37 protein-coding genes, 1 pseudogene and 1 riboswitch are annotated in these 43,544 nt (G+C 26.3%); of the genes and pseudogenes, 13 read left to right on the top strand and 25 right to left on the bottom strand.

What is annotated here, in order from left to right:
* Nucleotides 1–151: 151 nt before the first annotated feature.
* From C7380_RS11260 to C7380_RS11225, 8 genes are all read left to right on the top strand, one after another.
* Entirely contained in the window at nucleotides 152–1,327 is a 1,176-nt protein-coding gene (locus C7380_RS11260; RefSeq protein WP_109605971.1) for a cation:proton antiporter, read from the top strand.
* A gap of 130 nt (nucleotides 1,328–1,457) precedes the next feature.
* A complete protein-coding gene (locus C7380_RS11255) occupies nucleotides 1,458–2,924 on the top strand; it encodes an ABC transporter substrate-binding protein (protein WP_109605969.1) in 1,467 nt (488 codons plus the stop codon).
* A gap of 9 nt (nucleotides 2,925–2,933) precedes the next feature.
* On the top strand, nucleotides 2,934–3,869 hold the full coding sequence (locus C7380_RS11250) for an ABC transporter permease (RefSeq protein WP_206050594.1): 936 nt from the start codon (nucleotides 2,934–2,936) through the stop codon (nucleotides 3,867–3,869).
* 8 nt (nucleotides 3,870–3,877) lie between these two features.
* Nucleotides 3,878–4,681 carry an ABC transporter permease gene (locus C7380_RS11245; RefSeq protein WP_109605967.1) on the top strand — a complete coding sequence of 268 codons (804 nt, stop codon included), beginning with the start codon at nucleotides 3,878–3,880 and terminating at the stop codon, nucleotides 4,679–4,681.
* Nucleotides 4,682–4,685: 4 nt separating this feature from the next.
* Nucleotides 4,686–5,654 carry an ABC transporter ATP-binding protein gene (locus tag C7380_RS11240; RefSeq protein WP_109605965.1) on the top strand — a complete coding sequence of 323 codons (969 nt, stop codon included), beginning with the start codon at nucleotides 4,686–4,688 and terminating at the stop codon, nucleotides 5,652–5,654.
* Complete coding sequence (locus C7380_RS11235) at nucleotides 5,647–6,603, top strand: ABC transporter ATP-binding protein (RefSeq protein WP_206050593.1); 957 nt, start codon at nucleotides 5,647–5,649, stop codon at nucleotides 6,601–6,603. The genes C7380_RS11240 and C7380_RS11235 overlap by 8 nt, the downstream gene beginning before the upstream one ends.
* Nucleotides 6,604–6,606: 3 nt before the next feature.
* Nucleotides 6,607–7,416 (top strand): metallophosphoesterase, encoded by an 810-nt coding sequence (locus C7380_RS11230; RefSeq protein WP_109605961.1) that lies wholly within the window; start codon nucleotides 6,607–6,609, stop codon nucleotides 7,414–7,416.
* Nucleotides 7,417–7,492: 76 nt separating this feature from the next.
* Nucleotides 7,493–8,875, top strand: a complete 1,383-nt coding sequence (locus tag C7380_RS11225) for an MATE family efflux transporter (RefSeq protein WP_158274891.1) — start codon at nucleotides 7,493–7,495, stop codon at nucleotides 8,873–8,875.
* On the opposite strand, the gene C7380_RS11220 is transcribed toward C7380_RS11225, so the two are convergent.
* From C7380_RS11220 to C7380_RS11195, 6 genes and pseudogenes are all read right to left on the bottom strand, one after another.
* A complete protein-coding gene (locus C7380_RS11220; RefSeq protein ID WP_109605957.1) occupies nucleotides 8,872–11,013 on the bottom strand; it encodes a BglG family transcription antiterminator in 2,142 nt (713 codons plus the stop codon). The genes C7380_RS11225 and C7380_RS11220 overlap by 4 nt on opposite strands.
* 62 nt (nucleotides 11,014–11,075) lie before the next feature.
* Entirely contained in the window at nucleotides 11,076–11,513 is a 438-nt protein-coding gene (locus C7380_RS11215; protein WP_158274890.1) for a PTS sugar transporter subunit IIA, read from the bottom strand.
* A gap of 32 nt (nucleotides 11,514–11,545) precedes the next feature.
* Nucleotides 11,546–12,490 (bottom strand): transketolase family protein, encoded by a 945-nt coding sequence (locus tag C7380_RS11210; RefSeq protein WP_109605953.1) that lies wholly within the window; start codon nucleotides 12,488–12,490, stop codon nucleotides 11,546–11,548.
* A 12-nt stretch (nucleotides 12,491–12,502) separates the two neighbouring features.
* Complete coding sequence (locus C7380_RS11205) at nucleotides 12,503–13,300, bottom strand: transketolase (protein WP_109605975.1); 798 nt, start codon at nucleotides 13,298–13,300, stop codon at nucleotides 12,503–12,505.
* A gap of 38 nt (nucleotides 13,301–13,338) precedes the next feature.
* Nucleotides 13,339–14,606, bottom strand: a pseudogene (gene ulaA / locus C7380_RS11200) (PTS ascorbate transporter subunit IIC).
* A gap of 16 nt (nucleotides 14,607–14,622) precedes the next feature.
* Nucleotides 14,623–14,907: a PTS sugar transporter subunit IIB gene (locus C7380_RS11195; protein ID WP_109605951.1), complete on the bottom strand. Its 285-nt coding sequence runs from the start codon at nucleotides 14,905–14,907 to the stop codon at nucleotides 14,623–14,625.
* A gap of 335 nt (nucleotides 14,908–15,242) precedes the next feature.
* Here C7380_RS11195 and C7380_RS11190 point away from each other — a divergent pair, with 335 nt between their 5' ends.
* Genes C7380_RS11190 through C7380_RS11180 form a run of 3 tightly spaced genes read left to right on the top strand, consistent with a single transcriptional unit; the run spans nucleotide 15,243 to nucleotide 19,772 of the window.
* Nucleotides 15,243–16,220, top strand: coding sequence for a helix-turn-helix domain-containing protein (locus C7380_RS11190; RefSeq protein ID WP_109605949.1), 978 nt, complete (start codon nucleotides 15,243–15,245; stop codon nucleotides 16,218–16,220).
* 14 nt (nucleotides 16,221–16,234) lie between these two features.
* Nucleotides 16,235–18,040 carry an ABC transporter ATP-binding protein gene (locus C7380_RS11185; protein WP_146192168.1) on the top strand — a complete coding sequence of 602 codons (1,806 nt, stop codon included), beginning with the start codon at nucleotides 16,235–16,237 and terminating at the stop codon, nucleotides 18,038–18,040.
* Complete coding sequence (locus tag C7380_RS11180) at nucleotides 18,033–19,772, top strand: ABC transporter ATP-binding protein (RefSeq protein ID WP_109605945.1); 1,740 nt, start codon at nucleotides 18,033–18,035, stop codon at nucleotides 19,770–19,772. Before C7380_RS11185 ends, C7380_RS11180 begins: the two co-directional genes overlap by 8 nt.
* Nucleotides 19,773–19,937: 165 nt before the next feature.
* On the opposite strand, the gene C7380_RS11175 is transcribed toward C7380_RS11180, so the two are convergent.
* Entirely contained in the window at nucleotides 19,938–20,141 is a 204-nt protein-coding gene (locus C7380_RS11175; protein WP_109605943.1) for a hypothetical protein, read from the bottom strand.
* 14 nt (nucleotides 20,142–20,155) lie between these two features.
* A complete protein-coding gene (locus C7380_RS11170; RefSeq protein ID WP_109605942.1) occupies nucleotides 20,156–20,440 on the bottom strand; it encodes a hypothetical protein in 285 nt (94 codons plus the stop codon).
* Between the two features lie 1,846 nt (nucleotides 20,441–22,286).
* Between C7380_RS11170 and C7380_RS11165 the strand changes: the two genes are divergently transcribed.
* Entirely contained in the window at nucleotides 22,287–22,898 is a 612-nt protein-coding gene (locus tag C7380_RS11165) for a hypothetical protein (RefSeq protein ID WP_109605940.1), read from the top strand.
* Between the two features lie 134 nt (nucleotides 22,899–23,032).
* On the opposite strand, the gene C7380_RS11160 is transcribed toward C7380_RS11165, so the two are convergent.
* From C7380_RS11160 to C7380_RS11100, 13 genes are all read right to left on the bottom strand, one after another.
* Nucleotides 23,033–23,797 (bottom strand): ABC transporter ATP-binding protein, encoded by a 765-nt coding sequence (locus C7380_RS11160; protein ID WP_170110830.1) that lies wholly within the window; start codon nucleotides 23,795–23,797, stop codon nucleotides 23,033–23,035.
* Complete coding sequence (locus C7380_RS11155) at nucleotides 23,794–24,846, bottom strand: FecCD family ABC transporter permease (RefSeq protein ID WP_109605938.1); 1,053 nt, start codon at nucleotides 24,844–24,846, stop codon at nucleotides 23,794–23,796. Before C7380_RS11155 ends, C7380_RS11160 begins: the two co-directional genes overlap by 4 nt.
* Entirely contained in the window at nucleotides 24,843–25,778 is a 936-nt protein-coding gene (locus C7380_RS11150) for an ABC transporter substrate-binding protein (RefSeq protein WP_109605936.1), read from the bottom strand. Before C7380_RS11150 ends, C7380_RS11155 begins: the two co-directional genes overlap by 4 nt.
* A 121-nt stretch (nucleotides 25,779–25,899) precedes the next feature.
* Nucleotides 25,900–26,030, bottom strand: a riboswitch (cobalamin riboswitch).
* 92 nt (nucleotides 26,031–26,122) lie between these two features.
* Nucleotides 26,123–26,935 carry a mechanosensitive ion channel family protein gene (locus C7380_RS11145; RefSeq protein WP_109605934.1) on the bottom strand — a complete coding sequence of 271 codons (813 nt, stop codon included), beginning with the start codon at nucleotides 26,933–26,935 and terminating at the stop codon, nucleotides 26,123–26,125.
* 67 nt (nucleotides 26,936–27,002) lie between these two features.
* Nucleotides 27,003–29,255, bottom strand: coding sequence for a glycoside hydrolase family 65 protein (locus tag C7380_RS11140; protein WP_109605932.1), 2,253 nt, complete (start codon nucleotides 29,253–29,255; stop codon nucleotides 27,003–27,005).
* Nucleotides 29,256–29,264: 9 nt separating this feature from the next.
* Entirely contained in the window at nucleotides 29,265–29,906 is a 642-nt protein-coding gene (gene pgmB / locus C7380_RS11135) for a beta-phosphoglucomutase (RefSeq protein WP_109605930.1), read from the bottom strand.
* A 14-nt stretch (nucleotides 29,907–29,920) separates the two neighbouring features.
* Nucleotides 29,921–30,811, bottom strand: coding sequence for a carbohydrate ABC transporter permease (locus C7380_RS11130; RefSeq protein ID WP_109605928.1), 891 nt, complete (start codon nucleotides 30,809–30,811; stop codon nucleotides 29,921–29,923).
* 11 nt (nucleotides 30,812–30,822) lie between these two features.
* The gene (locus tag C7380_RS11125) at nucleotides 30,823–31,992 is read right to left on the bottom strand and encodes a carbohydrate ABC transporter permease (RefSeq protein ID WP_109605926.1); all 1,170 of its coding nucleotides are present in this window, start codon (nucleotides 31,990–31,992) and stop codon (nucleotides 30,823–30,825) included.
* Nucleotides 31,993–32,040: 48 nt separating this feature from the next.
* Entirely contained in the window at nucleotides 32,041–33,252 is a 1,212-nt protein-coding gene (locus C7380_RS11120) for an ABC transporter substrate-binding protein (protein ID WP_109605924.1), read from the bottom strand.
* A gap of 15 nt (nucleotides 33,253–33,267) precedes the next feature.
* Entirely contained in the window at nucleotides 33,268–34,224 is a 957-nt protein-coding gene (locus C7380_RS11115) for a LacI family DNA-binding transcriptional regulator (protein ID WP_109605922.1), read from the bottom strand.
* A 284-nt stretch (nucleotides 34,225–34,508) separates the two neighbouring features.
* Complete coding sequence (locus tag C7380_RS11110) at nucleotides 34,509–35,465, bottom strand: ornithine cyclodeaminase family protein (RefSeq protein ID WP_109605920.1); 957 nt, start codon at nucleotides 35,463–35,465, stop codon at nucleotides 34,509–34,511.
* Between the two features lie 21 nt (nucleotides 35,466–35,486).
* Nucleotides 35,487–36,368, bottom strand: coding sequence for a sulfite exporter TauE/SafE family protein (locus C7380_RS11105; RefSeq protein WP_109605918.1), 882 nt, complete (start codon nucleotides 36,366–36,368; stop codon nucleotides 35,487–35,489).
* A 105-nt stretch (nucleotides 36,369–36,473) separates the two neighbouring features.
* Nucleotides 36,474–37,289, bottom strand: coding sequence for a TrmB family transcriptional regulator (locus C7380_RS11100; protein WP_109605917.1), 816 nt, complete (start codon nucleotides 37,287–37,289; stop codon nucleotides 36,474–36,476).
* 219 nt (nucleotides 37,290–37,508) lie between these two features.
* Here C7380_RS11100 and C7380_RS11095 point away from each other — a divergent pair, with 219 nt between their 5' ends.
* Nucleotides 37,509–38,183 (top strand): hypothetical protein, encoded by a 675-nt coding sequence (locus tag C7380_RS11095; protein WP_109605915.1) that lies wholly within the window; start codon nucleotides 37,509–37,511, stop codon nucleotides 38,181–38,183.
* A 14-nt stretch (nucleotides 38,184–38,197) separates the two neighbouring features.
* Here C7380_RS11095 and iadA read toward each other — a convergent pair whose 3' ends face one another.
* The 4 genes from iadA to C7380_RS11075 form a co-directional block, all read right to left on the bottom strand.
* Nucleotides 38,198–39,361: a beta-aspartyl-peptidase gene (iadA, locus tag C7380_RS11090; RefSeq protein ID WP_109605913.1), complete on the bottom strand. Its 1,164-nt coding sequence runs from the start codon at nucleotides 39,359–39,361 to the stop codon at nucleotides 38,198–38,200.
* A gap of 146 nt (nucleotides 39,362–39,507) precedes the next feature.
* Nucleotides 39,508–40,905 carry a PTS fructose transporter subunit IIC gene (locus tag C7380_RS11085; protein ID WP_109605911.1) on the bottom strand — a complete coding sequence of 466 codons (1,398 nt, stop codon included), beginning with the start codon at nucleotides 40,903–40,905 and terminating at the stop codon, nucleotides 39,508–39,510.
* A gap of 2 nt (nucleotides 40,906–40,907) precedes the next feature.
* Nucleotides 40,908–41,369, bottom strand: coding sequence for a PTS sugar transporter subunit IIA (locus C7380_RS11080; protein ID WP_109605909.1), 462 nt, complete (start codon nucleotides 41,367–41,369; stop codon nucleotides 40,908–40,910).
* Nucleotides 41,370–41,387: 18 nt separating this feature from the next.
* Complete coding sequence (locus C7380_RS11075; RefSeq protein WP_109605907.1) at nucleotides 41,388–43,286, bottom strand: BglG family transcription antiterminator; 1,899 nt, start codon at nucleotides 43,284–43,286, stop codon at nucleotides 41,388–41,390.
* Nucleotides 43,287–43,544 lie beyond the last annotated feature (258 nt).

Genomic DNA, 43,544 nt, shown 5'->3' with positions numbered 1-43,544 from the left:
TAACTACTACCATATTTTATGTTTATTAATTTTTTAATAAATAAAATTTCTTTCATTATTTATTATCTTTTATATTTTTTTGTTTTTTTTAATTTCTATGAATTATCATGAAATATTCACTTAAGCGTATTTTATAGAGGGAGGAAAGTTTATGGCACTTAGTATAGCTACTGTAATAATTTTGGGATTGATTTTTAAATGGTTATTTGAAAAAATTAAACTTCCTGGCATACTTGGAATGCTTATACTTGGAGTTTTAATAGGACCATATATGCTTGACTGGATAAGCCCTGAGATGATGAATATTTCTACAGATTTAAGAAAAATAGCTCTTATAATAATACTTTTAAGAGCGGGACTTGGAATATCGAGAAGTACGCTTAAAAAAGTTGGAAAAGAATCTGCAAAACTTGCATTTATTCCAGATCTTATTGAAGGATTTGCTATTGCCTTTTTTTCTATGAAGATATTTGGCCTTTCTTTTATAGAAGGCGGAATGCTTGGATTCATAATAGCGGCAGTTTCTCCAGCGGTGGTAGTGCCATCTATGCTTGAATTAATTGAAAAGGGAAAAGGTGAAAAGAAAGCTATTCCAACTATGATACTTGCAGGTGCTTCTATTGATGATGTTGTAGCTATTACAATGTTTTCAACTTTTTTGGGACTTTATGGTGGAAAGAATGTAAATATACCTGTAAAAATAATTGAAATTCCAATTTCAATTATTTTGGGAGTTGCAATAGGGGCTGTTGTAGGTTTTATATTTGTTCGTATTTTTAAGAAATTTCATATACGAGATACAAGAAAAGTTTTATATATAATAGCCATATCTATATTTTTGACAACGCTCGAAGATGTTTTAAAATCTTATATACAGATTGCAAGTCTTCTAGGTGTTATGACTATAGGTTTTATATTACTTGAAAAAAAGCCAGATGCAGCAAATAGAATAGCAAAGAAATTTGAAAAAATATGGGTTTTTGCTGAAATAATATTATTTGTTTTAGTTGGTGCACAAGTTAATACGACAGTTGCTTTAAATTCAGGTCTCAAAGGCCTTGCTTTGATAACTATAGGTCTTTTGTTTAGAAGCTTAGGTGTTTTTATATCTTTAATGGGATCTGATTTGAATGGAAAAGAGAAAATTTTTTCTATTATAGGATATATTCCTAAAGCTACTGTTCAGGCAGCTATAGGGGCTGTTCCTTTGAGCATGGGTGTTGAAAATGGGGAGCTTATTCTCGCAGTTGCAGTTTTATCTATAATATTTACAGCACCAATAGGGGCATTTGGTATAAAGTATTTTGGAGATAAATTATTGGACTAAAGATAATAAAAATAGACTTATCGTTTGATAAGTCTATTTTTTTTATATAATTTAATATTTCTAAAAAAAAGAAAAATAATCAAGAAATATAATTTTTATGAATTGAAAATAAAAAGGAGTGGATTATGATATGAAAAAAGTATTTTTATTTATATCGGTTTTGAGTATAATGATTTTTTCTTTTTCATCGAATATAGTTATAAGAGTTCCACAAGATCCAGATTTTCTTGACCCACATAAAGCTGCAGCTTCGGGAACATATGAAATGATGTTTAATGTTTTTGAAGGCCTTTTAAAACCAAGCCCGGATGGTAAAGTTATACCGGCTGTTGCTGAATCTTATACTGTAAGCGATGATGGATTAGAATATACTTTTAAATTGAGAAAAAATATTAAGTTTCATAATGGTGAAATAGTAACAGTAGAAGATGTTTTATATTCTTTAAACAGACTTAAAGGTAATGATAAAGATTCTGCTTTATCTTCTGATTTTCAAAAGTATGTTGAAAGCATAGATTCACCAGATTCTCAAACTATTAAAGTCAGATTAAATACAAGAAATTCTGATTTTTTAGTTAAATTTGTAGCTGCAATTGTACCTAAGAAGGTTAATTTATTGAATGATAATCCAATAGGTACAGGACCATATTCTTTTGTAGAATATGTACCAGGTCAAAAACTTGTATTAAAAAAATTTGCGGATTATTGGGGAGAAAAAGCTCATATAGATAATGTTGTTTTTAAAATAATTCCTGATGAACAAACATCTTTATTGAGTTTTCTTTCTGGAGATATAAGAATGTATCCAAGGATAAATGATATTCAAGCTGAAATGTTAAAAGATAGATATAATGTAATAAAAGGTGAACAGAATATGGTACAACTAATGACTATGAATAATAAAGTCAAACCTTTTGATGATAAAAGAGTGAGACAAGCTATAAATTATGCCATTGATAAGGATGAAATAATTCAATTGGTTGCAAATGGTAATGGAACTAAACTAGGTTCTAATATGTCTCCTATAATGAAAGAATATTATGAAGAAGGACTCGAAGATTATTATAAAACTGATTTAAATAAGGCTAAACAACTTTTAAAAGATGCAGGATACTCTGATGGATTTACTACTACAATAACAGTTCCATCAAATTATAAATTTCATGTAGATACAGCTCAAGTTATAGCAGAACAACTTAAAAAAATTGGAGTTAATGTAGAAATAAAACAGGTTGAATGGGGTGTATGGTTGGATGAAGTTTATTCAAAAAGAAATTATGATATGACGATAATAGGTCTTACAGGTAAGTTAAGCCCATATGATATATTGAGAAGATATTTAAGTGATTATCCAAAAAATTTTTATAATTATGAGAACTTAGAATATGATGAAATAATAAATAAAGCTATATCTGAAACAAATGAAGATATAAGAGCAGCACTTTATAAGCAAGCACAGATAATTTTAACAGAAGATGCAGCAGCTGTTTATATAATGGATCCTCAACTTACAGTAGTGACTTATAAAGAAATAAAAGGATATACTATGTATCCACTGTATGTTCAAGATATTTCAAAATTATATTACGAAAAATGAGGTATTTAAATGTTTTTTAAAAAAATATTATCTATGATTATAACCATATTATTCATAACCCTTATAACTTTTTCTGTTTTTGAAATTATACCTGGCGACCCCATACTTTCAAAGTTAGGCATGGATGCCGATGAGGCACAAATTCAAGCTTTAAAGAGTGAATTGGATCTTGATTCCCCATTTCCAGTCAGATATATAAACTGGCTGGAATCTCTTTTTAAAGGAGATCTTGGAAAATCTATAAGGTATGAAAAACCTGTTCTACAGATGATAAAAGATAGAGTACCAGTAACTTTTTCAATGGCTTTTATGTCTATAATAATAATAATTTTAATAGGTGTACCTCTTGGAATAATAAGTGCAAAGAATAATAATAAATTTATTGGAACTTTTATATCTTTTATAACTCAGTTTTTAATGTCAATACCTTCTTTTTGGATTGGTATAATACTTATTTTTTTGTTTGGTCTCATTTTTAGAATATTTTCAACGGGAGGATATGTTCCATGGTCACAAAATCCTTTTGAAGCTTTTAAAGCTCTTTTTTTACCTTCATTAGCTATATCTATACCTTCGATAGCTGTTATAACAAGATATACAAAAAATACTATTATTGAAGAAATGAACAAACCTTATACTTTAACAGCATATTCTAAAGGAATACAGGCTAATAAAGTTTTACTGAAGCATAATTTAAGAAATGCCCTCATTCCTGTTATAACCATTTTGGGAATGATAATAGGTAATATACTTGGTGGAAGCATAATTATAGAACAAGTTTTTTCTTTACCTGGAATAGGAAGACTTTTGATAAATGCAATTTCAACAAGAGATATTCCTTTAGTACAAGGACTTGTATTGTATTTAGCTTTTATAGTCGTTTTTATAAATTTTATGATAGATATACTCTATGTGTTGATAGATCCAAGAGTAAAAACAAAATAGGTGATTAGATGAAGAATATAAATTTAATGATAGGAATAATTATAATTTCTTTTATAGTTTTAATAGGTGTTTTGAGTTTTTTTTATACTCCGCATGATATAACTCAAATGAATGTGACTAAAAGATTTTCTTCACCATCATTTGAAAATATACTTGGAACTGATAATTTTGGTAGAGATATATTGAGTAGAATAATGGTTGGTACACAAACAGCTTTATTTGTTGGATTTGTATCTGTTGCAATAGGTCTCGTATTTGGAGTTTTTATAGGAGCGTTATCTGGATATTTAGGTGGGATATTTGATGAAATAATTATGAGATTTATGGATGCGATGCTTGCTTTTCCTGGTATATTATTCGCTTTGATGTTTGTATCGATTTTTGGAGTGGGAATAAAAAATACCATAATTGCGATAGGGATTATGTCTATACCAAGTTTTGCTCGTATAACAAGAAGTGGTGTTATTCAACATAAAAATTTTGAATATGTGAAGAATGCAAAAATAAAAGGTGCAGGTAGTTTAAGAATAATATTTTTTCATATACTTCCAAATATACTTTCTCCAATACTTGTTGCAGGATCATTAGGTTTTTCCAGTGCTATACTTTCCGAAGCTGGTTTGAGTTATCTTGGACTTGGAGTTCAACCGCCATATCCAAGTTGGGGTAGGATGCTTAATGAATCACAAATATTTATAACTATATCTCCATGGTATGCTATTGCTCCAGGATTGATGATATCTTTAACTGTTTTAGGGTTTAATTTTCTCGGAGATGGATTGAGAGATCTTCAAGACAAAAGGAAGAAGTGATTTTATGGAATTATTGAGTTTAGAGAATATTTCAATAGGATTTAAAAATAAAAATTATTTGAGTTCGGCTGTTAAAAATATAAGTTTTAAAATAAAAAAAGGTGAAATACTTGGAATTGTTGGTGAATCGGGATGTGGTAAGAGCATAACCTCTCTTTCTATAATAGGACTTTTACCTGATAATGCTGTAATAACTTCTGGTAAGTTGATATTTGATAATAAAAACTTATTATCTTTAAAAAATAAAGAAAGAATAAAAATGATGGGTGAAAAAATTTCTATGATCTTTCAAGAACCAATGGTATCTTTGAATCCTCTTATGAAAATAGGAAAACAAATAGAAGAAAATATAGTTCAACATAGAATTATAGATAAAAAGACTTTAAAAGAAGAAACATTAAATCTATTAAAAAGTACGGGAATACCAGATGTTGAAAGTTCTTATAATAAATATCCTCATGAATTATCCGGTGGACAAAGACAAAGAGTTATCATAGCAATTGCAATTGCTAATCAACCTGATTTAATAATAGCTGATGAACCTACAACAGCATTAGATGTTACAATACAAGCTCAAATAATAGATTTATTAAAAAATATAAATAAAAGTAGGGAATCTTCTATTTTATTTGTATCTCATGATATAGGCGTTATAGATGAGATATGTGATTCTGTAGTTGTTATGTATTTTGGGGAAATAATAGAAAAGGGAAGCAAAAAAGAAATAATAAATAATCCTAAACATCCCTATACTGAGGGACTTTTAAAATGTTTGCCTTCTGATGATTTAAGGGGTAAGAAACTTTATAATATAAAAGGAAAAGTTCCTGATATAAACTCAAAGATTGAGGGTTGTCCATTCAAGGATAGATGTGATTTTGTTATGGATATTTGTAAAATTGAAAACCCAAAAGAATTTAAGATTAATGAAGAACATTATGTGAAATGTCATAAGGTGATAAATAATGGATAGTATAGTTGAAATAAAGGGATTGAAGAAAAGTTTTATTAATAGAAATAATTCTTTATTTAAAAAAAATAAAAAAATAAATGTTTTAAAGGGTGTAGATTTAAAAATAAAAACTGGAGAAGTTTATGGACTTGTTGGAGAATCCGGTTGCGGTAAAACAACTACTGGAAATATAATAACAAGACTTTTAAAAGAAGATTCAGGAGATATCTTATATAAAAATGAAAGAATAAATGATATAAAAAATAAAAGATTAAAAAATTATAGAAAAGAAGTTCAAATGATTTTTCAAGATTCATCAGGATCAATAAATCCCAAAAAGACTATAAAATGGATACTTGAAGAACCTTTAAAAATACATGGAATATATGATAAAACTTCTAATGAATATTTAAATGATAGATTGGAAGATGTTGGACTTGGTAAAGAACATCTTAAAAGATATCCTCATGAATTATCTGGTGGACAAAGACAGAGAATAAGTATATTGAGTGCTTTAATATTGAATCCAAAGTTAATAGTTGCAGATGAACCAGTTTCTTCATTGGATGTTTCAATACAAGCACAAATATTGAATCTTTTAAAAGATTTACAAAGTAATTATAACTTGACTTATTTATTTATTTCTCATGATTTGAATGTAGTCAGTTATTTGAGCGATAGAATATCGGTTATGTATATGGGAAAGATAATTGAGACAGGGGATGTAGAAAATATAATGAAAATGCCTGCTCATCCTTATACAAAAGTTTTAATATCTTCAGTTCCAAAAATAAATAGAAAGAATAATAGAATAATTATAAAAGGAGATATTCCGAAGTATAATAGTGATATAGGATGTGATTTTTATTCGAGATGTCCCTATGCTATGGATATTTGTAAAAAAAATGATCCTGATGAAATAAATTTGGAAAAAAATCATACAGTAAAATGTCATCTTTTTGGGAGGTAATTTATGAAAATTGGAATAATTTCAGATATTCATGTTGATATCAGTAATAAAGAAGATGAAAAAATAGAAGAAATATTAAGCGATTATTTAAAAGAAAAAGAGGTAGAAGTTCTCATAATAGCTGGAGATATTTCTGAGAATTATAATACAACGATCGAAGTTTTGAGAAAAATAGAAGAATTATCAAAATCGAAAGTTCTTTTTGTACCTGGTAATCATGATCTTTGGAATATAAAAAATAAAGAACTTGAAACATATAATATATATGAAAAATTAAAAACCTTTGAAGGAAATCTTTGTGATAATCCTTATGAACTAAATGAAGAATATGTAGTTATAGGGGATGTTTTATGGTATGATTATTCTTTTGCAGATAATAGTTTTTCTGATGAACAACTTGAAATGAAAATGTATATGGGAAGAACATGGAAAGATAGTCAGTATATTAAATGGGGAAAACTTGATAAAATTAAAAACATAGAATTTATAGAAAAATTAAAAGAACAAATAAGTAAATATAAAAATAAAAAAATAATACTTGTAACTCATATGATAACGCATCCTGCATTTAAAGTAGAATATAATGATTTATGGAAGTATTTTAACGGTTTTCTTGGTACAGATAAACTATTGCCAATAATCGAGGATAATAATAATATAAAGTATATTATAATGGGACATGTTCATTATAGAAGAGAATTTAAAGATGGTGAGAAAAATTATATATGTAGATGTTTAAACTATAGAAATGAGTGGGAGAGTGAAGATATTAAAAAGGAGATAAAAAACACTTTGAAAATATTAGATTTATAAAAATATTATGAAAAAAATTGAATATTATGAGATATAATAGTATGGAATGCTAACAAAATATGGATGGTGTATTATCATGGATTATGAAAAGAAAAGAGATATGATACTTCATGGGGATATAAAAAAAGCCCTTTTAAAAATGGCAATTCCATTACTATTATCAAATTTGAGTCAAACCCTTTACAATTTGACAGACACTTATTGGGTAGGCAAGATTGGTTCATTGGAGGTGGCGGCCGCTTCATTTGTTTGGCCGGTTTTATTTTTTGTTATAACTATAGGTATAGGAATATCTTCAGCTGGAACTTCATTGATGTCTCAATACAATGGACTAAGAGATAAAGATAATGCTCGATTAATAGCTGGACAGATATTTTCTCTCACTATAGTTTTTTCTATTGTTATGACTATTATAGGTATAATTGTTTCACCATATGTCTTGAGATGGATGGGTGCAACTGGAGAATTATATGATAAATCATTGACTTATTTGAGGATAATGTTTTTGAGTACACCTGTATCTTATACTTATATGGTTTTTAATTCTGTTAAAACATCAGAAGGAAATACTCTTACGCCTATGATAATAAGTTCTTTGGGTGTTGTTTTAAATATGATTCTTGATCCACTTTTTATAATCAATTTTAGAATGGGTATAATCGGTGCGGCTATAGCTTCTGTAATTTCTCAAGGAGTATTTTTGATTTTAATTTATCCTCTTCTATTTAGAAAAAAAGATGGTATATATATAAAAAAATGTAATTTAAAATTGAGAATGGATAAGGTTATTAAAATATTTAAAATAGGATTACCCTCAACTATAGGGACTTCTATGGAATCTCTTGGTTTTATAATATTGAACAGTTTTATAGTTACTTATGGAAATACTACTCTTGCTGCATACAGTGTAGCTAATAGAATAAATTCTATGGTTTTTATGCCTGGAATGGCTATTGGTGGTGCTATAGTTTCTATAATAGGTCAAAATATAGGTGCAGATCAAATAGATAGGGTAAAAAAAGCTTTCAAAACAGCTGCATTGTATTCATTTACTATATCTATGACTTTGGGTATTATTTTGTTTATATATGCCGAAAATGCTTTAAAAATATTTTTACCTTTAGAACAAGATCTTCCAACTGTTATTGAAGGTACTGAGTATATGAAATTAATGGCTCTTTCATTATTCCTTGTAGGTATGAATGATCTTTTAAATGGAACATTTCAAGGATCTGGTCATACATTGTATTCTATGATGATTTCTATGGGAAGACTTTGGATATTCAGAATACCTATGATAATAATATTCCAAAATTTTACAGATCTTGGTTCTACAGGAGTTTGGTATGCTATGGTTTTGAGTAACTTTTTAACTACTATAATGGGATTTTTATTCTTTTTCTTTGGAAAATGGGAGAGAAGAGTTGTTGAAAAATCTCCTGTGTATGATCAGGATTAATTTTTAGTATAATCGTAATTTTGTATATACTTTAATATTTCATTAGTATTTTTAAAAGATATCATATGATTTATAAAATTTTTGTCATTTAAAAGTTTTAAAATATCTGTTATAGCTTTTAAATCTTCATTTTTATCTTTTGTACAAAAAGTAAAGACAATTTTAACGGGGTCATTTTTTGAATTAAATTTGACTCCGTTTTTTATTATCAACATAGAAATTCCAGGTTTTAACACTCCATCTTTTGATGAAGCATGTATTAAAGCCACATGTTTTGATATAACAGAATAAGGACCATTTTCTTTTATTATTTTTATACATTTTTGTATATATTCTTTTACTATAAATTCTTCTTTTAAAAGCAATTCTCCAGATTTGAATACGGCATCTTCCCAATCTTTTATGGTATTTATTTTTTTTATTAATTTTATATTTAAAAGATTTTTAAGGGTTAATTCATCATTATTAGTTTTATTATAATTTTCTTCTTTTATTATATTTTTTATTTTAATATAAGTATTTTCATCATCTATATTATTCTTTAGTATTTTTAAAAGATCATTTTTACTTATTTTTTCATTGAAACTTATATTTTTCTTTCTTATATTTAACATATTTTTTCGTTTTATAATTATAGATCGAATTTTTGATATGTCTTCATTTGAAAGTAAAGGAGATACTTTTAAATTTGGAAAATTATTTTCATGTATATCAAATGTAGATAAAATTAAGTCAATATCTTGTTTATAATATTTATTTATCTCTCTCACTGGAACAGTATTTATTATTTTTATATTATTAAATTCATTTAAAAGCCTTGATTTTAATATATTTGTTGTTCCTATACCACTTGAACAGACTAAAATCACTTTAAGAAAATTACCTTCATTTTTGTAATTTTTTTCTATTGAAGCACCAAAATGTAAAGCTATATAACCAATTTCATTTTCTTCTACATTTTTGTTTAAATAAGCCATAAAAATCTTTGAGGCTATAATAGAAGCTTCATATATTTCTGAATATTTGTTTTTTATTTCCGGTAATAATGGATTATGAAGTGGTAAATTAAACTTTATTCTATTTGCTGCGGCCATCAAATGTATGGCGAGTCCTTTTATTAATTCATTATCATGTATTAAATTTATTTTAAAATAATCATCAACAATTTTACACATTTCTTTTGCAAGAAATAAAAAATCTTCATTTACTCCATCTTTATTTAAAGGAATTATATCTTTTTTTGCACCTAAAAGATGAAAAGCTAAAAAAAATCTTTCTTCTTGAGGTATAGATATTTCAAAAAAATTTTCAGAATCATCAGAAATTTTATTTATTATTTCAAGTTCTTTTTTTGTTATTAAATCATTTATCATAGAATTTTCATATTTTATTATTTTCCCATTCTTTATTCTTTTTATAGAAAAACATAAATGTATTATTAAACTCGCATAATCATCGAATGATATATCAAATTTATATTTTTTTATGTATTTTTTAATTATATATTCAACTTCAAATATATCAATCCCATTTATTAATTCATTAAAAAAATTCAGAGTATCATTTTTAAAAAATTTTTCTTTTATATAATCTTTATTTAAATTGTTTAAAAGTTTTATTATTTTTTCAGTTTTTCCAGTTTCATATATCAAAGAAGTAAAAGCATGTCTTATATCATTTTCTTCACCATCGATTAAAATTCCAAAATTTTGTTTTCTTATAAGATTTATTTTTTTATTCCTCAACCAATATTCAACTACATCAAGATCATTGGATATAGTTGATTTGCTTACTTTAGTAATTTCTTCAAGATCGTTTATTTTTATTGGTTCAAAAGTTTGAAATAGTTTGAATAGTATTAAAAACACTCTATCTGTTTTTTCTATAGATAGATTTTTATCATCAAAATTTTTAATGAATTTATTTAATGAATTTTTATTTTTTATATAAATACCAACACCTTGTTTAGATATTAGAGCAAAATCATATTTTTTTGAGAGAATTTTTATTTCTTCCAAATCATATCTTATAGTTCTTTTACTCACATTAAATTTTTTTGATATTTCAGCTATTGTTATAGGTGTTTTTAAATCATGAAGAAAAATCATTATATCTATAATTCTTGTTTTTATATTCATATAAAAAACCTCACATTTAATTTGATGAAAGAAGAATAGAGGATATAAATCCTCTTATTCTCCTATTTGTTTATGAAAGTATAAATTTCTTCCGATTTATTTATATTAGTTATCTTTTTGTAAAAATCTTTATTATCCATTATTTCAGATAATTTTGAAAGAATTTTTAAATGAGATTTACTTTCTTTAGCCGAGAATGATATTATTATTTTTACAGGATCATTTGCTTTATTTCCAAATTTGACACCATTTTTTAATATGATCATAGAAATATCATTTTTGAGAACATCATCAGAAGATTCGGCGTGAGCCAAAGCAATTCCAGGTGATATAACTATATATGGTCCATATTTTTTTACATTTTCAATCATTTTTAAAATATAATTTTCTTTTATACTTTTATTTTTTAAAAGAAGTTCACCTGAAATTCTTACAGCTTGTTCCCAATTTTCAGCATTTATATTTGTTTTTATATTTTGTAGTGGAATTATTTCATTCAAAAATACCGCCTCCAAATAATGTTTTCCAGACATCATAATCCTTTGATAATTTCTAAAGCCTTTTCCACTACTTTTTCACTTGAAAGACCATATTTCTTTTTTACATCAGATGTTTTTCCTGATTCTGTAAAAGTATTATTTACACCAACACATTTTACAATGATATTGTTTTTAGACTTTACGATTTCTTCTGAAATAACTCCATTTAATCCTCCACTTACATTATGATTTTCTACTGTTACTATTCCTTTTACTCTTGAAGAAAGTTTATTTATTAATTCTGAATCTATAGGTTTTATACTTCTTATATTTATTAATTTGTTTTTATAACCCAATTCTTTTAAAGATAAAAATCCTTCATAAGCTTCTTTGGAAGAACTTCCTTCGAATATTATAGCTATATCATTTCCATCATCTTCTAAGATTTCAGCTTTACCAGTGTGAAAAGAACAATTTTCATCATGTAATATTGGAACTGTATCTCTTGGAGTTCTTATATAAACAGGACCGTTTATCTTTAATGCTTCTTCTACACATGCTTTTAATTCATTCATATCTGATGGAGTGAATACTGTCATATTAGGAATTACTCTTGATAAGGCAATATCTTCAAGCGCATGATGAGTTGCACCATCAGGACCATTATCCATTCCAGGATGACTTCCAATTATTTTGAAATTAAAATTTGAATAGCATGCTTGTCTTAATTGAGTCCAAACGGTTCCAGTTACAAAAATTGAAAAATTCACATAAATAGGTATAAATCCTTCCATGGCAAAGCCACATACAGAACTCATACTACTTTGTTCAGCTATTCCCATTTCAAAAAAATTATTTGGATAAACTTCAGCAAATTCATTCGATTTTACAGATGAAGCTAAATCACTATCTATTACTACTAAATTTTTATGTTTTTTTTGCATTTCAATAAGTACTTTTCCTATATAATCTCTTGTTGAAACAAGTTTATAATTCATAAAAACACCTCTTTAATTTAATTCTTCTATAGCTTTTTTATATTGTTCATCGTTTAATCCACCACTATGCCATTTAGGATTATTTTCCATGAAACTTACACCTTTTCCTTTTATCGTATTTGCAATTATAAACTTAGGTTTATCTGTTATTGAATCTATTTTTTCAAGTACTTGTAAGATTTCCTCGATATCATTTCCATTTATTTCTTCTATATGCCAATTAAAACTTTTGATTCTATCATGTATTGGTTCAAGATTCATGACTTCATTACAATTTCCTTTAGATGAAAGTTTATTATAGTCAAGAAATACTATTAAATTGTTTAATTTATAATGTGCTCCTTCCATAAGAGCTTCCCATATTTGACCTTCATGCATTTCACCATCACCTATTATTACATATACATTATGATCATTATCATTTTTTAATTTCTTTGCAAGTGCAGCTCCCACTCCTATTGAAAGACCTTGGCCTAATAACCCCGTATTGGCATCTATTTCTTTAATTTTATTTCTATCAGGATGGCCTTGAAGCCTTGAGTTTATTTGTCTGAATGTATTTATTTCAGATTTTTCTATATATCCCAAATCCATAAAAACACTGAATAATGCAGGAGTTACATGGCCTTTAGAAAGTATAAGTCTATCTTTGTTTTCTTCTGATCTATCAATTCTTGTGTTGTATAGTACATTTAGTATATCTATACAAGATAAAGAGCCACCTGGATGACCAACTTTTGCTTTATAAATCATCTCTATTATAGTTTTTCTGTATAATTTAGATTTGTTCTTTAATTCTTCTATGTTTATAGTATTAGACTTCACAAAAATGACCTCCGATTAAATTTTTATCTTACGAATAATTTTCCTAAATAGTACACAACAAGTCCAACAGCAACAAAATCTGTTTCAGGGAATGTTGTACCTGAAAGTCCTATCTTACCCATTATTGGATATAATAATGCAGGACCAACAGCTATTAATATTCCAGTTACAAATCCGCCTGCTATAGCACCTTTCCATCCACCAGTGGCATTACCAAATACTCCAGCAGTAGCTCCTATAAAAAAATAAGGTATTGCAACTGGTATTATTACAGTTACTCCCATTGCAGCAAATATAACCATACATAGTAATCCACCAATATAAGCCGAGATAAATCCTATTACAGTTGCTGTAGGTGCATATGGGAAAACAACTGGACAGTCTAATGCAGGTTTTGCATTTGGTATAAGTTTTTCTGATATTCCAACAAATGCTGGAACTATTTCACCCAAGAACATTCTTACTCCGGTTATTATTATGTATAAAGCAGCGGTGAATGTAAATGCTTGAAAAATTGGATATACAAGCCAATTAACTCCACCTGAAAGAGTTTCAACTGCCTCTTTACCAGCAGCAATTGCAGATATATAATAGAAAGCTCCTATTGATATACTTACAGAGACTACATAATCTTTAAATATTGATAACCAACCAGGTAATTTTAATTTTTCTGTACTTTGTTCTGGGTTTCCAACTTTTGAACCAATCCAACCAGATAAAGCATATGCAAGAGTTACATAATGTCCCATAGCTATTTCATCATTTTTCGTTATTTTTCTCATATATGGTTGGGCAATTGCTGGAAATATTGCAGCAGCAAAACCAAGTATTATAGAGCCTATTAATATAGTTATTGTGTTTCCAAGACCGAGTGCTTTTAAAACAACCGTTAAAAGAGCTGCGAGATATAAATTATGTTGACCAGTCAAAAAAATGTATTTAAACTTTGTAAATCTCGCAACAAGTAAATTACAAATAAATCCAATGAACATGATAAGAGAAACAACAGTTGCAAATTTATTTTGAGCAAGTGCTGTGACAGCTTCAGCAAGAGGTAAGACTCCAGTTAATCCAAACCCTTTAGCAAAAAGTTGTTGAAAACTATCTAAAGCAGTTACACCGAGAGCTGCTCCACTTGAAAATATTAAAAACCAACTATTGTTTTTATAGTTCCAGTTATAACTTTTACGGCAGATTTTTTTTGAATTAGTAAACCCATTAAAGCCATAAGACCTACGAGAATAGGAGCTGAACTTAATACATCAAAAACAACAACTTTCAATAATCCCATAAAAATCCCCCTAACTTTATAATTCTTCTAATTTTTTTAAATAATTCATCAATTTTGATTTTATTTCTTCTTTGTCCATAATATCGTTTATGCCCACTACTTTTACTCCATCTGATTCTAATTGTTCAACGAGATCATTCATTGTAATTACAAAATCTACATCATAATTATTTACAGCACTTAAAACATCATGTTCTATTTCTAAAGGTAAATCATTTTGAGATATTACTTGTTCGAGTTTGAATTTTAACATCATACTACTTCCCATCCCTGTACGACATACCACTAAAGCTCTTCTCATTAAAACACCTCCAATATATATATCTCTTGATTAAATTTTAAAGTATTAATTATTATTATTCAACATGAATAAGATTTATTTTATACCTTTAAGTTGAGGCAATTTTTAAATAAAAAAGGATATTATAAGTTTTTTTATGTTTTGAGTAGTGAGGAGTAGTTTTTTTAGTTTAATTAAAATTAAATTAAACTCTTATGTTATTTTTTGATAATAATAATTATTTTTTATGTTTTGGATTTTTTTTTATTTTTTGGAGTAGAAAAACTCTAGTTTGAGTGATACTATAAAAATAGTAATAAGTTTAATTAACTACTATTTTTAGGAGAGGCTAAATTATGAGGGAGAAAAATGTTTGTAATCTCATGGATTTGAATTTTATATTCACAGATAAAAGTAATTTAGTAAAAGATGGTGATTATTATTGTAAGTTTTATGAAGAGAATCAAGATGAATATATTTATAGAGTACAACCATATTTGTTGATGCCAGGAATAATAATTTTTTTTATCGATTATTTATGTAATAAAGAATATATAAAAAGTGAGATAAAAAGAAGTGATGATTTTTTTGCCATACATTATTGTAGAAAAGGAAGATACGAATGTGAACTTGAAAATGGTTATTCCATATTTATGGGGCCTGGAGACTTTGCGATCCATAATATGAAGTATAAAGTGTTAAATCCATATTTTTCAGAAAGAAAATATGAAGGAATATCTGTATATTTTGACACTAAAAGAATGGAAAAAGATTTAAACAATTTTTTTAAAGTTTTAGGTATTGATACATTTGAATTGATTAAATATTTAAAGAAAATAGATCTTACTCTCGTTGAAAGAGGAAATGAGTTTGTAGAAGGCATATTTGATGATATTTATAAGTATAAACAAAATAATATGATGGAATCTATTAGTTTAAAGATAATAGAACTTTTATTCTTTATTTCCAATAAAAAAACTTTGCATTATTCGAAAAATGATTATATTCCTCAAACACAAAGATTAAAAATAAAATCTATAAAAGATTATTTGACAGAAAATCTTTCGCAACATATAAAAATAAAAGAACTTTCTCTTAGATTTAATATTAAAGAAAATAAAATACAAAATATTTTTAAAGAAATATATGGACAAACTGTATATTCATATATAAAAGAATATAAGATGACAAAAGCTGCATATTATTTGAGAAATTCTGAGTTTAATATAAGTTCTATAGCTTCTAAACTTGGATATATAAATTCGAGTAAATTTTCAGCAGCATTTAAATCAAAGTATGGTGTTACACCAAGTTTTTATAGAAAAGGGATTTAACAAATTAAGGAGGATTGAATGAATTGAATAAAGATTTTAGTTTAATAGGGAAAATAAATGAATATACGGGAAAGTATAAAAAACATTTTATTCTTTCTTGGATTTTTTCGGCTATTTCAGGTGTTTTTATGATGATGCCATATGTATTTATTTATTTTATAATGTCTGAACTTATAGATTTTTTTAAGTTTGGTGGAGAATTAAATTCCTCATTACTTTTAAATTATGGTTGGAGTATAGTTGGAATAACTGTTTTATCTTTTATATTATATTTTACAGCTTTAATGCTTTCGCATACGACAGCTTTCAATGTTAGAAAAAATATGATTCTTAGTTCTATCGAAAAAATTCAAAGTTTTAATATGGGATTTCATTTAAACAATACCAGTGGTAAATTAAGAAAAATAATAGAAAAGAATACTGCTGATACAGAAACATTTATAGCACATTTATTACCAGATCTTTCACAATCTTTTGTTATTCCAATAGCCATACTTATTTTGATCTTATCTTTTGATTATAGATTGGGTATAGCCTGTCTTATTCCTATATTAATAGGTTTTTTTCTTCAATTTGTTTCTATGGGTGATAAAAAAACTAAAGAGTTTAATAGATTATATCAAAATGCTCTTGAAGAAATGAATAATTCAGGTGTTGAATATGTGAGAGGTATTTCTGTAGTTAAAGTTTTTAATCAATCAGTATATTCTTTTAAAAATTTTTATAAATCAATCATAAATTATAAAAATTTTGTACTCAAATATACTTTAAATTTTGAAGTTCCATTTTCTTTATTTAATACTATGATAAATGGTATTTTTTTCTTTATAATTCCAACAGCAATAGTAATTTATAATCTTACAGTAGATTATAAAGCTTTTATATTGAGTTTTATTTTTTATATAGTTTTTATGCCAGCTATAACAACAACACTTTTGAAGATATTATATATTGCAAATCATGCGAGTGTGACTAAAGAATCTATAAGAAGAATAGAAAATATGCTTAATTATGATGACTTGAAATATTCCAAAAAATCTATTTCGCCAAAAGATTATGGTATAAGCTTTGAAGATGTATCTTTTAAATATTCAAAAAATGAAAAATATGCTTTAAAAAATATATCTTTTAATATTCAACAAGGAGAGGTAATAGCACTTGTAGGACCTTCTGGAGGAGGTAAAACTACCATAGCTAATTTGATTACAAGATTTTATGATCCTGAAAAAGGTTCTATTAAAATAGGTGGAGTTGATGTAAAAGACATATCCAAGAATGAATTGATGGATATTATAAGTTTTGTTTTTCAAGAAAACAGATTATTTAAAGAAAGTATTTATGAAAATGTTAGATATGGAAAACTCGATGCATCTAAACAAGAAATAATGAAAGCTCTTGAGAAAGCACAATGTAATGATATTATAGAAAAATTAGAAAATGGTGTTGATACAGTTATTGGCAGAGATGGGATTTATCTTTCTGGAGGAGAAATGCAAAGAATAGCTATAGCAAGAGCATTGCTGAAAAATGCTCCTATAATTATTCTTGATGAAGCTACTGCCTTTACAGATCCAGAAAATGAATTTAAAATTAAACAATCTTTTGATGAATTATTAAAAGGAAAGACAGTTATAATGATTGCTCATAGATTATCAACAATAAAAAATGTAGATAAAATATATTTAGTAGATGATGGTGAAATAATAGAATCAGGAAAACATGAAGAACTTTTACAAAAAGAGGGAAAATATTTGAGAATGTGGAATGAATTTACAAATAGCATAAATTGGAAGTTTAAAGGTGGGGTTAATAATGCTTAAAAATTATTTTGCCCTTTCAGACAAAGGATATAAAAATTTAAAACAATCTATTTTTATAGGTGTTATTTATAATATAAGTCTTATGTTACCAGTAGGATTATTAATATACCTTTTGAATTCATTTATAACCCCTTTTATAAATGATACTGAGAAATCATCTATGAATTTTTGGATCTTTTCTGGTATAGCTCTTTTGCTATTTATTCTACTTTATATAATTGAGAAAATAAAGTATAGATTGAGTTATATATCTGCTTATGAAGAGAGTGCCAATACAAGAATAAATCTTGCCGAAAAGATCCGTACATTACCATTATCATATTTTGGAAAGAAAAACATAAGTGATTTAACTATGACACTCATGGAAGATGTTACAACGCTTGAACACGTATTATCTCATACAGCAGGTGAAATGGTTTCAGCAATGATAAGTATAGTAATAATAGGTGTATCTCTAATGTTTTTTAATTGGAAAATGGCAGTTGCTTTGTTAGCTTTTGTACCTATCGCAGTTATTATGATTTTGGTTACAAAAAATATTCAACATAAAAATAATAAGATGGTTTCTAAATCAAAATTAAAAATATATGATTCTATACAAGAAATATTAGATAATATAAAAGTTATAAAAGGATCGAATCTTGAAGATATTTATTATGATAAATTAAAGGGAAAACTCGATGATTCTATAAAAAAAGCTTTAAAAGTAGAATTTTCTACCGGTTCAATAATAATGTCAGCTCAATCAATTTTAAGACTTGGTTTTGTAACTGTTATAATTACTGGAATTTATTTTATAATGAATGGTCAAATAGATTTGATGACTTTCTTGATATTCATGGTGATTGCTTCGAGAATATTTGATCCATTATCAAGTGTTTTCATGATGCTTGCAGAGGTTATACATTCAAGAAGTTGTGTTGAAAGAATGCTTGAAATAGAAAATTATGAAATTCAAAAAGGCTCAAAATCAGTAAATCTTTCATCATATGATATAAATCTTGAAGATGTATATTTTTCTTATGAAAAGGAAAGTGTTATAAAGGGAATAAATCTTGAAATAAAACAAGGTGAAGTCACAGCTTTAGTAGGGCCTTCAGGATGTGGAAAAAGTACTATAAGTAAACTTATAGCAAGATTTTGGGATATAAATGAAGGAAGTATAAAAATAGGTGGAGTTGATATAAATACAATAGATCCTGAAGAACTTTTAAAGAATTTTTCAATAGTATTTCAAGATGTGGTTCTTTTTAATGATACCATATATAATAATATAAAAGTTGGAAATATGAATGCTTCAAAACAAGAAATAGAAAGAGTTGCAAAACTTGCAAGATGTGATGAATTTATTAATAAACTTTCAAACGGTTATGAAACTGTTATCGGAGAAAATGGATATACATTGTCTGGTGGTGAAAGACAGAGAATTTCTATAGCGAGAGCCTTATTAAAAGATGCTCCTATAATCCTTTTGGATGAAGCAACGGCATCTATAGATCCAGAAAATGAAACTTTGATACAAGATGCCATTGGAAAACTTATAAAAGGAAAAACAGTTCTAATAATTGCTCACAGACTTAGGACAATAGAAAATGTGGATAAAATAGTTGTTATTAATAATGGTAAAGTAGTGGAACAAGGAACAAATGATGAACTTCTGGAGTTAAAAGGCATGTACAGTAAGATGCTTTCCCTTCAAAAAGAAAGTGCTGAATGGGAGATAAAGCAATAAAAACTGTTTGTTAATGATATGACCTCCAAAGTAGACCGTAATTAATAAAAATTACAAAACTGCTTTGGAGGTATATTTATTATATTTACTTTGTTGATTATATCATTTTTAATTTAAAAAAAGAAGATGATTTTTATTCATCTTCTTTCAAACTTTAATCATTTGTCATAACTCTGTAAAACCCATTTTAATCAATCTCAAAATATCTTTCTGATCTTTAGCAACAATAACTTTAAAATTATAATCATTCGAAATTTTATTATAAAAAGCTGGAGAAATTTTTATACCCAATAAAATAGAATTATCATATTTTTTTGTAGTTCTTTTAGTAATAAAGTTAATCTTAACTTCAAATTTTGTTTTATACAAAAGATTTTCGTTTTTTATTTATGTCTCAACGTAGCTTTTGACAAAACAAATTCTTTGTCTTTGTACAATTCTATAGCATAACTATACATGCTCTTTGCAGTGGAAAAATAATTTAAAATTTCGTCATCGTCATCATAATTACCTTTAATAATATCCTTCAATTGCTTTTCATTAGAAACAATACCTTCAATACTCAAAGAATGTCTTGTATCATTCTTGATTAAATAAAGCCATTCTTTATTTGAAATATCAATATTTGACAAGTCGAGAACTCTTTTTCTTGGTTTTATTAAATCCATAAATCACCTCATTATGTCCTTGTTAAAGTTAATATTAAAAACAAAAATATCTATAATAGTTATAATAAGAGAACTATAATCAAAATCCTAATAATCTTAATATATAGAAAAGGACAAAAATCATCAATAATATACTATTATACCGCATAATATGAATAAATTATAATAAAAAAAGAAAAAAATTAAATCCCTCTATAATAAAGAACTTTAGGAATAAGTTATGTAATTCTTAAGAACAAATATATAATTTAGAAATCATATAGAAATATATGGAAATATAATATGTATAACCTCATACACATCAGATAAAGACTATGTATTCAATATAAAAAACTACAAACAAAAAGGAGAATACATGGAATTAGCGACAAACATGTACTATCCGAGTTAGTACTATGAAAAAAAAGAAAAAGAGAACAATTTCTTCAAAAATATATTCTTTTACTCTGGAAAAGAAATAATAAATAATCCATATGAACCAATATTAGGACAAACATATTAAAAATACTATATGCAAACAGAGACAAAGTAAATATAGGAAATATACTATTAGTGAATGAAGATGAAACAAAATATGAATTTGAAAAATACAAGTATAATTTAAAAGAAATAAGTATGTACGAATTAGAAAGACTATTTTAGAATCATCTAAACAAATTAAGAAAAGAAAAAATAGAAAGAGTGTACACAAGTAAAGACTATGAATAGACATACCATATATGCAACAATATAATATATAGACTAACAAAAAAAGAAATAAACAAAGAAAATTATAAAGAAAATATAATAACATTATTAGAAACGTATAAACAACTAATAAAATATTATGATATAGATATAATAAACTATTTATTTGGAATAAAAATAGAAATATTCAAACATATAAAAGAATATTAGGAAAAATACACAAATAAAATAAAAACAATAAAACAAGAACATGAAAGATACTTAAATAACTATATAGGAAATATAAACACATATTTAAATGAATTAAAATACAAAGGATATGAAATAAATGAACAAATGAGAGATATAGAACCATTCCAAAAGACATATCTTGTAAATGATAGACTACATATAATATAGAACAATATAACAACAAACATAAACAAAATATAGACACAAATAAACGTATATGGAAAGAAAGTAAAATACAACAACAATGGACTGATGTATAATCTATTCAATAGTAAATCACAAAACATAATAAATATACAAGGAGAAGAATATGTATGTACTAAATAGTATTTAGACAATGATATACCCCAATATGCAAATAAAAAGAGAGATTATTATGATGATAATGCAGGAATAAGTTAGGTAGCAAAAATAATATAGGCAAATAAATTATCTGAACATATGAGAGAATACTATGATGGAAATATAACAATAATAGGAAATACAAAAATAAAACCATATGATAATTTAGATATATAGGATAGATATACAAATATGATTGGAAAAATAGAAGTATAGCAAGTAATAACAAAATATGATAATGAAGATGGTTTCATAACAACAGTAGTACCAAACATGATAACAGATACATCAATACCCCATAATATAGGAAGAGCATGGAATGTGATGATGAATGTAAACACAATGATAGTATACATAGCAGGTTAGGTAGTGGGATAGACAGCTTTCAGCGGATTACCACATTTTGACCATTTTGTGTATAATTCTTTGGGTTAGTTAGATATTGTTTTGGGTAATTTTGAAGATTTTATTAATTATTATATAAATGATTAAAAATTGAAAGAAGATGAATAAAAATCATCTTCTTTTTTTAAATTAAAAATGATATAATCAACAAAGTAAATATTATAATAAGTGGAGGTAAATGATGAAAAAAATGAGGAAAATAGTATTAATAATAATGTTAATGATAATATTAGTAGTTGGAACTATGTTAATAAAGACATTAATAGATTTTCATGAAGAAGAGAAGATTAGAAACAATGAAGCAAAGGGAATTATTAATAAGAGTGAAGATACAGGCAAAGATATTACTGATCAATCTACAGAGACTATTATACATGGTCCTATGTATATTAAGATTTATAATCATTTGGAGAATCTTTATTATGATGGTAATGAGAATGTTGAAAAATTTGAAAATGAATTTAGTTATTATTTTATAGATAAAGAAACTAAAAAAGTAGTCATGTTTACTGTAAATAGAAGAGATAGACTTTTTGGTTTTATGGTTGAAGCAAAAAGTGATGGTTTGAATGAAAGATTAGTAGATAAAATGGTGTATGATGATTATACTCCTTATGGAATTAAAATGCATAGAGATTTTCTAGCAGCAATAAGATATTGTTTGAGAAATTCTGAGGATACTAATATAAATAATATAAAAGTAACTTTTTATACTAAATATAGTCTACATTTGACTTTTGTTGAACAAGAAAATTATTATGCTGTATTTTTTATAGATGATATCGAACAGTAGCCAATATTTTTGAGAATATACTACAAAAATTATTATAAATAATGCATGGTTAGTCTAAGATATAGAAACCATGCATTTTTTGTTTAATATCTCCAGTACCCAGATTTACGAGGGATATATGCAGATTCAAAGACTCATGGGATATAATGGATGTTTAATTTTTTAGTGTATTCACTTTCATTTATTTTGGCATTTACTTCAAAAACTTCTTTAAACATTTTTTCTGTCAAAACTTCTTCTGGAGTTCCCATATTATAAATTTTCCCATCTTTCATTATTATTAAGTAATTACAATAATATGCTGCTAAATTCATATCATGTATTGCTGAAAATGTTGTTTTATTTAATGATTTTAATATATTCATTATTTGAATTTGATATTTTATATCGAGATGATTTGTTGGTTCATCGAGTATTATGAACTCACTTTGTTGAACTATAGCTCTTGCTATGAAAACTCTTTGTTTTTCACCACCAGATAAGCTGAAGAAACTTCTTTCTTCATAGCCTTTTAAACCAACTATCTCTAATGCTTCATCTACAATTTTTTCATCTTCTTTTTTATTACTTTCAAATAATTTTTTATGAGAGTATCTTCCCATGAGGACTATATCTTTTATTGAAAAGTCAAAATCAATTATATCATTTTGAGCAACTACTGAGACAATTCTTGCGAATTCTTTTGAGGGTAAATTTTTTATATTTTTTTCTTCTATATATATATTTCCATTGCTTGGAGTTAGTACTTTGTAAATATTTTTTAAAAGTGTTGATTTTCCACATCCATTTGGTCCGATTAGTCCTACAAAACTCTTTTCTTTTATTTTTAAGTTTATATTTTCTATTATTTTTTTATTGTTTATACTATAATTTAAGTTTTCTATTTTTAATTTAATCATTTTTTGCCTCCAAATGAATAGGAGTTTTTTCTTAATAGATATAAAAAGAAAGGAACACCCAAAAATGAAGTTATAACTCCTATAGGTATTTCTTCGGGACTGAATGCAGTTCTTGCGAAGGTATCTGCCCATATTAAAAATAATCCTCCACTTAGAATAGAAAATGGTATTAATTTTTTATGAGTAGATCCTACAGCTTGTCTTGAGATATGTGGTATTATCAATCCTATGAATCCAATAATTCCTGTTAAAGATACTATAAATCCAGTTAGTAATGTGCTTATTATTATTATTATTTTCCTTATTAATTCAGTGTTTATTCCAAGAGTTTTTGATGTATCTTCTCCTATAAGTATTCCATCGAGTTCTTTGTTGAATATATACATTATTGTTGCAGATATTATCAAGAGTAAAAAAGGTAATAAAATATTATTCCATTTAGCTCCTCCAACACTTCCAACCATCCAGAACATTGCAGATCTTAATTTTGAAGAATCTTTTGCCGTATATACCATAAAAGTTGTCAATGATGAGAACATGGCTGATACTGCAACTCCTGTTAAAACGAGTTTGCTCGATGAATATCCAGAACCAGAATGAGCTATTTTGAAAACTATTAATGAAGATAAAATAGCCCCTAAAAAAGCCCCTATTGAGGGGCCTAAATAACCTAAAAAACCAAATATTCCGAGTATTATAGAAGCAACTGCTCCTGCAGAAGCCCCTGAAGATATTCCCAGAATATAAGGATTGGCTAAAGAGTTTCTCGTTAATGCCTGCATTAAAACGCCAACAAATGAAAGAGTTGCTCCCGTTATAAAAGCCATTAAAATTCTTGGGAGTCTTAGATTCCAAACTATTGTTTCTATAGATTTTGCCCATTGTATTTGAAATATCTCTTTGTTAAAAGTATTATTTATTATTATTTTCCAAACATCTAAAGGATTTATTTTTACTGGACCTATAGTTATTGTTATGATTATTGATAATATGATTATTAAAATTAATGCCATTATGGAAAATAAAAAAGTGCTATTTTTTATTTTCATTTTTTAAAAATCTCTGGATAGAAGCCTTTTGTCATAGTTGTTATAGCATTAATATTTCTTATTCCAGGAGATAAATCGGCTAAACCTATTTTTACAAATTTATTGTTTTTTACTGCATTTAAATCTTTTGTTGCAGGATTTTCTTTTAAGAATTGTACTTTTTGTTCATAGGTTGTACTTCCGTAGTCAACTATTAATACTATATCTGGATTTGATTGAGCTACTTTTTCCCAAGATACATTTGCATATGCTTTTTGTATATTACCAAATATATTTATACCTCCGGCTTCTTGTATTAAAGAACCACCAAGACCAGAACACACTACAAAGGCTGAATCTTTTCCAGAGTCATATGCCAATACTTTTACTTTTTTTACATTTGATGGAACTTTTTTTCTTACATCATTTATTTCATTTTGCATACTTTTTACGAGTTTTTGAGCTCTATCTTCTATATCAAATATTTTTCCTATTGTTATAAAGTCTTCGTATACTGTTTCTAATGTTGCATCTGGTTCTACTGATTTTATTATTAATGGTTTTATATCCATTTGAATGAGTGTTTCCACTGATCCTACATTTTTATCTGTTAAAGCTGAATGCCATCCAGTAACAAAATCTGGATTTACAGATAAGAATATTTCTTTTGAAGGGTATCTATCAGAAAGTATTGGTATTTTGTCATAGGCTGTTTTTAATTCTGGTAATATTTCATTGTCTGCCCATGCAGTTCCGGCCATTTTTTCTTCAAGATTTAAAGCAAGAAACATTTCTGTTGTGAAATGTGAAAGAGTTACAGCACGTTCTGGAGATTTTGTATAAGTTATTTCATAATCTTTTCCTTGATGAGTAAAATTGACTGTGACTGGTTCATAAGCTAATACTAAAATTGAAAATAATAAACAAAAAATTAGACTTAAAGTTTTTTTCATATAACACCTCTCATAATATTTTTAGCATAAAAATAAAAAAACACCTTCAAGAAGAGGTGTAGGGACATTAAATAATCTTATTAAATTAATAATGTCACTCATACCATCCTCGTGATATAAGTAATATTGTTTATTTTTGGCTGGTAATCTGACTTAGGCTTTATGCCATTACAGTAGCGGGACTGTGTCGGATTTTCACCGAGCTTCCCCATTTGAAAAACAAATAGTTTTACCAAAAATAAGTGTTTATTAACTTTTATGCATAGATTATTATATCAAATTTATAGTTAATAAGAAATGTGTTTATTATTAATATTAAAATAATCGGAGAGATAACTCTCCGATTATTGTATATTGCCATCTTTTATATGAAGATCTAATTGATTGAAAGGAATTTCTATATTATTTTCATCAAATTTTGTTTTTATAATTTTTGCTATTTCTGTTGTTGAGGTTATGTAGTTTTCTCTTTCTGCCCAATATCTTATTATGAAGTCTATTGATGAAGAACCATAACCAGTGAATAATATCATAGGTTTATGAGAATCATCTGAATATAATTTTTCATAAGAGTTTACAGATTCTTCGAGGATTTTCATGGCTTTGTTTAAATCTGTATCATAAGCTACTCCAACAGATATTTCATTTCTTCTTATGTTTTCAGGCCAGAAATGTGTAACTGTTGATGACCAAACGGATTTACTTGGTATATTTATTAATTTTCCATCCCATGTTTTTAATATGACATGATTTAATTTTATTTCTGATATAGAACCTGAGTTTCCGTTTATTTCGACTGCTTCACCTTCGATTATTAGTTTGTTTACCATTATTAATATTCCACATATTAAGTTTTCAAAAGGTTCTTTTATAGCAAAACCTATTATTATACTTGATGCACCCAATCCAGCCAATACAGGTGCAAGATTTTTAAATAAAACTGAGACTATTATAAAGATTGCAAGTGTATATAATCCTATATCTAAAAGTGTTTTCATGGTTTTTTTGTACTGAAGATTTATTTTTGAGTTTTTTTCAGATAGTTTCAGCATAGTTTTATATATTATTCCAGAAAGCATTTTTGCCACTATAAATATTATAAAACTTATGCCAATTCTTACAATCCAGCTTATTATTGCTGCGGTTGTTTCATTCATATTAATCCCCTCCTAATAATATATGTTTTTTTATTCATATATATTATATAATAATTTGGGAGATTTTTTAATTTAAATAAAATTTATTTGTACCTTTTTTTAATTTGTGCGATTTATTTTTAATTTTTATTTCAATTTCTCTTTCGGAATTTATAATTATTGTATTTTCTGTTATGTTTATATTTAATACATTATTTTGCCAATTAATTTTGTAATTTAGGCTTTTCCATTTTTTGGGTATCCATGGATTAAAATTTGGAATATTATTTTTATCTATTGAAAATCCTCCAAATCCATAAACTATACTTTGCCATGAACCACCAGTAGAAGCTGCATGCAATCCAAGTGCTGTGTTTTTTTGATTATCTTGTATATCTGTCATTATGGTTTTTATAAAATAATTATAGGCATTATGTGTATCTCCAATTTTTAAACCCATTATTGAATACATAGATGGACTTAAAGAAGATTTATGCATTGTTCTTTTTTCATAATATTCATAGTTTTTTCTTTTTATTTCTTCTTCGAATTCTTCACCTAAAATTAATAATAACATTATCACATCTGGTTGTTTTATTAATTGTGTTTGATTTAGTTTGTCTAATTCTATGTTTTCTGGCCATAAAGGCATTTCATTTTCATCATATTTTTTTATTTTATAATCTTTTAAATTGAAGTAGCCTTCAAATTGCTCTATTATATCGTTTTTTGAAGATAAAAATATTTTTTTATAAATATTTTTCCAGTTGTTTATGTTTTTTTCTGATATGTTTGTCTTTTTTATCAAATCTTCGTATTTTTTAGGGGATTCTATTTTATATTTTTCTATTATTTCACAACATTTTTTTATATTCCATTTTGCGAGGTAATTTGTATAGAAATTATTGTCTACGTGTTCATGGAATTCGTCAGGACCTATTACTTTTTTTATTTCATAATAATCTTTATCCTCATTGTGAGTTAATCGAGATTCCCAGAATTTTGTGGTTTCAATAAATATTTCATATCCATAATTTTCCATAAACTCTTTATCATTTGTTGCTTTGAAATATTGCCAATATGCAAGAGCTATATCTGAACTTATATGAAATTCTTCATCTCCAGTCCATATTCTTACGGGATTACCGAGATAGTCTATTCCCCATTTTGGAGTTTCTTCAAGGCCTATATCTGCTGATTCCCATGGGAATTGTGCACCATTATAACCATTATTTTTTGCATTTTCTTTTGCACCTTTTAAAGTGTTGAATCTATAGAGTAATAGAGATCTTGCAATTTCTGGATAAGTATATGTAAAAAATGGTAACATAAATATTTCTGTATCCCAAAATATATGGCCTTTATATCCTTCGCCATGTAATCCTTTTGCACCTATACTGACTGTTGGATCTTTTTGATATGCACATGATATCAGATGGAATAGATTAAATCTTAAACCAGTTTGTGCTTTATCATCACCATCAATTGTTATATCTATTTTTTTCCATATTTTTTGCATTTCTTTTATATGTTTTTTGAATTCTTCTTCAAAGCTTGAATTTTTATATAATTTTATATCATTTAATATATTTTTTTTTGGAGTTTTAGAATTTCTTGAAGTATGTATTAAACAATTTTTTTGTATTTTATAAGTCCTACTTTTTTTTACATATATTTCGTATACTTCTTCTACGAGTGTTTCTAAATCATAAAATTTTCTGTTTTTTATATTTTCTGAATAAAGTCCTGTCCATTGAGAAATAATTGATTTACTATCATTTGTTTTGACTTGTAAATATAATCCATTTTCTAAATCTTTTATTTCATCGGTTTTATAATGTTTTGATTTATTTATAGGATCGAATTTTGAATTAGTTATATTAGAGTTTATTGTATTTTGTATTGTCAGTTTCCCATCAAAATTTATTGGGGTTATTTCATATTTTATCATCATTAAATGTTCATCAAATCTGCTTACGAATCTTTTTGATTTAATATTTATTATCTTGCCTTTTGGAGTTTTTAATTCTGTTTCTAAATTTAGAGTTGCTTCTTTCATGTTTAGATATCTATCATATTTTAATATTTCTGTTGAATCTAAAGTTATTATTTCATCTTCTGAATATATTTTAAATTCTAAAGGATCTGGAAGATTTACTATTTCTTTTACTTGGGCATTTGATTTATCAAATATTCCAGCTACAAAGTTTCCTCTATTATCAAATGAAGAGAGTTCATTATAACCTCTTATGCCTCTATATCCATTTGCGAGGGTAAATAATGTTTCATATTTTTGTACATTTTTTAAATTATATTTTTTGTCATGTATTTCCCAGTTCATTGTATCCTCCTAAAATTCTAATATTTTTAAGTCTATATTTTTGAATCCATTTATTATTTTATCGGCTTCTTTTAATGTTTGATGGTTTCCTACACCAATAGTTTTCATTTGTCCTATTTTTGCAGCTTGTATACCAGCTATAGAATCTTCAAAAACGACACATTCTTCAGGTTTGATATGCATTTCTTGTGCTGCTTTTATGAATACTTCTGGATCGGGTTTTGCTTTACTCACTTTATTTCCATCTATTATGGAATCGAATATATCTATCAAATTTAGTCTTTGAAGTATTGTAAGTGCATTTTTGCTTGCCGACCCTATTGCTATTTTTAAATTATTTTGTTTTAATTGATTTAAAAAAATTTTAACCCCTGGAAGTATTTCAGTTTCTTCCATTTTTAATATATATTCTCTGTACCATTTATTTTTTTTGTCTGCAAATTCTAGTTTTTCTGATTCCTTTAATGTAATATTTCCGATTTCTAATATTATGTCTAATGATTTCATACGACTAACGCCTTTTAATCTTTCATTATCTTCTTCATTAAAGTTTATATTCAACTCTTCTGCAAGTCTTTTCCAAGCGAGGTAATGATATTTTGCAGTATCAACTATTACCCCGTCTAAATCAAATATACATGCTTTTATCATTTTGTTTCCTCCTTTTAGCCTTTTATTGCGGATACCTTTCCTGTTTCTACAAATTGTTTCTGAAAAGATAAAAATATTATTATCATAGGTATTGTCATTAAAATAGAGCCAGCCATTAGGTATTGCCAAAATGTATAATAAGATGATTTAAAGAAATTTAAACCCATTGTTAATGTATACATTTCTTTTTGGGAGGTTATTATTAGAGGCCATTGGAAATCATTCCATGCTCCTAAAAATGTATATATTGACAATGCTGCTATTGCAGGTTTCGAATTTGGAAGTACTATTTTAAAGTATGTTTTTAATATACCAGCACCATCTATTCTTGCGGCTTCTTCAAGTTCTTTTGGAAAACTTAAGAAAAATTGTCTCATCAAAAACAATCCAAAGATATTTGATAATTTTGGTATTACAAGTCCTGGATAGGTGTTTACAAGATTTAATTTGACCATAAGATTATATTGAGGAATCATAGTTACTTGTGATGGGATCATCAGTGTTGCAAGTATCATAGTGAATAAGAAATTTTTAAATGGGAATTTTAATCTTGCAAAAGCATATCCTCCAAGGGTATCAAAAATTATATTTCCTATTGTTAATAGTACTGCATATAGTACTGTATTTATTATCCACCTTCCATATAATGGAACAACTTCAAATATTTTAAAATAATTTTGAAAGCTTAAAGGTGCTCCAAAGGCAGAAGGTTCAGAACTAAAAAGATCTATTTTTGGTGGCCATTGCATTATATCTACACCACGCTCTACATTTTGTGCATCTGTATAAGTTAAGGGTGTCATAGATACTATTATCGCCCAAAAGAATGGAAATAAAGATATTATTGCATATAATATTAATATTATATATGAAATGGTTCTTGCCGTTTTCCACTTATTTTTCATATTTTCACCTCTCAATACTCTTCTTTAAAGAATTTTTTTTGAATGAATGTTATTAATAGTATTATTCCAAAGAGTATAACTGCAAGAGCAGAGGCATAACCCATATTTCCATATTCAAAAGCATTTTTGTATATGTAATATGAGATTGTTATATTTCTCATATTTTTTATCAAGAAATATATTTGGTCGAATACTTGTAAACATCCAATAGTTCCCATTATCATTACAAAAAGTATTTGGGGTTTTAGCATTGGCATTGTTATTTTCCAGAAAATTTTTCCATCTTTTGCACCATCAATTTTCGCAGCTTCATATATCGATGGAGATATATCTTGTAATCCCGCTAAGAAAGTTATCATAAAATATCCAGCAGTTGTCCATATATTCATTATCATTATTGCAAATAATGCAGTATTAGGTTCGTTTAACCAATCAACTGGCTGATATCCGGCCCATCCAAAAAAACTTGTTAATAATCGATTCAATACTCCAGGTTTAGAATATATTAACCAAAAAATCATTGAAATTGCCGCTGAAGAGGTTATTGAAGGTATAAAAAATGTTGTTTTAAAAAAACTAACCCCTTTTATTTTTGAATTTGCAGCAACTGCAAGTAAAACTGCCAGTATAGTTTGAACAGGTACAACTATTAAAGCATATAATATTGCATTAAATAAAGAGATTGTAAAATATGGATCTGAAAACATTTTTTTGAAATTTTTAAAGCCTATGAAGTTTGGAATGTATTTTTTGAATTTATTAGAATCTTTTAGCATATATTCAGACATAAATGTTGAAACTTTTGTTTCATGATTTAATTTTTTATTTTTAAAATCTTTTAATAATTTTTGAGTATCAAAATACTTTTTTATGCTTGTTTTTGATTCTTCATCGAGATTGACACCAACATCTAATTCTATAAAGGTTAGTATATCAAAATTTTGTTGTAATTCTTCTAAACTCACATCATTTAATTCGTCTGAAAAATATCCAGTATTAAATTCTAACGCTTCTTGAGGATTGACTAAATTATTGAATTTTTGAGCTTCTAATGGTTGATAATTAGTAAAACTATAATAAAACACTGCAATTATTGGATAGAATGTAAATATTATAACTGTTAATAATATTGGAGCTGAAAATATATATCCTGTTATGGCTTCTTTTGTAGATCTTTTCATTTTTTCACCTCTTTTAAAATATAAGGGGGATTTTTTATCCCCCCTATATTAATTAGAACTATTCCATTCATCATATTTTTGGTTTATTATATTTTGAGCTTCTTCTATAGTTATTTTATTATAGAATAGGTCCTTTAATAAGGAATTTATTTGATCATTTGCTCTTGAAAATATTCCGGTTTTTGTTGGAACTGTCCAAGGTATTCCATATTCAACGGAATCAAAAAATACTTTATTTGAATTATTTTTTATATTTTGAGCTAATGATTTTCTTGATGGTAGTATACTTGTTCTTTCTGTAAAAACCTTTTGCCCTTCTGTTGTTAGGTATTTTAGTACTTCCCAAGCTTCTTGTCTGTTTTTTGTTTGTCTGTTTATTGACCATGATACTGTATATATCATACTTGCTCTTTTTTTACCAACAGGTAATTCTACTACTTTTATTTTATCTTTCATGTCTGGGTATTGTTCTTCTATAAATCCTTTTGTCCATGGACCAGACATTCCCATTGCTACTTTTGAGTTTGCTATTGCTTCTCCAATCCATCCAGATCCAACATTTGAAGGTTCAAACCCTACTCCATATTTGTTTATTAGATTAACATAAAATTCAATTCCCTCAATAGATTTTTGAGAAGTTATTGCTGTTGATAAATCATCATTTACTAATTTTCCATCATTTCCAATTATGAAAGGTATTGCTCTATTGAAGTCTGCATCTAAAACTAAAGGTGTTTCATATCCATTCTGTTTTAATTTTTGAGCTTTTGATAAAAAGTCTTGCCATGTATCATTTGATGTAGGATATTCAACATCGTATTTATCAAAAATTTCTTCATTGTAGTATAATGCAAGTGTTGAGAAGTCTTTTGGAATTCCATATAATCTGTTGTTTGATGTGAATCCATCTATTAAGTTCTCATAAAAATCATCTATATCATAATTATCTTTTTTTACATATAAATCTAAAGGTAATAAGACATTTTTATTTGCGAATTCTTGAAAATAACTTATGTCTATATAAAATATATCTGGAGCTGTTCCTGCTGATAGTCTTGTTAAAAGAGTTTGTTTATAGTCTCCTGGAATTGGGTCCCATACAACTTTAATATCTTTGTGAGTATTATTAAAATTTTCTACTACTTTCATCATGGCTGTTTCTTCATTTGGATTGCCAGGCCATCCAGAAATTTTTATTTCTACCGCAGAAAATGCAGTTATTATTGAAATGAGTATGAATAATACCAATATTTTTTTCATTGTTTGTTCCTCCTCTTATAAGTTAGTGCTTCCCCTTTCAATTAAATCTGTTGGGATTATTATAGAATTTATTTTTTGTCCTTGAGACAATTTATGAAGATTCTTGGCTGCATTATATCCAATTTCAAAAATATTTTGATTTATGGTTGTGAGATCAAAATATTTTGAAAGCATTATATTATCAAATCCTATCATGGGTATTTCAGGTTTTTTTATTTCATTTAAAATTTTAATAGCCATTTTATCTGATTCAAAAAACATACCATCGTATTTTTCTTTATTTTTTAAATATATCTCAAATGCTTTTTCTTCTGAAAAATCAGAGTATAGTATATCCATATTTATGTTATGTAGTTTTGAAGCTTTTAAAGAACCTTCAATTCTTTTATCAACAACGGGATTATTTTTATTTCCTGCTATGTGAAGTATATTTTTACAATTTTTTTGATATAAATGTTCTATTGCTGTGAATGCTCCCGATTCATTGTCTGAATCTATATAATTAAAATTGTTTTTTGAATTTCTTCCTATCACTATATATGGAAAGTTTTCAGAGTTTAAAAAATCTATCCTTGGGTCATTTTCCCTTAAATCAAGAATTACGAAACCATCTACAATTTTGCTATCTATTATAGATTTATAATAATTTATTAGATCTTTTTGATTTCCATGAGTATCCACTATTAATTTTAATTCATGTTTTGAAAAGTAAGATAAAGCACCTTGTACAAGTTCTTGAGAATAATCGGCTTCAAATATTTTATCTGTGTTAACCGAAAATATTATGCTATAAATACCTGTTGATTTTTTTCTTAAAGATTTTGCTATAGCATCTGGTTTGTAATTATGATCAGATATTACTTTTAATACTTTAATTTTTGTACTTTCTTTTACAGAATTGGAATTATTTATTACTCTTGAAACTGTTGCGACTGATACATTGGCCAATTTAGCTATTTCTTTTATATTCATTTTGAAAACACCTCTTTTGTAATCGATTACAATAAAATTATATTTCTAAATTCATCGTTTTTCAACTTCTAAATACAGCTATTTTATAAGATTATATCATATTATTTGTGAATAGAGATTTTTTTCGTTATATCATGTTATCACATTGAAAAATGTAATCGTTTACAAAAAATAATAAAAAGAGAAGAACTAAAAAAAGTTCTTCTCTCATAAATAATATGATAAAATATGATTGATTGATTATTTTTTTGGGGATGCCATTTTCTTAATATTTTTAGGTATCCTCATTTTTTTAAAGTTTTTTCATATATTTTTTTTGCCATTACTATGTCTAGAATAGATATTCCTACGGATTTAAAAAGAGTTATTTCTTCTTTATTTTTTCTACCTTCAATCTTATTAATTAAAACTTCTCCTATATCACCTTTGAAGTCGTGTTCTGATATTATATGTTTTTTTAATGGGATTATTATATCTCCAGATTCGCTTAGAACAGCTGATTTTGAATCGAAATATATTTTGTCTGCATTTTTTATTAGATTTTCATCTATTTCTTGCATTTCAGGAGTATATGAACCTATGGCATTTATATGAGCACCTTTTTTTATATCTTTAAAATCGAATACCGGTTTTTTTGATGTTGTTGCTGTTGTTATTATATCCGCATTTTCTACAGTTTCTTTTGGAGTTTTGCAACTTTTTACTTTTATTGAAAATTTCTTTGCCATTTCTAAACAAAATGAATTACATCTTTCTTCATCTATATCAAATACTCTTATTTCTTCGAGATTTCTTGCAGTTAACATGGCTTCGAATTGACATTCTCCTTGACCACCTGTTCCAAACAATGCTCCTATTTTTGAATCTTTATTTGAGAGTATTTCTGTTGCAGCTCCAGCTACTGCTCCAGTTCTTATTTGAGTTAAATATGTTCCATCTAATGTACTTAAAACTTCTCCTGTTTTACCACTTAATAAAATCATAGTAGAGTTTATTGAATTTTTCCCTAATTTTATGTTTTCTGGAAATACAGAAACTATTTTTATTCCAGATATGTCTAAGCTTTCTATATATCCTGGCATAAATAAGCTTTGTCCTTTAAATTTTGGTATATCTATATTAGTTCTTAAAGGTATTATTCCTTCGTTTTTTGAATGAAGTATAAAAGCTTCTTTATTTGATTCTATTGCATCTTTCATATTAAATATTTCTTTTATTTTTTCTTTTGATATATTTATCATAAAATACCTCCATTAAAATTTTTATATATTTTGCTTTGTCTTAGGTTTTTTAAGTTCTTCAAGAATCATGCTTATTGCAGTATATAGTATTACGGCTACAACTATCCATTGAACCATTTCTAAGTTTAGACTTTTAACTATAAAAACTGCTATTAAAACACCTATTATTCCGAATATGGATGTGAAGAAGGTTATTTTTCTTGAGTATTCTCCGAGTCTTACAAATTCTATACTTCCAAGAGGAACAGAAAATGTACAAGCTCCCATCATTATTGGAAAAGCAATTCCAGGATTTAATCCAAGTGCATAAATTACTGCCATTGTTGGTGCATATGAACCTATTCCTATATTATTTAATGCCCCAAAAACAAATAATGAAATCATAGCTATTATTAATTTTATACCTCTTAATCCTGTTTCATTTCCACCAGATGGTAATATATTGAATTTTCCTGCAAGTATGAAAAAAGCCGCTATTATAAGACCTATACTCATAAATCTTCTTATCGCTTTTTCAGAGAGTTTAACTACAAATCTTGGGCCAAGATAAGCACCTATCATTTGAGAAATAATACACAATATTAGAGTTAAAACATCTACTTTTATTACAGAAATATAAGACAATGCCATTATTGCAACTGGTATAACGCATTGAGTGTTTAATGTGCCTGGAAGTTTTTTATCTGTTACCAATCCACTTTTTCTGTATAAAACTGTTGAAAGTGCAAAATCGGATATTCCAAATGTTGATAAAAAATATAAAACTATGGACCAAATAGATAAGAATAAACCATTTCCCTTTTCTTTAAATGCTTCATTTTTATTTTTTATGAAGTCTTTGAAAAATATAAATCCAAAAAATCCGTTAACAACAACTATCAAAATCAAAAGTATGCTTACCATGCTTCTATACCTCCATAAAGAAAAATTTTATACTATATTGACCTCCTTTCAAAGAATTATTTATAATTTTATTAATTATTTTTTGAGGTATAGCTTTTTGAAACTCTATTTAATTTCTAACTTTTCAAATATGTTTCTAAAATCTTTATCAGAATAGTGATACTCTTCTTCTAAAACTTTTCCAAATTTTTCTATTATTTTTAATGTATAAGCATCATGTTTTATATATTCTTTTGCCAGAAATATCAAAGAATTGCTTTCTGTCCATATTACTTCAGCGTTTTTAGTATTTTTTATATGGCCAAATATTACTTGATTTGAATCTGATACTATATTAATCCATCTACCACCGAATTCTTTTTCTTTTTCATCTTCAAAACCATGTGGGTAATAATTTTTTATGTTTAATTTGTAATTATGGTTTTTACTATAAAATATTAATAGAAGTTTTTTTCCACTACTTTCAAATTTTTCTAAATCTTCTTTTATTTCTTTATAATCTTCTTCCCAAATTTGTAAGTAAAGTTCGTTTTTTGTGTTTTGTATCATATTTCTACATTTGTTAAATGTATTTTCGTACCCTTCTATATGCCACATATTATCCATATCAACTTTTCTGTTGTATTCATTTAATTCATAACTTATATTTTCTAAAGCTTTATTGTATTTGTATTCTAAGTTTTTTATTAATTCATTTATTGGAATTGCATCATAATAGATAGGATTTGTATTTTTTGTGTGAACTATACATCCTTTTTTTATTAGAATTTCAAGTATGTTATATACTTTGGATCTTGGAACTGAAGAATTTTTACTTATTTCATAACCAGATGATTTTCCCGTTTTTAAAAGAGTTATATACACTTTTGATTCATATTCTGTGAATCCGAACATTTTTAATGTGTTTAAAATATTTTCCATTTTATCAACCTCTATTTTAGTAGTTACTTTCGGTGACTATTATACCATATTTGTTATTAATTTAGCAAGCTCTTAATTTATACATATTTTCATTTTTTGGTTGATAAATGCTTCTAAATAGTAATAATTTGTTTTTTATTAAAAATATTGTTTTTTTTAGATTTAGAGTTATAATTATAGTATACTAAAGTATTAAATGATTTTTATGGGGGGATAAAAATGGATAGAAAAGTTTGGAATGCTCAGTTGAAGTATCTCAGAAGTATTATATTAAAAAAGAGTTTTTTTAATGAGAGTATTGATTTATGTTTAAAGCTTCATGCAATGGTTCATTCTTCAAATATAAGCGATATAGGTTTAGAAACTTTTGAAGATGATTTATGGAAAGATCTCGATGAGTTGACTTTTAAAAGAGCTGTTCAAAAGAAAGGGAGAACCATAGCCTATGGTATTTGGCATTCTACAAGAATAGAAGATATTACTATGAATATACTTGTGAATAATGATCAACAGGTTTTAGTTTCTTCTGGTGTATATGAGAGGTTGAATTCTAAAATTACTGATACCGGTAATTCTTTGTCTGAAGAAGAAATACTCCATTTTAGTAATGAAATCAATATGATTGCTCTTAAAGAATATAGAGATTTGGTTGGAGAAAAAACAAGAGATATAATTAAAAAATTAAAATTTGAAGATTTTAAGAGGAAGTTTTCAGAAGATAGTCTTAAAAGAATTATAGATGAAAAAGCTGTTTTAGAAACAGAAAAATCTGTTTGGTTGATAGATTTTTGGGGTAAAAAAAACGTTGCCGGTATCATTTTAATGCCAGCAACAAGGCATAATTTAGTTCATTTAAATGAATCTATGGAAGCTAAAAAAAGAGGTATTAAATAGTTAAATTAATTTTTTTATATGAAAGTGTTTTTTACTTTTATTTTTTTATTTTCTATCATTATTTTTCCCATTGATATCACTGTATTTATTTCTAAATCTTTGTCTAATATGACTATATCGGCATCTTTTTGTTCTTCTATGGTTCCTTTATTTTTTAATTTTAATATTTTTGCGGGATTTTCTGTTATAACTTTTATTGCTTTTTCTATAGGAATATTTTCTTTTATTATCGCATTTTTAACTTCTTCGTATAAAGAAGATGATTTTCCTATGTCGAGTCCAATAAAATTTCCTTTTGAATCGAATTTTGGTAAGCTTCCCTGTCCATCAGAAGTAAAGGTTATATTTTCTATTGGAATGTTTTTTTCAAGTGTTATTTTTAAAGCTTTAGAACATTTTGTTTCTCCATTTTCTAAAAATTTATGGGTTGTACTCGTTGTAAAGTCTATATAGCCACCTTTTTTCGCATATTTTAGAGCTTCTTCAAAAACTTTTGGGTTTCTTGTACAATGTGTTGGTAAAAATTGTGTTATAGGAATTTCTGTATTTTCAACAACTTGTAGTATTTTAGAAAAATTTTCTTTTCCATCTCCTAAATGAATATTTATTATTCCGGCTTTATTGGAGAGAATTCCACCAACTCTTGCTTGTGAAGCTACTTTGACTAAATCTTCTATTGATGGATGCGAAGATCTATGATCCGATAATGCCAATTCTCCAACTCCTATTATCTCTTCTATTAATATTATATCGTCTTGTATATTTTGAGTTAATGTTTTTACTGGAAATTGATAAGATCCAGTATAAATATAGCAACTTATTCCTTCTTCCTTTAAACCTTTTGCTTTTGCTATTAAATTGCTCATAGTTCTTGTTGTTCCATCTGTACCAAGACAACCTATCACCGTTGTTATTCCATGTTTTGTCAGATCTGTTAGAGTTATTTCAGGTGTTCTGGTTTTATATCCACCTTCACCACCACCGCCTAAAATATGTACATGTGAATCTATAAATCCAGGTATTAATATTTTATTTTTTCCATCGATAACTTTTATTTTTAAGTTTGTGTTTAATGATATTTCATTACTTATTTTATATATTTTGTTTCCTGTTATTAAAACGTCTTTTTCTCCAATTTTTTCTGGAGCATATACTTCTATATTTTTAATTAGAATCATTTCATCATCTCCTTTTATTAATTATATTTTATATTATATGGAGGTTTATATACAAATTAAGTAATGATATAAAATTGAAAATAATGGAAGTTTATAGAATAAAAATACATCCAAATAGTTTTATTTAACTATTTGGATGTATGGGTTTAAGATAATTTTTTTAATTTTTTATTTTTTAGAATTACTATCATCATTGCAGATACTAAGCTACCTATAGCAATACATGTTAAAAATAATGGTAGATTATTTGTTGCACCAAGAAATCCTACTATAGGACCACCATGAGGAACATTGTCTGTTATATTAAAAATCATTCCAAGCGATGAAGCTACAGAACTACCAATAATTATACTCGGTAAAACTCTTTTTGGATCTGCAGAAGCGAATGGAATAGCCCCTTCTGTTATTCCTATTAAACCCATTAATAATGCTGATATTCCAGATCCTTTTTCTTCATCTGTAAAAACATTTTTATTTATTAAGGTTGCAAGTCCCATTGCTAGAGGTGGTACAGGTATTGCACAGGCAACAGCTCCCATTATTTGAGGGTTTCCTTCTGTTATTGAAGCAACACCAAATAAAAATGCAACTTTATTAAAAGGACCTCCCATATCTATTGCTACCAATGCTCCAAGTATTATTCCAAGAAGTATTCCAGTTGAGGAGTTTTCAGATAATGTTCCCAAAAATATGTTTAGATTTGTCATTAACCATGCTACCGGTTTTCCAAGTATTAATATGAATGCCGAAGATATTATTCCTACTCCAAGCAAAGGTATTACAAATATTGGCATTACTGGTTTAATTGTTTTTGGAACTTTCCAGCTATTCATCCATTTTACAAGATATCCTGCAGCATATCCAACAACTATACAACCTAAAAATCCAGTTCCTGCTTCTGTTCCAAGAATTTCAGGAGATACTGCAACTTTTGCCGATATCATTGCTGGTGCTAATGAAGCTCTTCCCGATATTGAAAATGCTATAAACCCTGCAAGTATGGGGTACATTAAATCAAAACCAAGTGCTCCTATTTGATTTACTTTGTTCCAAAAAGTTGATTTTATTATCATTCCTTCTGATGTGGGAATTCCACCAATCGCAAGTGCTAAAGCTATGAAAAGTCCTCCCACAACAACAAATGGTATCATATGTGATGCACCATTCATCAATTGTTTTATGGCATTTGAGTTTTTTGCTGAATCTTTATTTGTTTGGGTGTTTTTTTCTTTATAAAGAATTGAAGAATTTTTTAAGTTTTTTATTATTGTTTCTGGATTTTTTATTATATTTTTTATAGATATTTCAGTTATGTATTTTCCATCAAATCTTTCTTTTTCATCTATTGCAACATCGGCAGCTATTATCACATAATCTGCATTTTTTATTTCTTCAGAAGTTAATTTGTTTTCTGTCCCTTGAGAACCTTGTGTTTCTACTTTTACTTCATAGCCCAATTTTTTTGCAGTTTGTTCGATTTTTTCAGCGGCGATATATGTATGAGCTATTCCAGTAGGACATTTTGTAACTCCAATAATTTTCATATTTATTCCCCCAGTTTTTCTATTATGTATTTATATAATTTTTTACTATCTTTTTCTTTTATTAATTTGTTTAAAAAATCTTCATTTACAAGATTTCTTGCAAATTTTGATATTATTTTTAAATGCATATTTTGTTCATCAGAATATGGCATTACTAGAGCTATTGCAACTTTTACTGGTTTTTCATCTATTGAATTCCAATTTATTTCTTCTTTGAATCTTATTATAGATATCATAGGTGATTTAAGTTTTTTTATTTTTGCATGAGGTATTGCAATGTGATTGCCAAAGCCTGTTGAGTCAATTTTTTCTCTTTTTAAAAAACTTTTACTTAGTTCTTTTTCGTTTAGGGGTTGTTTTTCTGAGCATATTTCGCTGATTTTTTTTATGGCATCTTCTTTAGTCTTTGATGGGATTTCTACATCATTTATTATGTATTCTGGTTTTAGCATTTGTTCTATCATATTTTTAATCCTCCATTTTTAATAGTTTATTATTTCAGATAAATATCTTCTGAATTTTTCATCATCATATTTTATTATTTGTTGTATTTTTTCTTCTATCTCTTTTTTTGATAGATTTTTATAAAAAGTAGATAATAATAAAGGATTTAATTTTACTGTTTCTTCGCTAGCGGCAAATAAAAAAATTATATTTACTTTTGAATCATTCCATATTATGGAGTTTTTAAGTCTTAAAATTACCATTTTTGTTTCCTTTACAAATTTTGGATTCCCATGGGGTATAGCTATAGTATTTAAATTTGTTGAAGAGATTTTTTCTCTTTCGAGAACAGAATTTAAATATTCTTTTTTTACATAATTGTTTTCTATTAAATATTTAATGCCTTCTATTATTATGTTTTTTACATTTTTTTGATTTGTGTTTATTATTTTTGATTCTAATACTTTTATCGTGAGAATATTATTTATTTTTTTACAGTTTATTACTTTTCTTATTTTGTTTAATTCTTGTTCTAAGAGCATTGGAGTTACATAAATTAGGGGGATTTTTTCTTCAATGATTTTTTCAGTAGTTATTATGAAATCATATTTTTCTTTTTGTATTTGATCTTTCATTTTTTTATATTCTTGTATAGTTAATACTTTTTTTATTTGTAATTCTGGAAATAATCTATTTAATTTTAATTTTATTAATTCTGAAACTGAAATTCCATAATGGCATATTATTATAGTTTTTACTTTTCTTGTTTTTTCTTTAGATCTTTCGAGTGCTGATTGAAAGTGTATTGTGAAATATACTATGTCTTCTTGAGATAAAGAAATATTATACTTTTTTTCTATGAATTGAGCTGATATTGTCGCCATTTCATAAGCAAGTGGATATTGTCGTTTAAACTCCTTAAAGGTATTTTTTACATCTATTAATTCTTGAAATTTTATTTTTTCTATTAAAGATGTATAAACATGTGTAGAAAAATTTTTTATCAATATTTGATCATTTTGTAGGTTTATTCCAACTGTGTTTTTTATTATTTCTAATATTTCTGTTATTAATGGTGACATTTTTTTTATCATGTTTTCTTTATTATTTAATTCTATTTTTTTTGAATTTTCTAAAATATGTATTATATAATTTTTTTCGTCTTTATTTAAATTGATTATTTTCTGTATATTATTTATTATTATTTCATATTTAGAATTTTTATCATATTCTTTTATTATGGGATCTTTTATGTATTGAATATTGTTTTCTTTTTCATATATTAAAAGTAAGATAGAGAGAAAAATTTTATTGGTTGATTCATCGGTGTACATTTCAATTTTTAATATTTCTTCTATTATTTTTATAGTATTGTTTATGGTTTTTTCATTTAAATAATTTAGTATTGGAAAATGTATTTCATTAAATTTTGATATTTCTTTTTTAAAGTTTATTCCAGAAAAATATGGAAATAATAAATTTATGAAAATATTTCTTTTTAATAATGTAGAGCCTTTGAATATTATTCCATGTCTTCTTTTGGAATATATATTTTGATTTTTTTTAATTATTTTTTGCATATGTTTTTCTACGAGTGAACGGCTTGTATATAATTCATCTGCAATATCTTGCAAAGTTAAATAGTTTTTTTGTAATATTATTAAAAGTATTATTTGATTATCTATTTCAAATTCATTTAAGTCTTCTGTTTCTTTTAGCATTTTTAATATATTTTCATGTCCATATAGTATTATTTCATTTTTATTGTTTAGATAAATTTCTATTTCATATTTTATGAAAAGTTTTTTTAAATCTTGTATTTCTTGTTTTACCGTTTGAGGGCTAACATTCAATAGATCAGAGATTTTATTTATGTTTATATTTTCATCGTTTAAAAGAATTTTTAAAAAATCTGATTGCCTTTGTGTTATTTTCATTTATATACCCCCTTTTTATAAAGCTTTCAAAATAATTATAGCTTAATATATTTTTTAGTAAAACATATATTATTTTTAGTTTTTTATAAAATAATGTGTTTTAATAAAAAAAAGAAACCGTATTAAAAAATAACGATTTCTTTTTTTGTTTTTATGCTTAATATTTGTTTTTATATTTTAAATAATTTAATTTTTTGAATCAAATCTTCAGATATTTTAATGAGATTTTCAGAGTTAGAATTAACACTTTCAGCAGTT

The organism is Oceanotoga teriensis, from assembly GCF_003148465.1.
GTDB classification, from domain to species: Bacteria; Thermotogota; Thermotogae; order Petrotogales; family Petrotogaceae; genus Oceanotoga; species Oceanotoga teriensis.
This window is presented reverse-complemented; position numbering and strand designations above follow the sequence as displayed.

Bases quoted from the DNA above. Each gene is read 5' to 3' on its own strand.
- C7380_RS11105 (WP_109605918.1), bottom strand. From the start codon at position 36,368: ATGGTAAGCATACTTTTGATTTTGATAGTTGTTGTTAACGGATTTTTT.
- C7380_RS11115 (WP_109605922.1), bottom strand. From the start codon at position 34,224: ATGAATATAAAAGAAATAGCTAAATTGGCCAATGTATCAGTCGCAACA.
- C7380_RS11250 (WP_206050594.1), top strand. From the start codon at position 2,934: ATGTTTTTTAAAAAAATATTATCTATGATTATAACCATATTATTCATA.
- C7380_RS11210 (WP_109605953.1), bottom strand. From the start codon at position 12,490: ATGAATTATAAACTTGTTTCAACAAGAGATTATATAGGAAAAGTACTT.
- C7380_RS11190 (WP_109605949.1), top strand. From the start codon at position 15,243: ATGAGGGAGAAAAATGTTTGTAATCTCATGGATTTGAATTTTATATTC.
- C7380_RS11220 (WP_109605957.1), bottom strand. From the start codon at position 11,013: ATGAATATAAAAACAAGAATTATAGATATAATGATTTTTCTTCATGAT.
- C7380_RS11100 (WP_109605917.1), bottom strand. From the start codon at position 37,289: ATGGAAAATATTTTAAACACATTAAAAATGTTCGGATTCACAGAATAT.
- C7380_RS11240 (WP_109605965.1), top strand. From the start codon at position 4,686: ATGGAATTATTGAGTTTAGAGAATATTTCAATAGGATTTAAAAATAAA.
- C7380_RS11120 (WP_109605924.1), bottom strand. From the start codon at position 33,252: ATGAAAAAAATATTGGTATTATTCATACTCATTTCAATAATAACTGCA.
- C7380_RS11165 (WP_109605940.1), top strand. From the start codon at position 22,287: ATGAAAAAAATGAGGAAAATAGTATTAATAATAATGTTAATGATAATA.
- C7380_RS11125 (WP_109605926.1), bottom strand. From the start codon at position 31,992: ATGAAAAGATCTACAAAAGAAGCCATAACAGGATATATATTTTCAGCT.
- C7380_RS11160 (WP_170110830.1), bottom strand. From the start codon at position 23,797: ATGATTAAATTAAAAATAGAAAACTTAAATTATAGTATAAACAATAAA.
- C7380_RS11260 (WP_109605971.1), top strand. From the start codon at position 152: ATGGCACTTAGTATAGCTACTGTAATAATTTTGGGATTGATTTTTAAA.
- C7380_RS11235 (WP_206050593.1), top strand. From the start codon at position 5,647: ATGGATAGTATAGTTGAAATAAAGGGATTGAAGAAAAGTTTTATTAAT.
- C7380_RS11225 (WP_158274891.1), top strand. From the start codon at position 7,493: ATGGATTATGAAAAGAAAAGAGATATGATACTTCATGGGGATATAAAA.
- C7380_RS11140 (WP_109605932.1), bottom strand. From the start codon at position 29,255: ATGAACTGGGAAATACATGACAAAAAATATAATTTAAAAAATGTACAA.
- C7380_RS11145 (WP_109605934.1), bottom strand. From the start codon at position 26,935: ATGAATGAAACAACCGCAGCAATAATAAGCTGGATTGTAAGAATTGGC.
- C7380_RS11245 (WP_109605967.1), top strand. From the start codon at position 3,878: ATGAAGAATATAAATTTAATGATAGGAATAATTATAATTTCTTTTATA.
- C7380_RS11095 (WP_109605915.1), top strand. From the start codon at position 37,509: ATGGATAGAAAAGTTTGGAATGCTCAGTTGAAGTATCTCAGAAGTATT.
- C7380_RS11080 (WP_109605909.1), bottom strand. From the start codon at position 41,369: ATGATAGAACAAATGCTAAAACCAGAATACATAATAAATGATGTAGAA.
- pgmB (WP_109605930.1), bottom strand. From the start codon at position 29,906: ATGATAAAAGCATGTATATTTGATTTAGACGGGGTAATAGTTGATACT.
- C7380_RS11130 (WP_109605928.1), bottom strand. From the start codon at position 30,811: ATGAAAAATAAGTGGAAAACGGCAAGAACCATTTCATATATAATATTA.
- C7380_RS11170 (WP_109605942.1), bottom strand. From the start codon at position 20,440: ATGGATTTAATAAAACCAAGAAAAAGAGTTCTCGACTTGTCAAATATT.
- iadA (WP_109605913.1), bottom strand. From the start codon at position 39,361: ATGATTCTAATTAAAAATATAGAAGTATATGCTCCAGAAAAAATTGGA.
- C7380_RS11195 (WP_109605951.1), bottom strand. From the start codon at position 14,907: ATGAGAAGAGCTTTAGTGGTATGTCGTACAGGGATGGGAAGTAGTATG.
- C7380_RS11085 (WP_109605911.1), bottom strand. From the start codon at position 40,905: ATGAAAATTATTGGAGTTACAAAATGTCCTACTGGAATAGCTCATACA.
- C7380_RS11110 (WP_109605920.1), bottom strand. From the start codon at position 35,465: ATGATAAATATATCAAAAGAAAAAATAAAAGAAATATTTAATATGAAA.
- C7380_RS11155 (WP_109605938.1), bottom strand. From the start codon at position 24,846: ATGAAAATAAAAAATAGCACTTTTTTATTTTCCATAATGGCATTAATT.
- C7380_RS11230 (WP_109605961.1), top strand. From the start codon at position 6,607: ATGAAAATTGGAATAATTTCAGATATTCATGTTGATATCAGTAATAAA.
- C7380_RS11150 (WP_109605936.1), bottom strand. From the start codon at position 25,778: ATGAAAAAAACTTTAAGTCTAATTTTTTGTTTATTATTTTCAATTTTA.
- C7380_RS11075 (WP_109605907.1), bottom strand. From the start codon at position 43,286: ATGAAAATAACACAAAGGCAATCAGATTTTTTAAAAATTCTTTTAAAC.
- C7380_RS11180 (WP_109605945.1), top strand. From the start codon at position 18,033: ATGCTTAAAAATTATTTTGCCCTTTCAGACAAAGGATATAAAAATTTA.
- C7380_RS11255 (WP_109605969.1), top strand. From the start codon at position 1,458: ATGAAAAAAGTATTTTTATTTATATCGGTTTTGAGTATAATGATTTTT.